Origin of the sequence: Vibrio sp. 1F263 (assembly GCF_041439035.1) — a bacterium.
Taxonomy (GTDB): Bacteria; Pseudomonadota; Gammaproteobacteria; order Enterobacterales; family Vibrionaceae; genus Vibrio; species Vibrio tasmaniensis_A.
This window is the reverse complement of sequence record NZ_JBGONI010000013.1, coordinates 57,672-108,552: the sequence shown is the minus strand read 5'-3', so window position 1 is coordinate 108,552 and position 50,881 is coordinate 57,672. Positions and strand designations below refer to the sequence as shown.

The following is a 50,881-nucleotide window of genomic DNA, read 5'->3' as shown; positions in this document are numbered from 1 at the left end:
TATTCATCAACGAGTGCCCACACAGATTGATAGGTTTAAATTGTTAAAGAGCTTCACTTGTTGAGCGTTCCTTTTAGTAAGGAGCCTCTCTAAGTGGACGGCCATTCTAGCGAATTGGGTTCCAGTGTCAAACACTTTTCCCAGCTAATTTTTCAAAGCATCTTAAATGCTTAATGTCGTCTCGTTACTTAGTTCAAACCGCTTGGTTATCCCTAGCAACGGAGGCGTATTATAGAGAGAATCCCCCTTTGCACAAGACCAAAAACGGAAAAAAATCGCCACAGGCGATCGTTCGGACACTATTCGCACAAAACGTTCAAAATAGGTACGATTACGTCTTAATTTCGACTAATCGTACCTATCGTTCTTACCTTTATTATTGGTGAGCTATAATTCGGTCGTTATTCACTAATAGCTGCACTTTCTTATCCGGATTGATTTTCCCTGCAAGTATCGCTTTCGCTAATGGGTTCTCTACTGTTTGTTGAATTGCTCTTTTAAGAGGCCTTGCACCATATACAGGGTCAAAACCAACTTGAGAGATTAGCTTGAGCGCTTTTTCTGAAACTTCGAGTTCATAACCATTGTCTTCCATTCGCTTTTTCAAATGATCAAGCTGAATAGCGGCAATTGACTCGATGTGCTCTTGGCCTAATGGATGAAACACGACACTTTCATCAACTCGATTCAAAAACTCAGGTCGGAAATGTTTACCCACCACTTCCATAACCTCATTTTTAATCCCTTGGTAATCCAATGTATTAAAGTTCTCTTGAATACGAGTTGAACCTAAGTTCGATGTCATGATTACCACGGTATTTCTAAAATCAACCGTACGACCTTGTCCGTCAGTTAATCGCCCATCATCTAAAACTTGCAATAGAATATTGAAAACATCTGCGTGAGCTTTCTCTACCTCATCAAGCAGAATGACAGAATAAGGTTTTCGACGAACAGCTTCGGTTAAGTACCCACCTTCTTCATAACCCACATAACCAGGGGGAGCACCAACTAAACGAGCAACAGAGTGTTTTTCCATAAACTCAGACATATCGATACGAACCATCGCATCTTCACTATCGAACATAAAGTTAGCTAATGTTTTACACAGTTCCGTTTTACCTACACCTGTTGGCCCTAAGAACAAGAACGAACCAATCGGCTTATTCGGATCAGACAAACCAGCACGGCTACGACGAATCGCATTCGATACCACTTCGACCGCTTCCGCTTGACCGATAACCCGCTTATGCAGAACACCTTCCATTTTCAGAAGCTTCTCCTTTTCTGCTTCTAGCATTTTAGAAACAGGAATACCGGTTTGCTTTGAAAGGACATCGGCGATCTCAGCGTCGGTCACCTTATTACGTAATAAGGTCATTTCTTGCATTTCAGCTTGAGTCGCGAGATCTAACTGCTTCTCCAATTCTGGGATTCGACCATATTGCAATTCAGACATACGGTTAAGGTCACCAGCGCGTCGTGCAAAATCCATATCCATTCGAGCTTGTTCTAGCTCTGATTTAATATGTTGCGTACCAGACAGCGCCGCTTTTTCAGCGTTCCACACTTCTTCAAGCTCTGCGAAATCGCGTTCTTTCTCAGAAAGTTCGCTTTGTAACGTACGAAGCCTCTTTTCACTGGCCTCATCATTTTCATTCGTCAGAGCTTGCTGTTCGATCTTCAATTGAATGATTTTGCGCTCTAACTTATCCAATGACTCGGGCTTTGAATCTATCTGCATTCGAATACTCGAAGCCGCTTCATCAATGAGATCAATCGCCTTATCTGGTAACTGACGATCTGAAACATATCGGTGAGATAGCGTTGCCGCCGCTACGATAGCAGGATCGGTAATTTCTACATGATGGTGGAGTTCATAGCGCTCTTTCAAACCACGAAGAATCGCTACCGTGTCTTCAACGGTGGGTTCATCCACGATCACTTTTTGGAATCGACGCTCCAAAGCCGGGTCTTTCTCTATATATTGTCGGTATTCATCGAGCGTTGTTGCGCCGACACAATGCAGTTCACCACGAGCTAATGCTGGTTTCAGCATGTTACCCGCATCCATAGAGCCTTCGCCTTTACCTGCGCCGACCATAGTATGAATTTCATCGATAAAGAGAATGACATTGCCTTCTTCTTTCGATAATTCATTAAGCACCGATTTTAGACGCTCTTCGAATTCGCCACGATACTTAGCACCCGCTACCAATGAGCCCATATCCAATGAAAGAACTCGTCGGCCTCTTAAGCCTTCAGGAACTTCATTATTGATAATGCGCTGAGCCAAACCTTCGACAATCGCGGTTTTACCCACACCGGGTTGACCAATAATGACAGGGTTATTCTTAGTTCGGCGTTGAAGGACTTGAATCGTGCGACGAATTTCATCATCACGACCAATCACAGGATCTAGCTTGCCTTGCTCTGCTCGCTCGGTCAGATCAATGGTGAACTTCTCTAAAGCTTGGCGTCTATCTTCCGCATTCGGATCATCAACTTTTTGACCACCGCGAACTTGCTCTATAGCTTGAGATAATTTTTGCTCTGTAAGGCCTAGTTCTTTAAGTAAGTTACCTAGAGGTCCTTTGTCTTCTATTGCAGCGAGTAGGAATACTTCTGAAGATATGTAACTGTCTTGGCGCTTTTGTGCGACCTTGTCACATAGGTTGAATAGCGTTCCCATTGCATTTGAGAGCTGAACATCCCCACCGATACCGCTTACTTTTGGGACTCGGTCTAATATTTCGCTTAATTTAGAACGCAATTGAACAACATCAATATTCAACATGGTGAGCAATGGACGAATCGCACTGCCATCTTGATTAAGCAAAGACACCATTAGGTGTACAGGTTCTATATATTGGTGATCACGACCTAATGCGAGCGACTGAGCATCAGATATCGCAATTTGGAATTTACTAGTGAATCGATCGAGACGCATGCCAACCTTCCTACTCTTAGATATGTTTATCTTATGGTTAGAAGATGGATACGGTAACGCAGATTTTCAAGGGATAAGGATGAAGAATAGAGCTGATATGAAAATATAAATGAACTGGATGAGTGGTTATGCTAGTCAGAGATTACTCTAACCAAATAAATGTCGCCTGACGCCCAGTAATACCATCACGACGATAAGAATAGAAAGCATCTGAATCTGCGTATGTACATAGATTCGAGTCTGTCACCGAAGTCACGCCAACTTTCATTAATCGTTGAGTCGCAAGTTGAGACATGTTTGCTAACCACTTGCCAGGTTCAGATTTAGCTTTAAATGCTAATTTCGCTTGAGGGTCAAAACGAACAAAAGCGTCCAACACATCGTTGCCAACCTCAAATGCACCTTTACCAATTGCAGGACCAAGCCAAGCAATTATCTGGTTCTCGGAATCTAGGTTTGAAAACTTTGCGACGGCATTTTCAAGAATGCCACCAGCAAGACCACGCCAACCCGCATGAACGGCAGCAACTTGAGTGCCTTTGGTATCGGTAAGGATGACCGGTAAGCAATCGGCTGTCATCGCAGAACACACAACACCCTTTGCAGTGGTAAATGCACCATCCGCATCAAGCACATTCACCACAGGTTCTAAAACCGTAACGACATCCGTTGAGTGAGTTTGATTTAGCCATACCGGAACGGTGGGCATCTTAGATTGTTGCTTTAGCCACGCTCGATTGCTTTCAACAAGCGAAGCATCATCCCCAACGTGCATACCGAGGTTTAACCCTTGATAAGCGCCTGTAGAACAACCATCAAAACGAGTCGAAGCAAATGCTTTCACGTTTTTTGGTGCATTCCAGTCAGGGATGATCATTGACACGATTAAATGTCGTCTTCTATGTTTTCGCGAGCATCAACACGCAACGCTTCAGCCATCACAACCATGTCATTTGGCACAGGTGCGTGGAACTCTACTTCTTCACCAGTAATCGGGTGAACAAACTTCAGCATAACCGCGTGTAACGCTTGGCGATCAAAAGAACGAATCATTGTCGTTAGCTCTTCAGATGCACCTTTTGGAATACGAGCACGACCACCGTACGCAATATCACCTAACAGCGGGTGCTGAAGGTATGACATGTGAACACGGATTTGGTGAGTACGACCCGTTTCTAGGCGCAGACGAATACGAGTATGTTCGCGGAAGTGCTCAGCAACACGGTAGTGAGTTACCGCAGGCTTACCCAATTCATTAACGTCCATTAACGTACGCTTAGTTGCATGACGGCTAATGCCTTTCTCAACCACACCACCAGCGGTCATTTTACCAATAGCAATTGCTTCATATTCACGAGTAATACGACGTTTAGCAAGAGCTCGTACAAGGCGAGTTTGAGCTGGAACCGTTTTAGCCACAACCATAAGACCAGTTGTGTCTTTATCAAGACGGTGCACAATACCCGCACGAGGTACTTCAGCAATCTGAGGGTAATGGAAAAGCAATGCGTTTAGTATGGTTCCATCCGGCGTACCTGCACCTGGGTGTACAACCAGATCGCGAGGTTTATTGATAACCAATAAATCATCATCTTCATAGACAATGTCTAACGGAATATCTTGTGCTTCCCAGCGCTCTTCATCCGCAAGCTCTGCTTGTAAGATGATCGCTTCACCGCCCAAAACTATGGTGCGCGGTTTAGTGATAACTTCGCCATCCACTTGGATTTTGCCGTCAAGAAGCCACTCTTTAATACGAGAGCGAGAAAAATCGGTAAATAGTTCAGCGACAGCTTGGTCTAAACGTTGACCTAACTGGCTGCTTTTTACTGTGTCTGTTAATGTTATCTGCTGAGCCATATCGAACTTTTTTAAAAACCGTGAGACTAATACCCATTAGTATGGATAAAATAGAATAATTGCATCATTGTATCTGTTACTGGTTAGAAAGTAACGGAAGCTTACGAAATATTTAATTCAAGGAATCGACGCCTGACATGAAACACCTTACTTTAACGGGTCTATTAGCCGTATCACTCTTAGTTGGTTGTTCAAGTAGTGAAGAAATAGTACCGGATGTACCGCCATCGGTTCTTTACTCTGACGCCCAAGAATCACTGCAGAGTGGTAGCTGGCTTTCTGCAATCGAAAAGCTAGAAGCCTTAGACTCACGTTACCCATTCGGCGCCTATTCTGAACAAGTACAACTGGATCTGATTTACGCTTACTACAAAAATGATGACTTGGCGCTTGGCCTTGCGACTATTTCGCGATTCCTACGTTTAAACCCAACTCATGAGAAACAAGATTGGGTTCTTTACATGCGCGGTTTAACGCATATGGCACAAGACCGAAACTTCATGCATGATATTTTTAATATCGATCGTAGCGACCGAGATCCAGAGCCAGTGAAACTTGCATTTGCTGATTTCAAACGACTGTTAGAACGTTTCCCTGCAAGCCCATACGCTGAAGATGCACAAAAACGCATGTTCGCACTGAAAAACCGCCTAGCGGAGTATGACTTAGCAACCGCTGATTTCTACCTGCGTCGTGAAGCTTGGATTGCAGCTATAAACAGAACACAAGAGTTACAGAAGACTTACCCTGACACCATTGCTGCACGTAAGTCTTTAGACATTCAATTAGAAGCTTATGAACAACTAGGCTTAGAAGACGCAGTGTTACGAACAGAAAAGTTAATCGAGCTCAATCCACTGCCTTAGTCAGCGAATCACACTCGTCGTTAACTAAAACAATCACTTCAAAATCGCGCTAATTTGTTAGCGCGATTTTTTTTGAACTTCGTCTGGTAAACTTGATGAATGGCAACATAAGCAGTATCTTCAATAGATAACTTTTAACAAAACATCAACATGGAGTGTGGATGTGAGCAGGATGTTATTATTTATCTGGATCGGGTTATTTAGCCAACTTTCCAACGCATTAGAACTGTCCCCATTGAGCAATCAACCTTACATGGGAGACTTAGATGTACTCAAAACAAAAGGAACAGTGAGAGTATTGGTTTCGGCTGATCTGGGCTTTTACTACATAGAAGATGGCAAGCCAAAAGGTATTGTGGCAGAAATGCTCTACCACTTTGAGAAAAGTCTTCGTAAGAAGCACCCCTATCTCAACGTTCAAATCATCCCCGTGCAACGAGATGATCTACTCCCCTCGTTAGAATCTGGTTACGGTGATGTCGCTGTCGCCAACCTAACGATCACCGACAAGCGGTTAAGTGTCATCGATTTTTCCGATCCAATGATCAAAGATGGGAAAGAACTGATTATCACCGGAAAAAATTCTGCCCCTATCACCGAAATCAAGCAATTGAGTGGTCAAGAGGTCTGGATCCGAGCTAGCTCAAGTTACTTCGAGAGTGTTCAAAGAGTCAACAAAGAGCTTAACGCACTAGGTTTACCACCACTGCATGTCCACTTTATCGAAGAATCATTGCAAGACTACGAGCTGATAGAACTGGTTAATCAGGGTTATATACAAGGTACAGTTCTAGATAGCCACAAAGCTAAGCTCTGGCTCGATGTTATGGAAAACATTCAGGTACACACTGAGTTGCCGCTGCGTGAAAATGGTCAAATTGCTTGGGCACTGAGAAAAGACAGCCCTCAGCTAAAGAAAGAGATCAACAAATACGTAAAGACCGCACGAACAGGTACCCTACTTGGAAATGTTATCTATCAGAAATACATCGATAACACTCGCTGGTTAGGTAGAGCACTCAACCCAAATAAAATAGACCGAGTGGCTAAGCTGTCAGATGTTTTTGAAAAGTATTCGAGTCAATACGAATTCGACCCTTTGATGATGTCTGCACAAGGTTTCCAAGAGTCAGGACTGGATCAAAGCCGGGTTTCTCACCGTGGAGCTATTGGTGTGATGCAGGTGTTGCCAAGTACCGCCAAAGACAAAAACGTCAACATCAAAAACATACATAAAGTGGATAACAACATCCATGCGGGTGTGAAGTATATGCGCTTTATCAAAGACCGATATTTTGATGACCCAGCAATATCACCGGACAATCAAATCTACTTTACCTTGGCTTCTTACAACGCTGGCCCCGCTAAAATCAGAAAGATGAGGCACCTTGCCAAGCAAAAAGGCTACAACCCAAACATCTGGTTTAAAAACGTAGAAATCATCACTCGCAAATACGTGAGTAAAGAACCCGTAACCTATGTTGCCAACATCAATCGTTACTTCGTAATCTATAAACAATTACAAGCTATCAATGCTATCCGAGAGAACGGCACAGCGAGATTACTGAACACTAACGACTAGGATCGCATCAATCCCAAAACTGGAGAGCCAAAGGTATTAGGTAAAGCTAAAAACACAAAAGCCGCATAAGAAAACTTATGCGGCTTTTGCTTATCAAATTCAGAGAAAGCTTATATAGCGATATATATCACGAGATCTACATCACAAAACACTATTGAGTAAATTTCAATCAAACACTTTCAATAAGCTGTAAGACGCCCCTAAAAACTGGTTTAATTTTTAGCGAAGCCTTGCCTCCAAGTTATCGTTTTTCATAGGGATAACAAGTATTTTTCGACAAAAAGATATCAAGACTTGCGTGAGATCACATTTGATTTTAATGCTTATCCCACCCAACCAAAACAAGATCTAAATCACATTCTTTATTCCTAAAAGTCGTAATCTGAAGTTAACCCATGAGGGATACAACAGAGGAAAACTTCTATGAAAATGAACATCACTGGTAAAAATATCGACATTACCTCTGCAATCCGTGATCACATAGAAAGCAAATTTAAGAAGCTGGATAAATGGCAAGTAGACATCATTGGCTGCCAAGCGAGCTTTAGCGAAGAACCAAATAAAAAGAAAAAATTTGAAGCCGTTCTAACGGTACCAAAAGGCCAACTTGTTGCTTCATCAATTCATGACGACCTCTACGTAGCTATTAACGAAGTAGAACAAAAACTAGAGCGTCAACTCAACAAGCTGCGCCATAAACCAGAAGCGCGCCGCGCTGAAAAGCCTGAAATCGAAGAGCTAGAAGCTGAAGTAGAATAAGGAAATATGACAGATTAAAAAATAGCGCCTCAGGGCGCTATTTTTTTGCTTGACGCTCGTAGCTCGCTTGCTTATTGTGTTTAAACATTCATAAAACAATCACTTTTTATGCACTCTCACTCTTTGTTTATTTTTGACTTCTTTTTTCTTCCGTAAATCGGAGGCTAAGTCGTTTTAGAAAAACAAGTCAAAAACGAACAAGAAGCCTCCCACACTAGGGGGGCTTTTTTATAAGGACACATTTATGACTGACCGAACAATTTCACTAGATGATATCCGCCTTCGTCTCAATGATTTAGACGACGAACTCCTAAAATTACTTTCAGAGCGTCGTAAGCTGAGTATCGAAGTCGCTAAAAGCAAGGTAGAAACGTCAAAACCCGTTCGTGATGCAGTACGAGAGCAACAACTACTAGTCAAATTGATCAACAACGGTAAAGATAAATACGAGCTTGATGCGCAGTACATTACTAAGTTGTTTCATACCATCATTGAAGATTCGGTTCTGCTGCAACAGTCATACCTGCAAAACCTTGCGAATCCACAAAGCCGTAAACCACTAGCTCGCGTTGCATTCTTAGGTTCTAAGGGATCGTATTCTCACCTTGCGAGCCGTGAATACTTCAGCCGCAAGAATATGGAATTGATTGAGCTGAACTGTAATCACTTCAAAGAAGTCGCATCGACTGTAGAATCGGGCCATGCCGACTACGGTGTACTGCCGATTGAAAATACCAGTTCAGGGTCAATTAACGAAGTCTACGATCTGCTACAACACACAACGCTTTACATCGTTGGTGAACTTTCTCAACCGATTGAACACTGCCTTGTCGCGAAAAATGATATTCGTTTAGAAGACATTAAAACGCTCTATTCGCACCCACAACCTCATCAACAATGCAGTGAGTTTTTAAGCCGCCTTAAAGATGTCAGCCTTGAATCTTGTGCAAGCACAGCTGATGCCATGAAAAAGGTAAAAGATCTAGACGGTGATGATGTGGCAGCGATTGGTAATGCATCGAGCGGCAAGCTTTATGGACTGCAACCAATCCAAGGCAACATTGCAAATCAAACTGAGAACCACACTCGTTTCATCGTGGTCGCTCGTAAGCCTGTTGAAGTATCGACTCAGATCCCAGCTAAGACGACACTCATCATGTCGACTTCTCAAGAAGCCGGTTCTTTGGTTGAAACACTGCTGATTCTGCAACGCTTAGGTATTAACATGACCAAGCTGGAATCTCGTCCTATCATGGGTAACCCTTGGGAAGAGATGTTCTATGTGGATTTAGAAGCACACTTAGATTCAGATAATATGCAGCAAGCGATAACGGAACTAACAGCCATAACTCGTCACCTAAAAGTGTTAGGTTGTTACCCAAGTGAGAACATTAAGGCTACTCAGGTTAAGTTGTCTTAACTTTTTATTATCTGTTCCCCCATTTTAACTGCTATAAGCTTTTCACTAATACAAGCATTTGGCCTACTGCAGGCCAAATGCTAAAAGAAAGTAACTAATGGAATAAAACTCGAACTAAGGAATACGCAAAGTCTGTATACTTAAAAATGAATTGGTTGTGTTACTGATTCTCACTCCTATCCACTTCAATCACCCCCACCGTACTTACTTAAACACTCATTACTGATAATTTAATCAGTAAATACAAAAACTTAAAACCCAAACAAAACTCTTCAAACACAATATAATCGATGGCAAGAACTCTCGAAATAACATAAACTTGCGCGCTAAAATTTATAAACCATGTTGTGAATAACCATGAAGCTAAGTACTAAAATATTACTTGTGATTGCCCCCGTAATACTGATCAGTACAGCGGCTTCTAGCTATATCATCTATTCCACGCAAAAAAACAGCTTTATCAAACGTGAAGACAATGCACTGCAATTAAGCATGGAAAAATTAGCAGGCTATTTTCAACAGTCTCGTTCTTTCCTCAACAATTACTCCTACACCCTCACCAATAGTGACCTGGTTAAGCGTTATTTTATGGTTGATGAAAATGTCGACCACCAACGTGAACTGACTGATAACCTAAACGAAACGATTAAGTTACTGCAAGATGGTAACGACAGTTTTACAAGGGTCGCGTTGCTTGATAGCGATCGAGCTCTTAAATATTACGCTGACAATACCAATGATCCTTTCGCAAAAATGGATCCCAAGATATTAGAGTTCATTGAGCATCAATATCAAAAAACGTTAGCAACTTCGAGTACGGACTACATACAGAATTCCCAAGGTGAAGGAGTGTTAGTTCATTATGATGTTATTGATAAAAAAACAGTTTCGACACCAATAAACGATCCACCCAACAATGTGTTTTTTGTGGTTGTATCTGTCTCTCTTGATAAGTTTAATTCACTACGAAAACAGATAGAGTTCGACTATCAAACTAGTTTGTTTTTTACCCCTACGTTAGTGACACAGGGGCGTGAGTTAACACAATCTATAAAGCTAGCACCTGGCCTCTACGCCACGCTCGATCCTGCACCATTCTTATTAGACAACAAACTCAAATCTATCTGGAATGAACTGAGCCTATCCTTTGCCCTATCTGCATTTGTCAGTGTTACCTTACTGCTGATCCTGCTATCTCGCTGGGTGATAAACCCGATCACCCGTTTAGATAGGCAGCTTCAAGAGGTTGAGAAAAAACAGAGAAAAAACATTGAGCGCCTAGGAACAAATGATGAGCTGGGGCGCTTATCCCAACGCTTTTATGATATGTACCAAGAGTTGGATGACACGTACCAACAGACTAAGTTGTTGGCAGAAAATGATCAGTTGACCCAAATAGCCAATAGGCACCAGTTTCAAACCTTCGTGCAGCAGTCGTTGTCAAAACCTAGCTCGAACACCGAAACCTGGGTTCTCTACTTTGATTTAGATAACTTCAAATTTGTGAACGACAAATACGGACACCAAATCGGCGACTCGATTCTCGTCAGTTTTGCTCAGCGTATCTCCAATATTTGTAACCACTACAAAACAGAATTAAATGCCCACTGTCTGCCAGCCCGACTTTCTGGGGACGAGTTCGTTGTATACATTAATGCTCCAAATCACCAAGAAAATATCGCACATCGATTTTCGAATGATTTACTCACCCCACTACAAAAGGGGTTTGTCACCGAGTCAGGTAATTTCCCGATTACGGTCAGTATTGGTATTGCGACCCACCCTAATGATGGTGATACAATCGAGAAGCTTCTTTCGAATGCTGATACCGCGATGTATCAAGCCAAACGTGCAGGTAAAAACCAATTCGCAGATTACTCGTTAGACTTAGATAAAACCATTCAGCGTCAAGCCAGTATTGAGAGCGCCCTCAGAGAAAATAATTTTGATGAAGAGTTTAAGCTCGTTTACATGCCTTATATGGACTCAACAGGAAGTTATATTATTGGTGTAGAAGTGCTATTACGTTGGCACTCGAAACACCTTGGTTTAGTGCCACCCGATGAATTCATTCCTATCGCCGAACAAACCGGATTATTTGAAATAATTGATCGCTGGGTTATCCAGAATGCATTTGCTTCATTCCATCAACTTCAAGCTCAATTCGATCACTCTATTCAGCTATCGATTAACTTATCTTCAGCCGGGATTAAAACCACTCACCTTGCTGATTTCATCAAAGAGCATGCGAAAATCAATCAGATTCCGCCCAATTTGATCGATTTTGAAATCACAGAAACCTTTTACTCAAACTCTCAGGGGTTCCCATTACTTAACCAGTTATCATACATGGGCTATAGATTAGCAATCGACGACTTTGGTTCTGGTTACACCTCGATCACTCAACTGGTTCAGTATCCAACTCAGAAGATTAAATTGGATAAAACCTTTTTGGACACCTTGATTGAGACAGATAACCAGAACATAGTGAAACCCATTATCGGGCTATGCCATGCTCAAGGGAAAAAGGTCACAGCCGAAGGAATTGAAACTCAATGCATGCATCAGTGGTTACAAGATGCGCAGTGCGATATGCTGCAAGGCTATTATTTTGGTAAGCCTATGCCATTAGAAGAGCTGACGGAATGGTACCGACAGCATCAACTCAATTTTATCGATAATAAAAAGAATCAACCACATGAAATCTGTAATCATCGCATCGCTGAATCCAGCTAAAATTAGCGCCGTTAAAAGTGCATTCTTATCTGCTTTTCCTGATACTGAATTTGACTTCAAAGGCATCAGCGTCCCTAGTGGCGTTGCCGATCAACCCATGAGTAATGAAGAAACCTATCAAGGAGCAGTAAACCGCGTGCACAACGCAACTCAAGCTCAACCTGATTCGGATTTTCATGTTGGATTAGAGTCTGGAATCGAAGGAAAGGTTACATTTGCTTGGATGGTCGTTGAAGCAAACGGTCAGCGCGGAGAATCTCGGTCTGCAAGCTTGATGCTGCCACCTGTTGTGCTTGATAAGCTCCAGCATGCGAATGAGCTAGGGGATGTTATGGATGATGTGTTTGGCACAGATAATATCAAACAAAAAGGCGGGGCGATTGGCCTACTAACACATAACCAACTAACACGCAGCTCTGTCTATCATCAGGCTTTAATTTTAGCGCTGATCCCATTTGTGAATCCAGAGCACTTTCCTATCTAGATCTTCGCTAAACTTCGAAAGTCTCAGAGAACAATCACCAGAAATAAAAAACGCTAACATTCAGTTAGCGTTTTTATCGAATTCATAGCCACACTACTCAGTGGTTGCTTAACTCTGTTATTGTTTGAGCAAAAGGTCGGCGATCACGGCTTTCTCTTGTTCAGATTTGGCCTTTAGCTCATTCGAGCCTCTGGTTATCGTCGCGACACCTACTCCCAGCATTTGGCTAACCTGTCGTTGCGACATCTCACCTTTCATCAGCTCACAAAAGATATTAATTCGAGCAACCAAAGCATCTCGCTCGTCTGGTGTCATCATCATGGTCAACAATAGTTCATGCTGATCTTTTTCGACAGCCGTCTTTACCAAGTCCATCAGTTGTTGCCAATTCTCATATTCAGGTTGTGATGCCATATCTCTACACTTACTTTTAAATTCTGACTTTAAAGAGTCGCTTAACGATTGAAAGCGTCGAACACTTTATACCGAAACACTTGATGTGATCCAATGTAAAAAGGCAGTAAGTGGAAATGGTTCGCACTCACTGCATTTAATATTACTCAGCTTGGAGAAAAATGCAGAAAGCTTAGTATTTTGTTTTTGCCTCGTGAGGTGCTAAAAACGCCCCTTTCTCACCCAGGATATCTCGATAGTAAGTCTCAAACATCAAGATATTCTGAACGTAACCACGAGTCTCTTTGAATGGGATCATCTCGATAAAAGCAAATGCATCGAGCTTTTCATCGCTGCGTGATCGCCACTGTTTCACACGACTAGGGCCAGCATTATACGCGGCAAATGCGAAGATGCGGTTATCATCATATTGAGCGAGTAGGCCATCTAAATAATGACTGCCTATCTCAATATTCTTACCTACATCATAAAGATCATCGCTGCCCTGGTACTTAATCTTATGTTTGTTAGCCGTGTATTGCGCCGTCTTTGGCATAATTTGCATGATGCCACGCGCGCCAACTGGAGAGCGAGCCTCTGAATCCATCGCACTCTCTTGTCTTGCTAAAGACATCAAAGTAATTGGATCGAGATCGTGCATCTCGGCATAGAAATTAAACCACCACTTATGAGCGACAGGGAAACGTAACGCAATGTTATCCCACATCTTCGCAGAAATACTCGCCGTTATCGTAAAGTGATTCCATCGCTGTGTCGCAGCATGAGCAGCAAGCATCGCTTTTTGCTCTTTATCTGCATGACTTAATAACCAGCGCCACTCACTCTTTGCAGCCGCTATTTTATCTCGCTCAATCAGCTCGCCGATGCGAACCAAAGAAGTGTCGAATGGTTTCACCATTTCTGCACTGTATTTAAGGGTCGACGTTGGATAGCTAACTGGCTGATTTAATTGCTTAGCGGCAGCCACACTGTAGAAATTACGCTGACCCAAAATGTCTGACAATCGCTTATTACCTTCAGCAGTATCGCCTAGCGCAATCTCAGCTCTACCCTGCCAATACTGCCAGCGAAGCGAAGCTTGATGTTTACCATCTAAGCGCGCAATCCACTCTTTCAAACCCGTCCAATCGGCATGTTGAATAGCTAAGCGAGCTCGTCTTTCCAGCAAAACTTGCTTTGATGAACTCGCGAGCATTTTGTCTCGCCACGCCATCAACTCTTCAGAGTCGGTATTGATCAAGCGGAACGCTAGGTAATCCGCGAGCTCTTGGGATTTTTCTTTCGAAAATTTTTGAGCTTTCACAACATCATCAAAAACCTCTTGAGCGCTGCTTGCGGATTTCCGTACTAGCTTCTCGAAACCAAATTCGGTTTGAGCTTGGTAGAATTCATTCGCTGGGTGCTTCTTAGCAAACGCGAGTACATTTTCAGGCTTGTTGTACAACGCCTTAATCTGCTTCGCTTGAGTAATTGACTCATCATGATCTAATTGCTTAACCAAGTAGCTCATTAACTTACCGTTTCGACTCTCGAACGCTAAAAGCATTCTGTCCAGAATCAGCTGATCCGTTCTTAAGCCCGCTTCATCCCAACTTTCGAAAAGTGAATCACAGTTATCATCAACACCACTGCCACTTAACCAAAGTTGTTTCGCACCTTTAAAGGCGAGATCTTGATTACCTTGTTCATAATTAGCGCGGTAATAGATACATTGATATTTTTCACCAACAGGCTCTTGGGTTTGAAACTCAAGGATCGTCTTCCACTGTTTTTGAGCCGCCAATAAATCTAAATAAGGCGCTCGTATACGATTGGAAAACGGCAGTGCTTTGTTCTCTTCAATAAAAGCATCCACCTCGCTTGGCGTTCGATCACCTAAGCCCAGTAAAAAGGCGCGATAGTCAGTGTAAGGTGTTAACGGGTATGTTTGAATTTTGTTACGAAGTGCTGAATAAGCTTTTAGATCACGGTTGTCTAAAACCTCTTGCGCTCTGTCATAAACATCACGCTGCATTTCCAGCTCGGAAGCATTGCTGGCCATAGCCATTGGAGTCTGTGAAAATGAAAACAAAATTGCCGATGCAGCGACAGCAATTTTCGTATTACCAATGCGGAAAAACATTCGCTCTTTCCTTAGTGCGTGTATGAATACGTGAAGTCTATTTACGCCCGACATCACATCAAATGTAAAGAGTTTGAGTGTAAATATTGTTAATATTTAACACATCGCCTCGAAAGCTTATTAAATATAGTTTTAATGACCAATGTGACAATAATAGGTGAGGATTAGTTCAAGAATGGCTTTTCTGTCCTAGGAGTAACATCTTTGAGGATATTGGTATAAAATAGCAAACAATTTTGAACAATAATTAGGATCGATCGGCAATGGCTGAATACGTATATACCATGTCTCGGGTGAGCAAAACTGTTCCACCTAAGCGTCAAATTCTTAAAGACATTTCTCTTAGCTTTTTTCCTGGCGCTAAAATCGGTGTTTTGGGTCTAAATGGTTCAGGTAAATCTACCCTACTACGTATCATGGCTGGTATTGATACTGATATTGATGGTGAAGCACGTGCACAACAAGGTCTAAAAGTAGGTTACCTACCTCAAGAACCTGTACTAGACGAATCAAAAACCGTTCGTGAAATCGTAGAAGAAGCGGTTTCAGATGTTGCTGACGCACTTAAGCGCATCGACGCAGTATATGCTGCTTACGCAGAACCTGATGCAGATTTCGATGCATTAGCGAAAGAGCAAGGTGAGCTTGAAGCACTGATCCAAGCAAAAGATGGTCATAACCTAGAAACAGCTCTAGAGCGAGCTGCAGATGCACTTCGTCTTCCTGAGTGGGATGCGAAAATCGAATTCCTATCAGGTGGTGAACGTCGTCGTGTTGCTATCTGTCGTCTACTTCTTGAGAAGCCAGACATGCTGCTTCTTGATGAACCAACCAACCACTTGGATGCAGAATCAGTTGCTTGGCTTGAGCATTTCCTTGTTGATTACAGCGGTACTGTTGTGGCGATTACCCACGACCGTTACTTCCTAGACAACGCTGCAGGTTGGATTCTAGAACTTGACCGTGGTGAAGGTATCCCATGGGAAGGTAACTACACATCTTGGCTAGAACAGAAAGATGAGCGTTTGAAGCAAGAAAAAGCTGGCGAAAGCGCACGTCAAAAAACGATTGAGAAAGAACTTGAATGGGTTCGTCAAAACCCTAAAGGTCGTCAAGCTAAGTCTAAAGCTCGTATGGCTCGTTTTGAAGAAATGACGACTGGCCAATACCAGAAGCGTAACGAAACCAACGAATTGTTCATCCCACCAGGTGAGCGTTTAGGTGACAAGGTACTTGAAGTTAAGAACCTAACGAAGTCATTTGGTGATCGCGTTCTTATCGATGACCTATCATTCAGCATGCCTAAAGGCGCTATCGTTGGTATCGTTGGTGCCAATGGTGCGGGTAAATCAACACTATTCAAGATGCTAAGTGGCGCAGAACAGCCAGATTCAGGCACAGTTGAACTTGGCGAAACGGTTAAGCTTGCTTCTGTTGATCAGTTCCGTGACAGCATGGACGACACAAAAACAGTATTCCAAGAGATCTCTGAAGGCGCTGATATCATTAAGATCAACAACTTCGAAATCCCTGCTCGTGCATACTGCTCTCGTTTCAACTTCAAAGGCAACGACCAACAGAAGATCATCGGTCAGCTTTCAGGTGGTGAACGCAACCGTGTTCACCTAGCGAAACTGCTAAAAGCGGGCGGTAACGTACTGCTACTCGATGAACCAACCAATGACCTTGATGTTGAGACACTCCGAGCTCTTGAAGAAGCACTACTTGAGTTCCCTGGCTGTGCAATGGTTATCTCGCATGACCGTTGGTTCCTTGACCGTATTGCGACCCATATCTTAGACTACCGTGATGAAGGTCAAGTTAACTTCTACGAAGGTAACTATACTGAATATACAGAGTGGCTGAAAAAGACTCTAGGTGCACAAGCGGCAGAACCTCACCGCATCAAATACAAACGTATTGCAAAGTAAATAAGCTTGTATTTTGAACAAAGGCCGCGATAATAGCGGCCTTTGATATATCTGGTTATATGTTACGTATTGATATAGAGAGATTAGTTATGATTGAAAGACGTCAATTTTCACGAGTTGTTTATCAAACCCCGACTGATATATCACAAGGGAACGTAAATGTATCAGGCTCAGTACAAGACTTATCTCTTCATGGCCTACTCATTCAGTGCGATAAATTACAGCAACTCAGAGCTGACATTCCTGTTCAAGTCAGCTTTAAGCTCGAAAACAGTGATATCAATATTCAGTTAGAAGCAACGATAGTCTCGACCATCAATACCTCAATGCGTTTACGTATAGAGCATTTAGATATTGATAGTATCAGCCACCTTAAGCGCCTTGTGGAACTTAACGTTGGCGACGATGAACTGCTTTATAGAGAGATTGAACACCTTACCGATCTAGGTAGTGAGTGACGTCTCCATTCCCCTTTTTCTATTAGAAGCATTTAGTTAATACAGAACCATGTCTAAGAAAGTTTCCATTACAATCCCCTTAACCCAAGGGGATCAGACGTTTTATTTCGGTCGAAAAGCCGTACTACTATGTACTACCGCAATTTTTTCAGTACCTCTATTGATTGGCGGAGCTGCATACATGCACTTTGAGGGCAAGCAAGAACTCGCCCTACAAGCCGATGATGCACAACAATTGATTGAAACACTGATTGTTGAAAAAGAACAAACCGACTTTCTTTACGCTGAGCAGGTAGAAACCAATCACTCACTGTCTCAAGCATTAACCGAGAAAGAAGGCACTATTCAGTTACTTGGTAAGCGTGTATTTGATGTGGAATCAGTGCTTGGCCTGACCGATGAAGAGCCGCTGACTGATGACGTCTCTTTAGAAGACCGAATTGATGCAGCTGCAGTAGATTCAGCAGTCAGAGCCACAATGTTTCGTTTGATTCCAAATGACAGCCCTATGGCTTATCAACGCATATCATCCTCTTATGGTCGTCGCTCTAACCCTATAACAGGTAAACGCCACGTTCATACTGGTATCGACCTAACATGTAAGCGTGGTGAAGAAATTGTCGCGCCAGCAGATGGCGTAATTGAAACCGTGCGCCCAAGTAAGAAAGGCTTCGGTAACTTTATAACTATGCGTCACTCATTCGGCTTCATGAGCTCTTATGCGCACCTACAGAAGTTCAAAGTACGTAGCGGTCAATTTGTGAGTAAAGGCGATGTGATTGCGAGCTGTGGTAACTCAGGTAACTCAACCGGGCCACACTTGCACTATGAGGTACGCTTCCTTGGTCGTTCATTGAACCCTCAATACTTGATGGATTGGACACCTGAGAACTTCAACTACGTGTTCGAGAAAGAGAAAAAGGTTAAGTGGGGTCCATTGGTTCAACTGATTGATAATGTGGTTCGCTTGCAGATCAACCTGACTAACGTGCCTTACATTAGCTCGACCATAGACACCGTATCGAGTGAAGATAGTAAGAAACCTATCACGACTAACTAGTTATTGGTTATTGGTTATTGGTTATTGGTTATTGAGGGATATTGATTTGGCCTATGATGATCTCATTGCTTTTAGCCTACAGTAGACCAAATGCTTTCATAGCGTTCAGCACAAACAAAAAGAGCGACCAAATGGTCGCTCTTTTTTATGACTTCAAATCGTATTAACCACGATGAATCGAGTCATGTGCTTGTTTTAGAAGACTTTGGCTCTCTTGCAAGAACTGCTGCGAGTAGTCGCCAAACCAATCACTGACTTGATTAAAGCTATCAACGAATTTAGCTTTATCTTTCCCATCCAAGATTTCCAATGCTTCACCGAAACGACTATGGAAACGTCGAATCATCTCAATGTTCTCATCTGAAGAAAGAATGATATCACCGTACAAGTTCGGGTCTTGAGCAAACAGACGACCAACCATCGCAATCTCAAGTCGGTAGATTGGCGAGCTTAACTTCAAAAGTTGATCAATGTTCGGGTTCTCTTTACTTAGGTGCAAGCCGTAAGCAAAAGAAGTGAAGTGACGAAGAGCTTGAATCAGAGTCATGCCGTGATCGTGTTCCGCAGCATCCATCTGGCAAAGGCTCGCGCCCCAAATACCAAATTGATTCAGCAACCATTGGTAGCTTTCAGAGCCACGCCCATCACTGTAAACAATCACTTGTTTCGCAAGGCTTGGAACATCAGGACCAAACATTGGGTGTAATCCAACCACAGGGCCTTGGTGCATGTCTAACATAGCTTGTAGAGGCTTTGATTTTATCGACGTCAAATCACACAGAATACAATCGCTTGGTAGGTTACCCAACTTCGCAATCACACCTTCTGTCAGGTGAATTGGAACCGTTACAACCACAAGGCCAGCATTATCTAAGATCTCATCGGCTTTGTCCCAATCTTGGCTGCCAAGGATTTTCACTTCGTAACCAGAAAGCTTGAACATACGTCCAAACAGACCACCAAGCTGACCATTACCACCAACGATAACCACTGAACGTAACTCTGGGTTAAGGCACTTAAAACCAGAATCTTTTTCACTGGCATAAGACTCACGCATCGTACGACGTAAAATATCTTCGATTAACTGCGGTGGTACTCCTATTTTCTCGGCTTCTTGACGACGAGATGCCAACATCGCGGCTTCACGTTCCGGTACATAAATAGGTAAACCATGTTCACTTTTTACTTCACCGACTTTCTCCACTAGAGCCAGTCGTTGAGCCAGTAAATCCAACATTTGTTTATCGACAGCATCGATTTGGTCGCGTAATTCGTTCAGTTCAACGGCCATTTTATTCCTTACTCATCTATAAGCCCGTGCCAATCTAAAAGCCCGCACTGATGCAGGTTCGTTAGCAACAGATCTTAAAATGCCCCATTAGATGAGGCACTTAAATTTAAACTCTGACTAACCTTTCAAGCGGTTCTCTAAGAACGGGACTAATTCCGTATGTGCATGTTTCAATAGTGCCTCAGTTGAATCCCAATTGATACACGCGTCGGTAATAGATACACCGTATTTCATCTCATTGAGAGGTATATCTGAAGATTGGTTTCCTTCGTTAATATGGCTCTCAATCATCAGGCCGATAATCGACTTATTACCTTCACGAATCTGATGGATGACATCTTCAGCCACCAGCGGTTGACGACGGAAATCTTTACGAGAGTTCGCATGACTACAGTCGACCATTAGTGCCGCCTCTAAGCCAGATTTACCCAGCTCTTGCTCACATTCGTGTACCGATACTGAATCGTAGTTCGTCTGCTTACCGCCACGTAAAATTACGTGACCATTTGGGTTACCTTGCGTCGTTAGTAGTGCGACTTGACCTTCACGGCTGATACCCATGAAACGGTGGCTAGAAGAAGCCGCCTGCATTGCATTGATTGCAGTACCTAGATTGCCATCCGTACCATTCTTAAAGCCGATTGGCATTGAAAGACCACTCGCCATTTCACGGTGGGTTTGTGATTCAGTCGTACGAGCGCCGATTGCAGCCCAGCTGAATGTATCTGCTAGGTATTGCGGACTGATTGGATCTAGCGCTTCCGTCGCTAGTGGGATTTCCATCTCAGCAAGTTCAACAAGTAACTCACGACCAACATGTAAACCATGCTCAATATCGAAAGTACCATCTAGGTGAGGGTCATTGATCAAGCCTTTCCAACCAACAGTAGTACGAGGCTTCTCAAAGTAAACACGCATTACAATATACAGTTGGTCGCTAAGCTGCTCAGATAAAGCTTTTAAGCGTTTCGCGTATTCTTTCGCAGCTTCAATATCATGGATAGAACATGGGCCACATACTACAAGCATGCGATGATCTTTCTTATGAATAATGTTTGCTATAGTTTGACGAGACTCTTGAATGAAACGACGAGCATTATCACTCAAAGGCAGTTTTGCTTTTAACTCCTCAGGAGTAATCAGTACCTGTTCGTCGATGATATTGACATTGCTTAATTCACTTTTCTGCATAACTCAACCTGTATATTTATTTTTACACCCAACATTTCCATTTGGGCTGACAATCTTTAAAAACACAATAACAGCTACAAAAACGATTGCAAGTGTAAACAATAAAAAACATTTACTGTATATTAAAATTTACACACCCTCTTTAATTCACTCTGATACACAAACCAGCTTAAACTGCACCTCACACATACAAAAAAGGCGATATTTCTCATATCGCCTTCTTCAAACTTAAAGAGTGTTTATTTATCACCCAGCGTTTAACATTCGCTTAATTTGCTCTGAGGCCTCTTTCCATCGATTATCCGAGTGAAGCGTCGATAAATCAAAGCTGTGCTTTTTAAGCAATGAGTTGGCTAAAGGCACCTCTTGAATCGCTAAATGATCAAGAGCCTCAATTTGTGCATCTCGCTTATTACACATCAGCACCATGTCACAGCCAGCATTCAAAGCTGCTTTCGCTCTGTCTGCTGGTCCGCCCATAATGGCCGCGCCTTCCATCGTTAAGTCGTCAGAAAAAACTAAGCCTTTGAATCCAAGCTGCTGCTTCAATACTTTCTGCAACCAATACTCAGAGCCGCTCGCTGGTTGATCATCATAGTGAGAGAAAACCACGTGTGCTGGCATCATGGCATCCAATATTCCGGCTTCAATTTGCGCCTTGAAAATGGCCATGTCTGTTTCAAAGATATCATCTCTAGGATCGTAAGGCGTTTCTAAGTGCGAATCAGCAATTACACCGCCGTGTCCTGGGAAGTGCTTCCCTGTTGTCGCCATTCCAACCGATTTCATGCCTTTAATAAAAGCACTGCTGTGGCGAACGATGGTATCAATATCTTCACCAAACGCTCGGCTACCAATCGCTTTACAGTCGTGACCTTTATCTAATACAGGCGCAAAGCTCAGATCGATATCATGGGCAATCAATTCCGCCGCCATCAACCAACCGGCTTGTTCTGCTAACTGCTCACCATTATTCTTAGTCGCGAATTCTTGAGCGGCAGGGATAATTGAAAAGCCATCGCGAAAGCGCTGAACTCGGCCACCTTCTTGGTCAACGCCAATCAAAATAGGACGTTTCGCGACCTTGCGGATCTCTTTATTTAACGCCGAAAGCTGTTTGCTATCGTGGTAGTTTCGAGCGAATAAGATGAGACCACCAACGGTTGGGTGCTCTAAAATTTCTCTGTCTTCAGCTGTCAGTTCGTAGCCCGCGACATCTACCCACAACGGTCCCATATTTATCCCTTATTAAACCTAATTTCATAAACTTCCCGAGATTATTCTCTTTAAATTTGCTTTACAATGTTTTTAAACCAATCTTTGGAAGACTTTAAGAATGCAGTGCAAGAGCTTAGGAATGGATCGTAAAGAACTGTATATCGGTGTGATGTCGGGGACGAGTATGGACGGTGTTGATACCGCCTTAGTGTCGATTGAAGATTCGCGCATCACATTGCTCGCTCATGATGAGTTCCCAATGCCTGATGATCTCAAAGCGCGTCTGCTTGAAGTTTGTATTGGTCAGAAAACGGATTTGATTGCCATTGGCGAACTAGACCACCAGCTTGGTCATCTATTTGCTGATGCTGTTCTGCAACTTCTCGATAAGTCAGGTACGCCTGCATCTTCTGTGACTGCGATTGGGAACCATGGCCAAACAGTATTCCACCAGCCAACCGGTACTTCGCCATTTACCATGCAGTTGGGTGACGCTAATATCATTGCCGCTAAAACAGATATTCAAACTGTTGCCGACTTCAGACGCAAAGACATGGCGCTTGGCGGACAAGGTGCGCCATTAGTCCCCGCGTTTCACCATACGATTTTTCACCCGCGAGACAGCTCGGTTGTAGTCTTGAATATTGGTGGTATCTCGAATATTTCAGTACTGCGCCCGAATCAGCCTACTCTTGGTTATGATACAGGCCCGGGCAATATGTTGATGGACGCTTGGGTTGATACGCACACGGGTGAGAAGTTTGACCGTGATGCGCAATTCGCACTTAAAGGTCAACTCAATCAAGCCTTGCTCGAACAGTTATTAAATGAATCTTATCTATCTCAAATGCCGCCGAAAAGCACTGGCAGGGAGCTATTTAATCTACCGTGGTTAGAGCAACAATTAACAGAATTTAAAGACCTTGCGGCAGAAGATGTTCAGCACACACTTTGTGAATACACTGCATTGACGATAGCGAATGAAGTGGAGACTTATCGCTTGGGTAACCAACCTGCGCTCTATGTGTGTGGCGGGGGTACGAGAAATCCACTGTTGATGAAGAGACTGTCTGAACTGCTTCCTGGCTGGGAGGTTGAGTCAACCACCAGTAAAGGCGTTGATGCCGATTATATGGAAGCTATGGCCTTTGCGTGGCTTGCTCAACGTCATGTTCATCAACTGCCAAGCAATTTACCAGAAGTGACTGGCGCAAGCAGAGCGGCCTCTCTAGGCGTTCTCTATCGTGCTAACTAAACAACTTTAGAACCATCATTTTAGAATCACCATTTAAGGATCATTATGAGTAACGACGCTCTCATATCAGCGCTCTCGCACCTCGTTTCGGAGGGGAGAAACCCTGACACTATGGATATTGATCTACTCACCTCTCTCGAAGTGGTTGAAAAGATTAACCAACAAGACAAACAAGTCCCACTGGCGATCGAAGCCGAATTACCACAGATAGCGAAAGCGGTTGATAAGATCGCTCACGCCTTTCAAAACGGTGGCCGACTGATCTATATGGGCGCTGGCACAAGTGGCCGACTAGGTGTGTTAGATGCCTCAGAGTGCCCTCCGACTTTCGGTGTTTCAGACAAGATGGTTATCGGTCTCATCGCTGGCGGACCCGAAGCTATTTTAAAAGCCAAAGAAGGCGCTGAAGATTCGCTGACTCTCGGTATTGAAGATCTGAATGCAATTCAGTTTTCAGAAAATGATGTCGTGGTAGGTATTGCAGCCAGTGGCCGCACACCTTACGTAATTGGAGCACTCAACTACGCTAATCAAATAGGAGCAGTAACGGTTGCGCTGTCTTGTAATCCTGGCTCTCCGATCGCTGAGATTGCTCAAATCGCGATAAGCCCAGTAGTTGGCCCAGAAGCCTTAACCGGTTCCACACGCCTCAAATCAGGTACCGCGCAAAAATTGGTGCTCAACATGCTAACGACTGCCAGCATGATTCGTATTGGTAAGAGCTACCAGAACTTGATGGTCGACGTAAAAGCGACCAATGAAAAATTGGTTGCCCGCGCTGCTCGTATCGTTATCCAAGCGACGGAGTGTGACAAAGCACTGGCAGTATCAACACTAAAAACGACTGATTACGATGTGAAATTGTCTATTTTGATGATTCTAACAGGGCTAGATTTAGAACTGGCCAAGGCTCAACTTGATCAACAAAATGGCTTCTTGAGAAAAGCAGTCGAGAATAATCAGTAATCTAGATTCTGTTGTGAGCGTTACTCTCGCTACAAAAAAAAGACCAGTACACATACGGCACTGGTCTTTTTAATTTCTAATCGCTAGCTTGAGCTTAGTAGTCGTTAGAAAACTCATCCCAGCCGCGCTGCCATTCCATACGGAAACGTTGAGCGTCTTCCGTACCTGAACAAACGCCTTCATAAACCTGGCCAGATAAACCAATTTGATAAGCATGGTTTGGGTTGCAGTATTCAGTCACACCTAGGTGGTAACCTTCTGTGTAACTCGCTTGATCGACTGCGCCAAGCTCAGTCATCTCTGAATACGAACGCTGAGTGTGCCCTTTAATACCATCACGATAGCCAATCTCTTGCCAATTGCCTTCGGCCGCTAAATCTTGAACATTGGCGCTGCATCCTGCAAGGCTAAATGCCACGGCGAATAGTGCTATTATTTTTTTCATTTCAATCCTTTATATTGTAACTTCACCACTTCCTGACGAAGCGCTGCCTTTGTGGCGATTCTCCGCTGAACACGTACTGATGTCCACTCATTGTCTGTTATTGTCCTCTTAAGCAAGAGAACAAACCGCTCAATCAGTTATAACACCACTTAATTAGCTATTCGACCACTCACTCTCATAGCGGAAGTTTCTTCTCATACACTCCTTTAATATACACCCTGACTTAATTAATACATTCAGGGATAACAAATTATGATGTGGTTTCTTACCTGTGTAGCAGCACTCATTGGTGGCTACTTTATTTACGGTGCCTTTATCGAGAAGATTTTCGGTATCAATGAAAAGCGTCAAACACCCGCTCACACCAAGCAAGACGGCGTGGACTTCGTTCCAATGTCGACGCCAAAGGTTTACCTAGTTCAACTGCTTAACATTGCAGGTGTAGGTCCAATCTTCGGCCCTATCATGGGTGCCCTTTACGGCCCAGCAGCAATGCTTTGGATCGTGCTAGGTTGTATCTTCGCAGGTGCCGTACACGACTACTTCTCAGGTATGTTATCTATCCGCAATGGTGGTGCTTCGGTTCCAACTATCACTGGACGTTACCTAGGCAATGGCGCAAAACACTTTATGAACATCTTTGCCATTGTTCTACTGCTTCTTGTTGGTGTGGTATTCGTTTCTGCTCCAGCAGGTATGATCACTAACCTAGTGAACGACCAAACTGATTTCGTAATGTCTACGAGCACCATGGTTGTCATCATCTTTGCTTACTACATCATCGCAACGATTGTCCCTGTCGATAAAATCATTGGTCGCTTCTACCCACTGTTCGGTGCACTGCTTATCTTTATGTCTGTTGGCCTAATCACTGCGATTGGTCTATCTGACGAGCACCAAATCATGGGTGGCTTCGAGATGAAAGACATGTTCACCAACATGAACCCTAACGATCTACCGCTTTGGCCTGCTCTATTTATTACCATCGCTTGTGGTGCTATCTCTGGCTTCCACGCAACTCAGTCTCCACTAATGGCGCGTTGCATGGAAAACGAGAAAAATGGTCGCTTCGTATTCTACGGTGCAATGATTGGTGAAGGTATCATCGCTCTAATCTGGTGTGCGCTTGCTCTGTCATTCTTCGGTTCAGTTGAGTCTTTGTCTGACGCGATTGCAAACGGCGGTCCTGGTAACGTGGTATACAGCGCTTCATTTGGCCTACTGGGTGTATTTGGCGGTATCCTTGCTTTCCTTGGCGTAGTTATCCTACCTATCACTTCTGGTGATACAGCGTTCCGTTCAAGCCGTCTTATCCTTGCTGAATACTTCAATATGGAACAGAAGACACTGCGTAACCGCCTACTGATGGCTTTACCACTGTTCGTTATCGGTGGCATCCTGACTCAAGTAGATTTCGGTATCATCTGGCGCTACTTCGGTTTTGCTAACCAATCAACAGCAGTCATGATGCTATGGACAGCTTCGGCTTACCTACTTCGTCACAATAAACTGCACTGGGTAACAACGGTTCCAGCTGTGTTCATGACATCTGTGTGTATCACATTCATCCTGAACAACAGCCAACTGGGCTTCGGTCTACCAATGCAGCTTTCAACCATCATCGGCGTGGTGAGTGCATTCGGAATTGCGGCTTACGTTATCAAAATTTCAAAAGGCAAAGGCGATATCGACCTTGCTGATGAAGAAGAAAAAGAAGCAAAAGGCGTCACCAAAACCGCCTAGTTCTTTCAGACTCTTGATAACAAGAGACACGTCTTCATAGAGAGACAAAAGAACAAGCCAAACACACTTCGCTTGCTCCCGTATCACCCAGTAATTCGTGGAAATTAAGACTAAAGCCCGTCCTCTGTGATGGGCTTTACTGTATCTCAGCATTGGTACATCAACATTAGTACATCAATATTGGTATCTCCGCCTGAAAAGCAATCGCAACTCGATATAACTAATGAAAACACAAGCAAAGCTACCGTTACTACGCAATGAGCTTTACACTTAACCAGCGTCTCAATAGGTGAAAATATGGAACTCATTCTCTCTCTGCTGCAACAAACCTGTGTCTACTTAGTGATTGCTTACATGCTCAGCAAGACTCCACTGATTCTTCCTTTGTTGAGCATCTCTTCACGCTTAAGTCATAAAATCAGCTGCTACGTTCTGTTTTCCCTATTCTGTATTATGGGCACCTATTTTGGACTGCAGATTAATGACGCGATAGCCAATACGCGCGCGATGGGTGCGGTCATGGGTGGTCTATTTGGCGGCCCTGTCGTTGGCTTTGCCGTCGGCTTTACTGGCGGTATTCACCGTTACTCATTAGGCGGCTTCACAGACTTGGCTTGTGCTATTTCCACCACAGCAGAAGGCTTGATTGGCGGCCTATTGCACGTTTACTTGGTTAGAAAGAACAAAGCCAGCCAACTGTTTAATCCATTGGTGGTTTTCTCGGTAACCTTGTTTGCAGAGATTATTCAGATGCTAATTCTGTTAGCGGTCGCGAAACCATTCGAGCAGTCCTATGCTCTGGTTTCTGATATTGCCGCGCCAATGATCATTGCTAACTCGGTCGGTGCGGCGCTGTTCATGAGCATCATCCAAGATCGGAAAACCATCTTCGAGAAGTATTCGGCAACTTTCTCACGCCGCGCATTAACCATCGCCGAGCGTTCAGTGGGTATTTTGCATGGAGGATTCAATTCGGATAACGCGCAAAAAATCGTGCGGATCATTTACGAAGAGACCAACGTTGGTGCGGTGGCGATCACCGACCGAGAAAAAATCCTCGCGTTCATCGGCATTGGTGATGAACACCATATTCCGAACACGCCGATTTCATCGCAGAGCACGCTCACTTCGATGGAACAGAACGACATCATCTACCTTGATGGCAAAGAGAATCCGTACCAATGCTCCCTTTCGCAAGATTGTAAGTTAGGCTCCGCGCTAATTATCCCGTTAAGAGCAGGAAACGAAGTCATCGGAACCATCAAACTGTATGAGCCAAAGCTGAAACTATTCTCGACCATCAATATGTCGATGGGTGAAGGTATCGCTCAGCTATTGTCGAGCCAGATCCTGTTTAGTAATTATCAACAACAGCAAACGCTGCTCACCCAAGCGGAAATCAAACTGCTGCATGCACAGGTGAACCCACACTTCTTGTTTAATGCACTTAACACCATCAGTGCCGTTACACGTCGTGATCCTGATAAAGCACGTGAGCTCATTCAACATCTGTCTCACTTCTTTAGAAGTAACCTGAAGCAGAACATCAACACTGTAAAACTCAAAGACGAACTAGCACACGTTAATGCGTATCTAACCATAGAGAAGGCACGCTTTACCGATCGATTAGAAGTGGAATGGGATATTGACCCACAACTGTACGAGTCGCAACTGCCAAGCTTTACCCTGCAACCGCTAGTAGAAAATGCCATCAAACATGGGATTTCTAACATGCTGGAAGGTGGCAAAGTGAAGATCTATAGCGAGGCTTTCAAGGGTGGGGTCAAGTTGACCGTTGAAGACAACGCGGGCAATTATCAGAAGCCATCTCAAGATCACGTTGGATTAGGTATGGAAATTGTTGATAAACGACTCACTAATTTCTTTGGACAAGATTCAGCACTAAAAATAGAATCTCAACCACAGCAATTTACTCGAATGAGCTTTATCATACCTATACTAAAATAAAGGTATTTTCGGAGACGAATCGCTCCGAGTTGAAACATTTAGAAGCTGATATTTAAAAGATAAGCGTGAATCAAGCAGGGATAGAATCAAGATGAAGATTGTAGGATGTTAAAGGCATTAGTTGTCGATGATGAGCTTTTTGCTCGAGAAGAGCTGATTGAACTACTCACTGAAACCGGACAAGTAGAAATCATTGGCCAAGCGAGTAACGCGATCGAAGGACTGAAACAGATCAATCTGCTCAAGCCTGATGTGGTGTATTTGGATATCCAAATGCCGCAGGTTACCGGAATTGAACTGTTAAGCATGCTTGATCCAGACACCATGCCTTACGTGGTATTCGTCACTGCCTACGACCAATATGCAATTCAAGCATTTGAAGATAACGCTTTTGATTACCTACTCAAGCCGGTTGAACCTTGTCGATTAAACAAGAGTGTTTGTCGTCTGAATAAGGTCATCAAGCAGAACCAGAAAGCGCCAGAACAAGATATATCTGCGATCGCTCCCTGCCACTTAGAGCAGATCCCGTGTATCGGCCACAACCGCATTGTGATCATGGCGAGCCAAACGGTCGAGTGCGCCTATTCAGATATCAGTGGTGTACATGTTCGTAGCTCCTCACAAACGGCGACCTCACAGTTGACGTTAAAGATCCTAGAAGAAAAGACCGATTTGATCCGCTGTCATCGACAGTATTTGATCAACATAAAATCGATCCAAGAGATCAAACTGTTAGAGAATGGATTAGCCGAGATCATCACACTTACCGGCTTTGAAGTGCCTGTCAGTCGTCGTTACTTAAAGGCTTTAAAAGAGCAACTCGGTCTCCAGTAACCCCATAAATTTCGACTTTTTTCCAAAGCACGATCAAAAAAGCCAACGCATCAACGTTGGCTTCCTGCTGTTTACAAATCAATACTGTTTGCAAATCGATAGAGTTACGAATCGATCTTGTCACCAATCCATAGAGACTAGTCGACTTGCTTAATCTGCAGCTCTTTTGGTACTTCGAAGAACATATTCTCTTCACGACCTTGAATCTCTTCAACCTCGGTAGCACCCAACTCACGAATACGATCTAAGATTTGGTTTACTAGCTCTTCAGGCGCTGAAGCACCCGCTGTCACACCAATTTTCTTTTTCCCTTCAACCCATTCAGTTTGAATGTCTTCAGGACAGTCGGTTAGATAACCTGGCGTGCCTAGCTTCTCAGCCAGCTCTTTTAAACGAGTTGAGTTCGATGAGTTCTTAGAACCAACAACTATCACGACATCAACATCACCGGCCATCTCGCGAATTGCGTCTTGACGGTTTTGTGTTGCGTAGCAGATATCGTCTTTACGTGGCCCTTGGATCTCAGGGAACACGCGACGTAACTCTTCAATCACATCCGCCGTCTCATCAACTGACAGCGTTGTTTGGCTGACGTAATGTAAGTTACTCGGGTCGTTCACGACTAAGTTCTGTACATCTTCTGGTCTTTCAACCAAGTACATACCGCCAGTTTGGCTAGCGTACTGACCCATAGTGCCTTCAACCTCAGGATGACCAGCGTGACCAATCAATACCACTTCCATATGTTTGCGGCTCGCTCGAGCAACCTCCATATGAACTTTAGTCACCAACGGGCAAGTCGCATCAAAAACGGTAAGTTCGCGCTCTTTCGCTTCTTTACGAACCGCTTGAGAGACACCGTGAGCCGAGAAGATCACGATGTTATCGTCAGGTACTTCACTTAACTCTTCGACAAAAATAGCACCACGCTGCTTGAGCCCCTCAACAACAAAGCGGTTGTGCACCACTTCATGGCGAACATAGATCGGTGGCTGATACATTTCTAGTGCGCGCTCTACGATGCTGATCGCACGATCGACACCGGCACAAAAGCCACGAGGGTTAGCTAACATTATTTTCATTTCATTGCTCATCATTTACCGCGGTACTAAGGTTGTTTCTATAGAGTTCGCTGTCAGCGAGGTTCGCATTCTACAGTGAAGCGCCTAGACAGTGAAGCTCTGGGTTGCATCACACCTGTAAGGCGATATTATTCTACTGTTAAGATAGTGATTAACCGCTAAGATAGCTACTCCACCGTTAAGACAGTTAGTCCACAGCTAAGATGTTAACGTCAAACGTAACGTCTTGGCCTGCTAATGGATGATTAAAATCAACCGTCACTGAATCACCCGCGATCTCAGTGATAATACCTGGAATTTCCATACCATCAGGACCAGAGAAAGCCATAATAGTGCCAACCTCGACTTCAGAATCGCCAACAAACTTAGCACGATCCATATGATGAATATGATCTGGATTTGGCATACCAAACGCGTCTTCCGCCTTCAATTCGATAGACTTTTCAGTCCCCGTTTCAAGGCCAATCAGGCACTGTTCAAAGTTCTCACTTAGGCTGCCATCACCCATCACGAACTTTGCAGGCTTACCCATATTTTCGGTGCTATCGGCAACTGAACCATCCTTCATTTTAATCGTAAAATGTAGAGTTACTGCTGAATCATTTTTAATTGCTGCCACGTTACTTTCCTTAGATTTCTTTATTATTTGAGAATGCATTTTGCTTTGCTCTCATATTAGTTGCAGCATAAAAAAAAGCGCCGTCGGAATCAACCGACAGCGCTTAGGGCTATTCTATTCTGTGAGTCATAGGCTGACTTTAGGACAATCTATTACAAAGCGATTTGCTTGATACTCATTAATGTCTGAGTAGTCTATTGGCTTTCATCTTTCTTACGGAAACCATCTAAGATGATCATCGCGGCGCCGATACAGATTCCCATATCCGCTAGGTTAAATGCAGGCCAGTGGTAAATACCCCAATAGAAGTCTAAGTAATCGACGACAAAGCCATGTACAACACGGTCGAACACGTTACCAACAGCGCCACCAATGATGATCGCATAAGCAATGTTGTTCCACTTATCTGTTGCTGGTAGCTTACTCATCCAGTACGTCAGCATCCCCGTTACCGCAAATGCGATACCCGTAAATAACCAGCGCTGCCAACCACTTTGATCACTCAAGAAGCTAAATGCTGCACCGTAATTATGCACGTACAAAAAGTTAAAGAATGGCAACACCTCAATGCGGTTTGCCCAGCCATAACCCATGTTGTCCATAACAAAGAGTTTGATACCGATATCAGCAAGGAAGACCAGTAGGGCCAACCATAACCAACGCACACCAGATTGTTTTAACGAAACTTCACTCATTTCTATTCCTAGTATTTACGAAGTTGGTATTCACTGTTACTCAATTTAAGTGACCTTGATTACCAAACTTGGCTAAACACATTTCCTATAATTAAAAATAACCCCAGTTGGTACTGGGGCTATGATTTTTACAAAAAGTTCAGTCTTTCTCTGAGTCGTTATGCGTACTTACGCACTTCGCCTTCACCGTCGATGTTCGACACACAACGACCACAAACTTTCTCGTGACCTTCAATTGTGCCTACATCTGGAGTGTGGTGCCAGCAACGGTCACACTTCTCAGCTTCAGTTGCTGCAACTTCAACGTATAGACCTGCAACGTCTGTCGCTTGAGCTGTATCAGACTTATCGCTAAGTGGCTTAACAACCGCAGCAGAAGTGATAAGTACGAAACGTAGCTCATCTTCTAGCTTGTTGATTTTAGCCGCTAGTTCATCGTCAGCGTATAGAGTAACTTCAGCCTGCAGAGCACCACCGATTGTTTTCTCTTTACGAGCATCTTCAAGAAGCTTGTTCACTGCACCACGAACTGACTGGATTTCAGTCCAGAATTCGTTGCTTAGCTCTTCGTCGTCAGCAAGACCAAATAGGCCTTCGAACCACTCGCCTGTGAATACAAACGTGTCGCGTTCGCCTGGCATCTCGTTCCAGATTTCATCTGCAGTGAACGACATGATAGGAGCCATCCAACGAACTAGAGCTTCCACGATGTAGTAAAGCGCCGTTTGACAGCTACGTTGAGCATGGCTGCCCTGCTTCGCTGTGTACTGACGGTCTTTAATTACGTCTAGATAGAAAGAACCCATTTCGATAGAACAGAACTGCATTAGACGCTGAGTTACACCGTGAGTGTTGTACTCACCGTATGCTTTAACGATCTCTTCTTGTGCAGCTTGAGCACGGCCAACAGCCCAGCGATCAAGTGCTACCATTTCTTCAGCAGGCACTAGGTCAGTTTCAGGGTTGAAACCGTTCAAGTTCGCTAGGAAGAAACGAGCCGTGTTACGAATACGACGGTAAGCATCAGCAGAACGCTTAAGGATCTCGTCAGAAACCGCAACTTCGTTAGTGTAATCCGTAGAAGCAACCCATAGACGTAGAATATCTGCGCCTAGCTTGTTCGTTACATCTTTAGGAGCAACAACGTTACCGATAGATTTAGACATCTTACGGCCGTTACCATCAACCACGAAACCGTGCGTTAGCACTTGCTTGTATGGTGCTTCGTCTTTCATCGCGATAGATGAAATCAAAGAAGACTGGAACCAGCCACGGTGTTGGTCAGAACCTTCAAGGTAAAGATCAGCACTGTGCGTTCTTTCTTCATTCGGGAAGTTGTACTCTTCACGAGAGTCAACAACAGAGAAGTGCGTTACACCTGAGTCGAACCATACGTCTAGCGTATCAAGTACTTTCTCGTACTTGTCAGCGTCTTCAGCACCCATCAGTTCAGCAGCATCTACATCCCACCAAGCTTGAATGCCTTTTTCTTCCACAAGCTTCGCTACTTTTTCAATAAGAGCTGGGCTATCTGGGTGAAGTTCTGATGTTTCTTTATGAACGAACAGAGCAATTGGCACACCCCAAGTACGTTGACGAGAGATACACCACTCAGGGCGACCTTCGATCATACCTTCGATACGGCTTTGACCCCATTCTGGCATCCATTCAACACTCTTCGTTGACTCTAGTGCTTTTGCACGTAGGCCAGCTTGATCCATAGAGATGAACCATTGTGGTGTTGCACGGAAGATGATTGGAGTTTTGTGTCTCCAACAGTGTGGGTAGCTGTGCTCGTAAGCGTGGTGATGCAGTAGTGCACCCTTCTCTTTTAGAACTTCTAAAACAGAGTCGTTCGCTTTGAATACGTGCTGACCAGCAAATAGCTCAGTATCTGGCAGGTAAACGCCGTTAGAACCTACTGGGTTAGCAATTTCTAGGTTGTACTTCTTACCAACCACGAAATCCTCTTGACCGTGACCAGGAGCGGTATGAACCACACCAGTACCAGAGTCAGTTGTAACGTGGTCGCCAAGAACAGCAGGAACCGTAAAGTTGTAGAACGGGTGGTTGAATTGAGAAAGCTCAAGATCAGCACCAGTAGCAAAACCAAGGTTATGGAAGTGCTCGATACCCGCACGATCCATTACGTCTTTTGCTAGTTCAGAAGCAACAACGATACGTTGAGCTGGCTGTTCGCCATTCGCTTCAACTTGGATCAATACGTATTCAAGATCATCACGTAGACATACTGCGCGGTTAGCCGGCAGAGTCCATGGTGTTGTCGTCCAGATAACGATAGAGATTTCGCCCTGACCCGCGTGACCTTCCGCTAGAGTAAATTTCTCTAGTAGAGCCGCTTCGTCAGCTGCTGTAAATTTCACATCGATAGATGGAGACACTTTATCTTTGTATTCAACTTCAGCTTCAGCCAAAGCAGAGCCACAGTCAGTACACCAGTGAACGGGTTTGAAACCTTTAAGAAGGTGACCTTTGTCTGCGATTTTGCCTAGAGAACGAATGATGTTCGCTTCAGTGCCAAAATCCATAGTGCGGTAAGGTTTATCCCACTCGCCCATGATACCAAGACGTTTGAAGCTCTCTTTCTGACCTTCAACTTGGCCCGCAGCGTACTTACGACACTCTTCGCGGAATTCTGCCGCTGAAATCTTCTGACCAGGCTTACCTTTCTTCTTCTCAACCATCAACTCGATTGGAAGACCGTGACAGTCCCAACCTGGGATGTACGGTGCATCAAAACCAGAAAGGGTCTTAGATTTGATAATAATGTCTTTAAGAATCTTATTCAGCGCGTGGCCAATGTGAATGTCGCCGTTCGCGTATGGAGGGCCATCATGCAGCACGAAAGATTTTTTACCTTTCTTTGCCTTACGGATTTCGCCGTAAAGATCTTCTTTGTACCAACGCTTCAGCATTTCTGGTTCACGATTTGCCAGATTGCCGCGCATTGGGAACCCTGTTTCTGGTAAGTTCAGGGTATCTTTATAATCACTCATCGATTCTTAATTCCGTTATATTGGGCGAAGTTAGACATTATGTTAATCGGTGGAATCATCCGACTAATTCTTTAGCTGAAGCAGCCACACCCTTGCGGCTTCAGCATCCAATTCTATTTGATTCTTTAATGCGTCGAACGACTCAAACTTTATCTCGTCGCGCAGTTTGTGCAAAAGTCGCACTTCTAACTGTTTACCATATAAATTGGCTTTAAAGTCAAAAAAATGTACTTCTAATTGCTGCCTTACACCATTAACTGTTGGTCGTTGTCCAATATTAGCAACACCACCGACAGGAACACCGTCGATATCTAATGCTTCAACAACATACACTCCCGACACAGGAGAAACACAACGTTTTAATGGAATATTAGCGGTAGGGAAACCGATAGTTCTCCCTAGTTTACGACCATGAGAAACACGACCACTGATACTGTAGTCACGCCCAAGCATGGTAGCACTAGAAGCCAAGTCATTGGCCGCTAACGCATTTCGTATCTCAGTGCTGCTTACTCGTAATTGGTTTAAGCAATAGCTTTGGGTGCTCACCACCTCAAAACCATATTTTTCGCCCGCTTCTTTAAGCATAGCGAAATTACCTGTTCGGCCTTTGCCAAAGCAAAAGTCGTCACCAACCACCAAGAATTTCACACCAAGCTTATCAACCAAAAGATCCTTAATGAACGCTTCCGCAGACAAGCTTGCAAAATACTGATTGAAATTCACACACAACAAACGACTAATCTCTAGCTTGCTCAATTGCACGTACTTATCTCGTAAGCGAGTTAAACGCGCTGGCGCTCGACCTTTAGCAAACAACTCCATAGGTTGCGGTTCAAACGTCATGACAACAGAAGGGAGTCCCAGTGCTGTAGCTTGTTTAGAAACCTGACTCAGAACCTCTTGATGCCCTAAATGAACACCATCGAAGTTACCTATGGTTAATACACAGCCATGATGCTGTGCTTTAATATTGTGTATACCTCGGATCAGTTCCATTGTGATCAGCTAAAACCTGTTATTTGCATCATTTATTGTGTGAAACCGACGGATTATATACTAATCAGTATTAATCTGTCGCTGCTTTTAAATGTTTTACTCGGATACCTAAAACCAGTACCGACACAATATAAGCAAAGCCACCAAGTGCGATCAACCCTGTTAGCGTCAACGCTCTTTGGTTGAAGCTCCAATCAAGCCACAGCTGCATATTGTCTAGTTGCCATAAAATCACGCCAACCATCACAGTTCCAGATACTAATAATTTAAGGCTAAACAACAATGTAGTCTTGGTTAAACGATAAACACCCGCTATATGCAGACCACGATAAAGTAGAGTCATGTTCACGAACGCAGATAACGCCGTTGCGATTGCCAAACCAACATAACCATAGAAATAAGCGAAGATCGCATTGAACACCATGTTAGTGACCATCGCAATGATGCCGTACTTCACAGGGGTTTTAGTATCTTGACGTGAGTAATAGCCCGGAGCCAACACTTTAATCAACATGAAGTTAAGCAAGCCTGAAGCGTATGCCACCAAAGACATGGAAGCCTGCTGTACATCGTGTGGTGAAAACTCGCCACGCATGAAGAGCACCATCAGCATCGGCTTTGCTAAAACAATAAGGCCTAACATTGCAGGAATGCCTAGCAATAAAACCATGCGCACGCCCCAGTCCATGGTATGAGCAAACCCTTCCCCTTGAGCGTCTACGTGTTTACGCGACAAAGCAGGAAGAATAACCGTCGCAATAGCAATACCAAACAAACCGAGTGGGAATTCCAATAATCGATCCGAATAATATAGCCAACTGATAGAGCCGGTTGCTAGAAAGCTGGCAATGAAGGTATCGAACAACAAGTTGATTTGGCTCACTGACACACCAAACAAGGCAGGGATCATTAGCGTGCGGATCTTAACTACACCAGGATCTCTCCAACCCCACTTCGGCTTAACCAACACACCCGCTTTAATCAAGAAAGGCATTTGGAAAAGGAACTGGACTAAACCACCAAGAAACACACCGATGGCCAAGCCAATTTCGGGTTGTTCTAGATTAGGAGAGATAAACCATGCTGAACCTATGATCATTACGTTCAGGAACACAGGGGTAAATGACGAAACCGCAAATTTGCCCATGGTATTGAGGATTGCACCAGATAAAGCAACAAAGGTGATAAACCATAAATAAGGAAAGGTAATCTTGAGCATAAAGCTCGCCAGCTCAAATTTTGGTGCTGCTGGGCCATCATTTAACCAGTCGATAAACCAACCTGCGCCAAACATCGCAGTGATGACACCCGAGCCCAACACCCCGATAACGGTGACGATAGAAACTAGAACCCCGAGCGTGCCCGACACTTTGGCAATTAAATCTCGAGTCTTATCTTTATCACCTGCAGCGTGATATTCCGTTAATACAGGAACAAACGCTTGAGAAAAGGCACCTTCTGCGAAAAGTCGACGTAAGAAATTAGGGATTTTATTAGCGAAGAAAAATACGTCGGCACTCGCTCCTGCTCCCATTAAATTTGCTACTACTACATCACGTACTAGCCCCAATACACGGGAAACAAAAGTCATTGCACTGACAATCAGGCCTGACTTTAATAGTCGTTTACTCACACAAACCTCTGACACTGGTTGATTACTTTCAAGCGAGGATAAATACTATCCTGTCCTAAGAAGCATATTTATTAGCATTGGTCTAAAAATGCTGTTAGAATCCCCGCCATCTTAACCGCGATGACCTTTCCATACCAAAGTTTGTTTGGCTACGATTGGTTTTTGCACAAATCATTTGACAATTAAGCGCCTATGAGGGATAGTCCTCGCCCTTAAATTGTCACCGAACTAAGTTTTTGGGAGTTAGACCTTGGCAAACAGTAAATCTGCTAAGAAGCGCGCTATCCAAGCTGAGAAACGTCGCCAGCACAATGCTAGCCGTCGTTCTATGATGCGCACTTACATGAAAAAAACTATTGCAGCTATTGAAGCTGGCAATAAAGAAGCTGCAACTGCTGCTCTTGTAGAAGTTACACCTCTTCTAGACCGCATGGCGACTAAAGGCCTTATTCATAAGAATAAAGCTGCACGTCATAAGTCTCGTTTCGCTGCTGCAATCAAAGCTCTTTAATAGAAATTTGATTACAACGCAAAACGAAAAAAACCGGCCTCGGCCGGTTTTTTTATATCTAAATTTTGAGTAACACAGAGATTTTTCTTGCTGAGCGCTACTTGGTTTACTTAAAGATATGCGGTTTGCTGATAGGCACTAACGTTCGACATGAAATACTGACACTTCCTTGTGTCGACCCTACCCTGGTAAGAAATCACTGCCCCCCCACCAGCAATAAACTACTTGCAGTACATACCATGCAGTAGGTTAATCATCGCTTTTACTTCTTCACTGCTCAATGTGTAATACACTGTTTGAGCTTCTTTGCGAGTTTCGACCAAACCATCTCTTCTCAACCAAGCAAGATGTTGAGATAAAGCAGATTGACTCAATTCCAACTTGCCACACAACTCCCCAACCGACAGCTCAGTACCATGCAATAGGCACAGAATCTGTAAGCGACGCTCATTGGCCATGGCTTTGAGTAGAATCACAGCTTGTGCTGAATTCTTCTCCATCTCTTTTAAGTTCATAGTTTGGCTCCATACAACCTTTACGCCAAGTCCGGGTTATCAGTATTTCCGGCAGATTATGAAGTCATGATAATCGATATCAATTCATTAACAAACAAGCTCACTCGAACAATTTGCTAAAATCTGCGTCACATACATTTTTTACTGCGGGATGTTGGATCATCCTCTCAGCAAATATGACGTAGTACTCCTCTTTTAACTCCTCGATTCCCCCCAACAATTGCAATGACGTATCTTCCTCAACCTCTGACATATATAGCGTAGGCGCTAAGAAAATAGCGTCGTGGTGGTAACGAGCAAAAGCCTTCATCAATGCCGCGTCATCAAACTCACCCAAAATATCAGGCTTAAGTCCTTGTCTATCAAACCATTGCAGTACTTTACGCCCCATCGAAGTTCGACTTCCTGGGATTAACAGTTTCTTTTGTTCTAATACAGCCGGAAAGTTAACACCTTCCACATTACCTGAACTGAAAAAGCTCATACCACTCTCACCCAACTTCTTACTAAACAGGCCTGGGCTTTGGCTAGAATCCACCGGGCAGTCTGACAAAATCATATCGAGCTTATGCTGAGAAAGTTGTTCAAGTAGCATTTCATGGGTCGATTCAAAGCAGCGTAAATGAATGCTGTTATCGGGTGGGATTGTCGACATCAATATCTTGCTGACTAATCTTTTGGACAGTGCATCCGCGACGCCAACATCAAACAGAATATTGGAGTGCTGGCTATAATTCACGATATCCAGCATCTCGTAACTCAGGCCAAACATACGATCGGCATATTTAAAGACCAGCTGCCCAAGCTCTGTCGGCTCAACACTGCGACCATTACGCTTAGTTAGCTTGCCATCCATACGCTCTTCTAAGGCTTTTATCTGACCAGTTACCGTTTGTGGTGTTAGGAATAGGGCTTCTGCAGCTTTAGTAACAGAGCCTTGCTTGCAAACCATCCAGAAGTAATAAAGGTGGTTATAGTTGAGATGCGACATAAATGTGCCGTAAAAAAGAGAAGATAACCTGTTATATCAAATATGACACCTCCACTCAACAAACTCGGAAAAACCATACCCAACTATCAATTACTACTTATTTTTACGAAGTGTCTGATTTCATAATGTAATATTTCAACGATTATTTTCAATTTTTCTCTAACTTTTAAGATCTATATCACCTATCAAAAATACGAACAAAAAACTTTAAAAACAACAAGTTAAACCACCACTATTTCAAGGCCAAATATTTAAAGAGCAAATCATCACAAAAAAGTCTCACCTAAACCAAAATGTAATATTACTGAAATATTTGTTCTCTAACATCACGCTCAGATTAAACAAACAGACCAAACACAGACTAAAACGGTCCAATGGAGAAAACATTATGAACCAAGCTACTACTGCAGCAGCGCCTATCTCGAGCACAACTCGTTGGCTACGCTGGGCTAACTTGGCATTCATGCTTTACCTACTATTACTTTCAGTTTCAATGGTTGGTACAGGCTTCAAATGGGCAACAGGCGAGCAAGCAAAAGTTCTTTTCGAATTTGCTTCACATCCAGTTGCAGGCTTAATGATTGGTTTAGTGGCAACAGCCCTTATTCAATCATCAAGTACAGTTACTTCAATTATCGTTGGCCTTGTGGCAGGTGGTTTACCTGTTGAGCTAGCAATCCCTATGATCATGGGTGCAAACATTGGTACTACAGTAACCAATACGCTAGTTAGCCTTGGTCATGTTCGTTGTAAAGATGAGTTCAAACGTGCATTCGCAAGTGCGACGATTCACGATTTCTTTAACCTATTAGCCGTTGCTATCTTCCTACCACTAGAGATGGCGTTTGGTATTCTAGAGAAAATTTCTCACTGGTTAGTATCACCGATGCTAGCAACAGGTGATATGAGCATGGGTGGTCTTAACTTCATCAAGCCAATCACTAAGCCTGTTGTAAGTGCGATTAAAGAGCCACTATCAACGTTTGGCGACACTGTTGGTGGGGTTATGCTTATCGTTCTAGGTATAGCGACTATCTTCGTAGCTATCACGGTAATGGGTAAGCTAATGAAGAGCCTAATGGTTGGCCGTGCTCGTGAGATTCTAAAGAACGCAATCGGTCGTGGTCCTATCCACGGTATCGCTTCTGGCTCTATCGTGACTATCCTTGTTCAGTCTTCTTCTACAACAACAAGCTTGATGGTTCCACTAGTAGGTTCAGGTGTTCTTAAAGTACGTGACGTTTACCCATTCACTTTGGGTGCAAACATCGGTACATGTATTACGGCTCTACTTGCAGCTACAGCAGTATCTGGTGAGTTCGCAGTATTCGCACTACAGATTGCTCTAGTACACTTGGTGTTCAACATCATGGCAACGGTATTCATCTTTGGTATTCCGTTCCTACGTGAACTGCCAGTGAAAGCAGCTGACATCATTTCAGACATGGCAGTGAAAAATAAAGCTGTAGTAGCTGGTTATCTTGTTGCGGTATTCCTTGTACTGCCAGGTAGCGTGTTAGCACTGACTGCTTAATAGCAAAACAAACATCGCTTATAGCAAAGCCCGCAACCTCCTAGGTTGCGGGCTTTTTCTTTTCTGAAAGGCAGATGTGGGATGCGAGTGAACGAGTAACGAAAAGCGACTGCCTCTCATTATCTGCGTTTGATATTCAGTATCTCACTGACTCAAATTTAAAGACGCTCTTCGTATCCCGCATCTCGTTTACTCGTATCTAGCTACCCTTCGTATCCCGCATCTAAACAACGCTTACTTACCTTGCTCATTACGCAGATACATAATGGCAACCATGCCAAAGCCGATAAGTTGCCATAGATACTGCCCGTCGCTTGCGCCTGTGATGGTTTGAGTGAAAGCCATACAAGCAGTCACAAATAAAGAAGCAAAGGCAGCATAAAGTAACCACGGACGCTCCTTGCCAGACATGAACTCACCTGCAAATACCGAACGAATAACCAGTAAAAACGGTACACATTGCAAACCAATCAGAATAGGGAACATAAAATCGAATGTTGGACTCAGTAGAGCATGACCGATTTGGCTCTTATCCCAAGTTCCTACAATATAGCCTTTCCAGCCAGCCCAAGTATCACCTGAATAAGCGGTATCTGGCGTAATAAAGCCAAGCACAACGCCCATCACTTTATCAACAAAGCCATTTTTGAACCAAAAGACGAATAAGAAGATCTGAATTGGAATGATCTGAAAAGCAAACTTCTTCAACATGTGTGTACCCCAAATAATTAATGATTTGGTTACCAGTATGTGGAAGTCGATGTTTTTACGCTTGATGCAAGGCAATCGAGCCTGAGTCCAAACAATAATCAAACATGTTGAGAAGCCTGTCGGCACAAGAAAACCTTGCGGAAGAGCCGTTACTATTAGCGGTAACTCAACGTCTTCACTTCAAAGAGAATTATGTGGTTTAGGAAAGGTTTGTTTTTTATAAAGATTCAATAATATCAAACAGTTGGCCATTATACTCTTTTTTCACTTCGGTATAGCGCTGATAGTTGTATTGCGAACCTTCTGGGTTATCCGACAGCTTGTCAGCCACACTAAGTAGATAAAAACTGATAGGGCTCGGTGTACTTTCGGCCGCATAAAAAAGGTAAGGGAAAGCTTGATTGGCATGTTGGTTGATTAACAGTGCAAGACCCAAGGTAAGGTTGGCAATATCACAACGTGGGTTCATCTCAAAGGCTTGCTTTGCCAGTTGCAGTGCATGTTCGCGATCTTCTTGCTCATGACTTTGCAAATAAGCCAAAGATTCCGAATACGACAATAAGGCATTGACCAAATAATTGTCTCTTCCTTGCTGTTGAATCGTATCCAACTGAAGTGCGATCTCTGCAAATGGCTGTCCACCTTTGCCTTGGTAGAAAAGCGATATTCCCTCTGAAATAGCCTTCCAATCGTCGTAGTTATCAATAGAAGTCACTCGATGACTGACGACACCGTATTCTGAACTCATTGGGGCAATAATGGCTTTAATCTCAAGAATCACATCCCCAATGGCATCAAAGAAGTTATCTTGGCTAAAGCTCTTTTCCACTTTCTGGCTTTGATTGGGCTGGCGGTTGTTTTGTATCAGCACGCTCAGTATATAATTACTGCCCTTTTGCTTGAGCCAACCTTTGAGTTCGACACCATTATTGGCAAGTGATTGCTTGCCCTGTTTTGAGAGCTGAGAGAAGTGGTAACCCGATAAATTTCTCGCTGAGTTCAGCCCGTAGAATAGGTAGTTGTACACGCTTTCCGACATCTCATAATCGTCCGCAGAATCGAGTGTTATGTCATGGATATAAACGGGAATCACATCACTTTGAGGCGCAGAAATAACAGCTGTGTCATTGGTTGAGACATCAATTTGCCACGCCCAAGTTGCTATTAAGCCAATAGAGAATACTGCGGTTGTAATCAGGGCAATGGTTTTATTTTTAGGCTTAGAAACAACTTTGATTTCAGGTGGGGGAATTTCTACTACGGGAGTAGTCTCAACGCTAGGCTGAATTATCTCAATATCGAACAGATAACCTTGCTTAGGAATGGTCTGAATGATGCGATACGGACGTACTTTATCCTGAAGCTGACTGCGCAGTAAACTGATGACCTGTCTGACCAAGTTGTCAGACACTTGAGTTCGTTGCCAGACATCAGCAGCTATCTGCTGCGTACTAACCACTTGCCCGCGCTTGTCGATGAAATAGCTGAGCAGCCTTGCTTGTAGTGGCTCTAAATGAATCTCTTCACTATCAATCACCAACTGGTTTTTATCAGGGTAGAAAGAAATAGGAAAGTCGTGTTGCAATACAAAGCAATGCGAGCGAGTCATAGTAGTTCTGTGGTTAGAAAAGACCACTCAAGATTATTGGTTTTACGAATAGTAAGCAAGCCAAGCATCAGAAATAAAAAAGGCTGCGCAGAGGCAGCCTTTCGATCAATCAGTCAGTCAGTCAGTCAGTCAGTCAGTCAAACAAACAAAGCAGATTAGATTAAACCGAGAATGGGTACTTAATCGCTTCGTGGCATTCGTAGCCTTCAACCCAGAAGTCATCCATCGTCACCCACGTTTCCAAATCTTCTAGAGACTTAATCTCAGGATTGATATGGAATGTTGGCCCCGCTAAAGGCTCACGCTTCAACTGGATATCACGCATAGGTGCGAGTTGATCTTCGTAGATATGAGCATTAACCAGCTTGTGGTAAGCCACACCCGCTTTCTTACCCGTGATTTGCGCCATGATTGCTAGGAACACATACACTTGAACCATGTTGAAGTTCAGACCTAATGGAACATCACAAGAGCGCTGAGTACTGTTTAGGTACAAAGTGTCACCAAGTAGAGAGAAGTGATGGCTGTACATACACGGACGCAAACAACCCATGTGGAACTCACCTGGGTTATAGAAGTTTAAGATCTCGCCGCGGTCATCAATACCGTTTGTTAGATCATCAACAATCTTCTTCAGTTGGTCGATATGACCGCCGTCAGGTTTTGCCCATGCACGTCCTTGAACGCCATAAACACGGCCCATGTCGTCTTCACCCTTGCGGTAAGGGTTATTTAGCCATGCTTCATTCAGGTTAGAATTCGCATCCCAAGTTTTAGTCCCTAGCTTACGAAAATCTTCAGCATTGTCGTAACCACGTATATAGCCAAGCAGCTCGGCAACTGCGGCTTTCCAAAAACTTTTACGTGTTGTTACCAGTGGGAATTGGTTATTACCAACATCATATTCAAGGTCAGCATTGATTACGGTTAGGCAGCGCTTGCCTGTGCGTTCATTTTCAATCCAAGTACCGTCATTAACGATACGCTGACAGAGATCTAAATACTGTTTCACACCAATTCCTTACTTCGTTTGTTGTGGTAATTCATCTTTGTAGTGACCACGCTTGTATGCCCAAACCATCATCAACACACCGATGATAACCATTGGCAGTGACAAAATTTGTCCCATAGAGATAAATCCACCGAACAAACCTAGCTGAGCATCAGGTTCACGTACGTATTCAACTAGGAAGCGGAATGTACCATATCCTGCTAGGAATAACCCTGATACAGAACCAAGAGGACGCGGCTTTTTGATGAACCAGTTCAAGATGAAGAACAGTACAATACCTTCAAGCGCCATTTCATAAAGCTGAGATGGGTGACGAGGAAGCGGACCACCGTTAGGGAATACAATCGCCCATGGCACATCAGTCACACGACCCCATAGCTCACTATTCATGAAGTTGCCCATACGCCCCATACCTAAACCAAATGGAACCAATGGTGCAATCATGTCTGCGACACCAAAAAAGGTTCGACCGTTCTTTTTGGCATACCAAAGCATCGCGGTGATCACACCAAGCAAACCACCGTGGAAAGACATACCGCCAGTCCATACCTTAAATAGGTAGAGTGGATCATCAATGAAAAGGCCAAAGTTGTAGAAAAGTACGTAGCCAATACGACCACCCAGTACCACACCTAAAAAGCCAGCAAACAGTAAGTCTGATACTTGCTCTCGAGTCCAACCACTATCTGGTTGATCCGCTCGGCGATTTGCTAACCAAAGAGCAAACATAAAACCAACAAGGTACATTAGGCCGTACCAACGAACTGAGATTGGTCCTAGTTCAATAAGAACAGGATCGATATTTGGGAATTCGATAAAACCCTGAGACATACTTGGCTCTCTATCTAAAATTGAATAACGGTTAACTCAACAGCTAACAGAAAAGACACTACAGCAGCATAGTGGCTGCTATAAACATTAAAAATACCGCAAAGAATTTCTTCAGCACGGGGGTTGGCAATTGAGTGGCCAGTTTAGCGCCAACTCGTGTGGTCAGTACTGAGGTACAAGATATCGCTATCAAAGCCGGTAGATAAACATAACCCAAGCTATACGCCGGAAGATCATCGACAGAAGAGCCATGCCAAATAAAGCCTAGCATTCCCGAAATCGCGATAACACAACCACATACAGAGGATGAGCCTACAGCTTTGCGCATTTCCACACCGTGATGGTTAAGGAAAGGCACCGATAAAGAACCACCACCAATACCAGCCAAGCTTGAAACCAAACCAATACCGCCACCACATAACATGGTTTTAGCTGAACCCGGCATCGACTTTTGACTCTTAGAGCGAATAGACAACAGCATTTGCAACGCCAATACCAAGACAATCACACCAAAGACTTTTGGTAAGTATTGAGCTGGAATCACATCGGCCACGAAAGAACCTAGGAAGCCACCTATCACGACACCTGGTATCAACCATTTAACGACAAACATCTCTACATTACCCAATTTTAAATGGTTAATCGCAGACGATCCCGACGTAACGATGATGGTTGATAACGAGGTAGCCAATGCCATTTGCATCGCAAACTCTTGAGGGATACCCGCTTTAGGAAGCAAAAAGAGTAAGGCAGGAACCACCAGCAAACCACCACCAATGCCCAGCAAGCCAGCTAAAACACCAACAATAGCACCAAGGCCTGCTAGCAAGCCTATCAGTTCATATGACACGTTAAATCCTATTTTTTACCCGCTCGAATGAAGCCTGTAAATTCACGCTCTTCGAAATAGTTGAGCATCATACTATAGATGTCACTTCCATACGGTTTTGATAGCGCCTCATTTGCCAAATCTTGCAGTTCACTAAGCTTAGATTGACGAATCAAATACTTAGTCCTTGCGACATTTGAGGTGTTCATACTTAACGTCTCATACCCTAACCCAATCAAGAGCAATGCACCCATTGGATCACCCGCGAGCTCTCCACATATACACACAGGCAATTGATATTGCTTACAAGTATCATGGATGTGTTTCAATGCCATGATCACTGCAGGGTGCATGGATTCATAGACATCAGAGACGCGGGAATTGTTCCGGTCAACCGCCAATAAATATTGAGTTAAGTCATTGGTGCCCACCGAAACGAAATCAACTTTATCCGCAATAAGCGGAAGAAGGTAAAGCATTGATGGCACTTCAATCATGATACCGATACGCGGCATACGAACTCGACTGTCGAGTTCATGCACTTCATCGTAGGCTTGCTCGATAAGTTGAACAGTATCATCCAGTTCTTGAGTGCTAGAGATCATCGGCAACAAGATACTCAAGTTCTGGCTATCACAACTCGCACGTAACATGGCACGTAACTGAATAATAAAGATGTCAGGATGATCGAGCGTAAAACGAATACCACGCCAACCAAGGAATGGATTGTCTTCTTCTATTGGGAAGTAAGGTAACGCCTTATCTCCACCAATATCCAAGGTTCGCATCACCACTTGCTTCTCAGGGTAACTCGCAAGCACAGAACGATACTGCTTGAATTGTTCGTCCTCTGACGGAAACCTTTGCTGCAACAAGAAAGAAATTTCGGTTCGATACAGACCAACCCCATCAACCCCTTGGTTGATAGCGATGTTAGTGTCTGCACTCAAACCCGCATTAAGCAGAATCTCGACTTGCTTGTCGTCTTTCGTTTTTGCCGGTAAGTACAGTTCTCGATTGACCATAGAGGAGAGCTCACTCTCTTCTAGAATCAGCCCCCGATACTCTTTGAGCAGGTTTTTAGTCGGCTCAATAAAGATCTCGCCGCTATACCCGTCAACAATCGCTTGCTTACCATTAGCTTGCGAAAGATTAAGGTTAACTCCCATAACAGAAGGAATACCCAAAGCTCGAGATAAAATTGCTGCGTGCGAGTTCGCCGCCCCTTCCAAGGAAATAACCGCTAATAGTTTTTCTTTAGGAATAGACGCTAATACAGAGGCCGTTAACTCACGAACCACCAAAATAATCGGTTTATCTAACGTGCGAAGTTCATGTTCAGAATTGTGGAGGAAATAGAGCAGTCTTTGACCAAGCTCTCGGACGTCTTGCGCTCTCTCCCGAAGGTACACATCTGACATACGAGCAAAACGGTTAGAGTAACTCTCAACAACCTGTCTCAATGCCCAATCGGCTTTGTCGCCTTTCTGAATTTGACTCTTGAGATCCTTACGTAACATGGGATCGTTGAGTAAGTGAGTAAACAGATCAAAGATCGCCAACGCGTCTTTATTGATTTCACTATCTAAACGCTTTCGCATTCGCTTAAAATCATTGAGAGCATTTTCGACAGCGACTGCCAACAGCTCATGCTCCCTTTCAACATTGAGCGTCGAAGCAGGGTAAACATCGGTGAGTTCAGGCTGAGTGTTGTCCCACCATAAGTCACCAATCGCCACACCCGATGAAGCTGCAATACCTTTGGTCGCAGGTAGCTTCTGTTGCTCTAACAGCCAATGGCCTTGAGTTTGGGCATGCGCCACAATAACCGCAAGTTGTGCTGAGAGTGTAACAAGGAAGGATTCTTCCATCTCACTGAATAAACGGGGGGACTTCTGTTGAATGACCAATACGCCAAGCACTTGCTTGCGATAGATAATCGGAGTGCCGAGAAAAGAGTGATAAACCTTTTCTCCAAGCTCGGGAAAAAACTTATAAGCAGGGTGAGCAGACGCTTGTGCAAGGTTGATCGGTTCAGCACTTCTTTTAACAAGGCCAACCAAACCTTCGTCAAAACCAATGTGAATACTATTGCCTTTGAAGATCAGGCCTTGAGTTGCCATCAACTCAAGACGCTGCATATCATTATTTGCCAAATACACGGTGCAACATTCCGTCTGCATCGCGCTGCATGTCTCTTTAACCAAAATATCAAGAGCCGTCGACACATCTTCAACTCTTGATACGTGTTCAACTATTTCCCTTAGTTGGCTGAGCATGCTTAACCTCTACGCAATTTGCGCTTTCCTTTTGTTTTTCGCTCTTTAAACGGCATTGCTAAAGATGCGAATTCTTTCATCGCTCGACGGTAAACATCTCGCTTGAAAGATACAACTTGTCGAACTGGGTACCAGTAACTCACCCAACGCCAACCATCAAACTCAGGTGTGCTTCCACGCTGCATATTGATATGCGATTCATCGCAATCTAAGCGTAAAAGAAACCACTTCTGTTTTTGTCCAATACAGACAGGTTTAGAATCCCACCGAACCAGTCGTTTGGGCAGCTTATAGCGTAACCAATGACGACTTGTCGCGACGATCTTTACATCCTTTTTAGTAAGGCCAACCTCTTCATATAACTCGCGGTACATTGCCTGTTCCGGAGTTTCACCTTCATCTATTCCCCCTTGAGGGAATTGCCATGAATGTTGCCCGTATCGTTTAGCCCAGAAGACCTGACCATGGTTGTTACAGATTACAATACCAACATTTAATCGGTAACCATCGCCATCTATCACTGGCCAACCTCTATCTAAATTTTTAATTACACTGATTTTTCCACATATCCCCAATCGGAGCAAACTTAGTGACGTGACAAGCGCTATATTTATGAATAATAACTACGAATATGGATAAGTTTTGCTCAAATCTTAGTTACCCACACAAGAGTGAGACATAGACCACATTTATTCACCTTTTCTGTGAATAACTATGTGAAGAATTACCCTCAATCGTTTTTTTTAATCCATAGATTCATCAGAACCAAAAACAAAAAATCACCCACACCAAAATAAAATAATTAAAAATCAATAAATTAAAATAAATCCATCAATTTTAAAAACATGAAAAAAGCAAAAGATCTTTTAAAAATCACCCATGGTTAAAGATCAACCACTCCGATGTTTATCCACACTAGTAAGTGAAAGATTCATTTCAAACCCTATTTAGCAAGCATTTTATCCCCTGCAAACCCCTGTTTATTTATCCACTAAATTAATATTTCAATTAATTACCTTCATGTCCTGTGGATAACCATGAGTTTGATCCCTTCTCTAGCTAGGCGATCATTTCTTAACCAGTCGTCATATGGTGATAACTTCTGGTAAAATCATTTTTTTGATCATGCCTTTTATTATGAAACCAGAACCACAAACACAACAAGAGCTGTTAGACAGAGCATATGCTATTGCAGGAATGACCTTCAAAGAGCTCGCCGATGAAGCCAATATGGTTGTACCAAACGACCTAAAGCGAGATAAAGGCTGGGTTGGACAACTATTGGAATGGCACTTGGGTGCGCCAGCTGGCAGTAAACCAGAACAAGATTTTGCCAAGCTCGGGATCGAGCTAAAAAGTATCCCGATTGGCTATTCAGGGAAGCCACTCGAAACCACCTTTGTTTGTGTCGCGCCATTGATGGGCGTGCAAGGCATAACTTGGGAAACCAGTCACGTTCGAAACAAGCTGTCTAAAGTGTTGTGGATCCCAGTAGAGGGAGAAAGAGAGATCCCGCTGACAGAAAGGCATGTAGGATCCCCTTTATTGTGGACACCAACCCAAGCGGAAGACGAGATCTTAAAAAGGGATTGGGAAGAGCTCATGGAGCTGATCGTGTTAGGTAATGTTGAACAGATAACAGCAAGACACGGCGAAGCACTGCATTTGCGACCAAAAGCCGCCAACAGTCGAGTGTTAACAGAAGCTTACGGTGCAAGTGGAAAACCAATAAAGACCAAACCTCGTGGTTTCTATCTACGAACTCAATTCACCCACAGATTGCTAACAACCCATTACGCATAGAAAGCCATTACGCATAGAGGTTTTATCTAGCATAGATAGGCTAAAAGATCAGTACGTTATAAACCGTCTCAATTTAGAAGTAATTTCTCACTACAACGCTCGTTAAAAATACTCTCTAATGAGGTTTGAGCGCCAGTTCAATATCGCAGTAGCTTTGGTTGGGTTCATTACCAAACTCATCATACGCGTTGTGCAAGCGAAGGTAGGCCTTTTCAAAGCCGAGCCGGAGTAATTCCTCTTTCACTTGATCCAAGGATCCAAAGTGAAGCGGCTCGCCGTCTTGCTTTACCGGTTCTAGCTTGTGTTTGTACTCCACCGCCAGCAAATATTCAGAGATATCAGAGCAACCAATAACGTACACTTTCGGTGTCTGATAAGAGTCTTTGTGCTCTCCATGTAACCACATGTCTAATTGATGCTTCTGCATAGTCAGCCTCCCTTGCTCTGTAAAGCTTAGTAGAACTCTTTTCCTTTACTAGATAACGACTTAAAAAAGCAAAAAAAGAGAAGCAAGAGCTTCTCTTTTTTGGCCAGTTCTAGTTCAAAAATTTGCATTTTCGACGCCATAACTATCGCTGATGTTTATCTTGTGGGGTGAAAGGCGCTATCACCCCACAAGATTACGTCGGTATTCGCGCGCTTAAGACTCGACGAA

The 50,881-nt window shown here is 43.6% G+C and carries 43 protein-coding genes and 1 other annotated feature (1 of these 44 running past the window's edge); of the genes, 17 read left to right on the top strand and 26 right to left on the bottom strand.

Going from position 1 to position 50,881, the window contains the following annotated elements; all coding sequences use genetic code 11:
- Positions 1 to 376 precede the first annotated feature (376 nt).
- From clpB to rluD, 3 genes are all read right to left on the bottom strand, one after another.
- Positions 377 to 2,950: an ATP-dependent chaperone ClpB gene (clpB, locus tag ACED25_RS11145; RefSeq protein WP_371695268.1), complete on the bottom strand. Its 2,574-nt coding sequence runs from the start codon at positions 2,948 to 2,950 to the stop codon at positions 377 to 379.
- Positions 2,951 to 3,092: 142 nt separating this feature from the next.
- Positions 3,093 to 3,827 (bottom strand): peptidoglycan editing factor PgeF, encoded by a 735-nt coding sequence (gene pgeF, locus ACED25_RS11140; RefSeq protein ID WP_371695270.1) that lies wholly within the window; start codon positions 3,825 to 3,827, stop codon positions 3,093 to 3,095.
- Between the two features lie 8 nt (positions 3,828 to 3,835).
- Positions 3,836 to 4,810 (bottom strand): 23S rRNA pseudouridine(1911/1915/1917) synthase RluD, encoded by a 975-nt coding sequence (gene rluD, locus ACED25_RS11135; RefSeq protein ID WP_009848467.1) that lies wholly within the window; start codon positions 4,808 to 4,810, stop codon positions 3,836 to 3,838.
- Positions 4,811 to 4,947: 137 nt separating this feature from the next.
- On the opposite strand from rluD, the gene ACED25_RS11130 reads away from it, so the two are divergent.
- The 6 genes from ACED25_RS11130 to yjjX all read left to right on the top strand — a co-directional run bounded on the left by ACED25_RS11130 (position 4,948) and on the right by yjjX (position 12,657).
- Positions 4,948 to 5,676, top strand: coding sequence for an outer membrane protein assembly factor BamD (locus ACED25_RS11130; protein ID WP_009848466.1), 729 nt, complete (start codon positions 4,948 to 4,950; stop codon positions 5,674 to 5,676).
- A gap of 157 nt (positions 5,677 to 5,833) precedes the next feature.
- Positions 5,834 to 7,258 (top strand): transporter substrate-binding domain-containing protein, encoded by a 1,425-nt coding sequence (locus ACED25_RS11125; protein ID WP_371695267.1) that lies wholly within the window; start codon positions 5,834 to 5,836, stop codon positions 7,256 to 7,258.
- A 423-nt stretch (positions 7,259 to 7,681) separates the two neighbouring features.
- On the top strand, positions 7,682 to 8,017 hold the full coding sequence (hpf, locus tag ACED25_RS11120) for a ribosome hibernation-promoting factor, HPF/YfiA family (protein WP_004735034.1): 336 nt from the start codon (positions 7,682 to 7,684) through the stop codon (positions 8,015 to 8,017).
- Positions 8,018 to 8,127: 110 nt separating this feature from the next.
- Positions 8,128 to 8,249: a sequence feature (Phe leader region), on the top strand.
- Positions 8,250 to 8,261: 12 nt separating this feature from the next.
- Positions 8,262 to 9,437, top strand: coding sequence for a prephenate dehydratase (pheA, locus tag ACED25_RS11115; RefSeq protein WP_009848464.1), 1,176 nt, complete (start codon positions 8,262 to 8,264; stop codon positions 9,435 to 9,437).
- A gap of 357 nt (positions 9,438 to 9,794) precedes the next feature.
- The gene (locus ACED25_RS11110; protein WP_017103011.1) at positions 9,795 to 12,173 is read left to right on the top strand and encodes a bifunctional diguanylate cyclase/phosphodiesterase; all 2,379 of its coding nucleotides are present in this window, start codon (positions 9,795 to 9,797) and stop codon (positions 12,171 to 12,173) included.
- A complete protein-coding gene (yjjX, locus tag ACED25_RS11105; RefSeq protein WP_017098361.1) occupies positions 12,136 to 12,657 on the top strand; it encodes an inosine/xanthosine triphosphatase in 522 nt (173 codons plus the stop codon). Before ACED25_RS11110 ends, yjjX begins: the two co-directional genes overlap by 38 nt.
- A 117-nt stretch (positions 12,658 to 12,774) precedes the next feature.
- On the opposite strand, the gene trpR is transcribed toward yjjX, so the two are convergent.
- Positions 12,775 to 13,071: a trp operon repressor gene (trpR, locus tag ACED25_RS11100; RefSeq protein WP_009848461.1), complete on the bottom strand. Its 297-nt coding sequence runs from the start codon at positions 13,069 to 13,071 to the stop codon at positions 12,775 to 12,777.
- A 172-nt stretch (positions 13,072 to 13,243) separates the two neighbouring features.
- Complete coding sequence (locus tag ACED25_RS11095) at positions 13,244 to 15,193, bottom strand: transglycosylase SLT domain-containing protein (RefSeq protein ID WP_371695266.1); 1,950 nt, start codon at positions 15,191 to 15,193, stop codon at positions 13,244 to 13,246.
- A 263-nt stretch (positions 15,194 to 15,456) separates the two neighbouring features.
- Between ACED25_RS11095 and ettA the strand changes: the two genes are divergently transcribed.
- From ettA to ACED25_RS11080, 3 genes are all read left to right on the top strand, one after another.
- The gene (gene ettA / locus ACED25_RS11090; protein WP_009848459.1) at positions 15,457 to 17,124 is read left to right on the top strand and encodes an energy-dependent translational throttle protein EttA; all 1,668 of its coding nucleotides are present in this window, start codon (positions 15,457 to 15,459) and stop codon (positions 17,122 to 17,124) included.
- A gap of 89 nt (positions 17,125 to 17,213) precedes the next feature.
- Complete coding sequence (locus ACED25_RS11085) at positions 17,214 to 17,582, top strand: PilZ domain-containing protein (protein WP_269335599.1); 369 nt, start codon at positions 17,214 to 17,216, stop codon at positions 17,580 to 17,582.
- 49 nt (positions 17,583 to 17,631) lie between these two features.
- Positions 17,632 to 18,642, top strand: a complete 1,011-nt coding sequence (locus ACED25_RS11080) for a M23 family metallopeptidase (RefSeq protein WP_371695265.1) — start codon at positions 17,632 to 17,634, stop codon at positions 18,640 to 18,642.
- A 163-nt stretch (positions 18,643 to 18,805) separates the two neighbouring features.
- Here the strand turns inward: ACED25_RS11080 and tyrA are convergent, their stop codons facing one another.
- The 3 genes from tyrA to nagZ all read right to left on the bottom strand — a co-directional run bounded on the left by tyrA (position 18,806) and on the right by nagZ (position 22,360).
- Positions 18,806 to 19,933 (bottom strand): bifunctional chorismate mutase/prephenate dehydrogenase, encoded by a 1,128-nt coding sequence (tyrA, locus tag ACED25_RS11075; RefSeq protein ID WP_017098357.1) that lies wholly within the window; start codon positions 19,931 to 19,933, stop codon positions 18,806 to 18,808.
- A 117-nt stretch (positions 19,934 to 20,050) separates the two neighbouring features.
- Positions 20,051 to 21,124 (bottom strand): 3-deoxy-7-phosphoheptulonate synthase, encoded by a 1,074-nt coding sequence (locus tag ACED25_RS11070; protein ID WP_017059354.1) that lies wholly within the window; start codon positions 21,122 to 21,124, stop codon positions 20,051 to 20,053.
- A 246-nt stretch (positions 21,125 to 21,370) separates the two neighbouring features.
- The gene (gene nagZ, locus ACED25_RS11065; protein WP_371695264.1) at positions 21,371 to 22,360 is read right to left on the bottom strand and encodes a beta-N-acetylhexosaminidase; all 990 of its coding nucleotides are present in this window, start codon (positions 22,358 to 22,360) and stop codon (positions 21,371 to 21,373) included.
- Positions 22,361 to 22,481: 121 nt separating this feature from the next.
- On the opposite strand from nagZ, the gene ACED25_RS11060 reads away from it, so the two are divergent.
- Together ACED25_RS11060 and murQ are read left to right on the top strand one after the other, a co-directional pair.
- Complete coding sequence (locus ACED25_RS11060) at positions 22,482 to 23,597, top strand: anhydro-N-acetylmuramic acid kinase (protein WP_371695263.1); 1,116 nt, start codon at positions 22,482 to 22,484, stop codon at positions 23,595 to 23,597.
- A 45-nt stretch (positions 23,598 to 23,642) separates the two neighbouring features.
- Entirely contained in the window at positions 23,643 to 24,563 is a 921-nt protein-coding gene (murQ, locus tag ACED25_RS11055; RefSeq protein WP_017077730.1) for an N-acetylmuramic acid 6-phosphate etherase, read from the top strand.
- Between the two features lie 94 nt (positions 24,564 to 24,657).
- Here the strand turns inward: murQ and ACED25_RS11050 are convergent, their stop codons facing one another.
- A complete protein-coding gene (locus ACED25_RS11050; protein WP_017098352.1) occupies positions 24,658 to 25,008 on the bottom strand; it encodes a DUF2799 domain-containing protein in 351 nt (116 codons plus the stop codon).
- Positions 25,009 to 25,260: 252 nt separating this feature from the next.
- Between ACED25_RS11050 and ACED25_RS11045 the strand changes: the two genes are divergently transcribed.
- The 3 genes from ACED25_RS11045 to btsR all read left to right on the top strand — a co-directional run bounded on the left by ACED25_RS11045 (position 25,261) and on the right by btsR (position 29,556).
- Positions 25,261 to 26,751, top strand: coding sequence for a carbon starvation protein A (locus tag ACED25_RS11045; RefSeq protein ID WP_017077728.1), 1,491 nt, complete (start codon positions 25,261 to 25,263; stop codon positions 26,749 to 26,751).
- Between the two features lie 297 nt (positions 26,752 to 27,048).
- Positions 27,049 to 28,719 carry a sensor histidine kinase gene (locus tag ACED25_RS11040; protein ID WP_108101733.1) on the top strand — a complete coding sequence of 557 codons (1,671 nt, stop codon included), beginning with the start codon at positions 27,049 to 27,051 and terminating at the stop codon, positions 28,717 to 28,719.
- Positions 28,720 to 28,824: 105 nt separating this feature from the next.
- Positions 28,825 to 29,556, top strand: a complete 732-nt coding sequence (gene btsR / locus ACED25_RS11035) for a two-component system response regulator BtsR (RefSeq protein WP_065680301.1) — start codon at positions 28,825 to 28,827, stop codon at positions 29,554 to 29,556.
- Between the two features lie 137 nt (positions 29,557 to 29,693).
- Here btsR and ispH read toward each other — a convergent pair whose 3' ends face one another.
- The 6 genes from ispH to murJ all read right to left on the bottom strand — a co-directional run bounded on the left by ispH (position 29,694) and on the right by murJ (position 37,601).
- Positions 29,694 to 30,650, bottom strand: coding sequence for a 4-hydroxy-3-methylbut-2-enyl diphosphate reductase (gene ispH, locus ACED25_RS11030; protein WP_012603278.1), 957 nt, complete (start codon positions 30,648 to 30,650; stop codon positions 29,694 to 29,696).
- Between the two features lie 175 nt (positions 30,651 to 30,825).
- A complete protein-coding gene (fkpB, locus tag ACED25_RS11025; protein ID WP_009848446.1) occupies positions 30,826 to 31,257 on the bottom strand; it encodes an FKBP-type peptidyl-prolyl cis-trans isomerase in 432 nt (143 codons plus the stop codon).
- A 194-nt stretch (positions 31,258 to 31,451) separates the two neighbouring features.
- Complete coding sequence (lspA, locus tag ACED25_RS11020; RefSeq protein WP_371695262.1) at positions 31,452 to 31,952, bottom strand: signal peptidase II; 501 nt, start codon at positions 31,950 to 31,952, stop codon at positions 31,452 to 31,454.
- A 158-nt stretch (positions 31,953 to 32,110) separates the two neighbouring features.
- On the bottom strand, positions 32,111 to 34,969 hold the full coding sequence (ileS, locus tag ACED25_RS11015) for an isoleucine--tRNA ligase (protein ID WP_371695261.1): 2,859 nt from the start codon (positions 34,967 to 34,969) through the stop codon (positions 32,111 to 32,113).
- Positions 34,970 to 35,032: 63 nt separating this feature from the next.
- Positions 35,033 to 35,968, bottom strand: coding sequence for a bifunctional riboflavin kinase/FAD synthetase (gene ribF, locus ACED25_RS11010; protein ID WP_012603275.1), 936 nt, complete (start codon positions 35,966 to 35,968; stop codon positions 35,033 to 35,035).
- Positions 35,969 to 36,038: 70 nt separating this feature from the next.
- Entirely contained in the window at positions 36,039 to 37,601 is a 1,563-nt protein-coding gene (gene murJ / locus ACED25_RS11005; RefSeq protein ID WP_009848488.1) for a murein biosynthesis integral membrane protein MurJ, read from the bottom strand.
- Between the two features lie 250 nt (positions 37,602 to 37,851).
- Here murJ and rpsT point away from each other — a divergent pair, with 250 nt between their 5' ends.
- Positions 37,852 to 38,112, top strand: a complete 261-nt coding sequence (gene rpsT, locus ACED25_RS11000; protein ID WP_012603273.1) for a 30S ribosomal protein S20 — start codon at positions 37,852 to 37,854, stop codon at positions 38,110 to 38,112.
- Positions 38,113 to 38,333: 221 nt separating this feature from the next.
- On the opposite strand, the gene ACED25_RS10995 is transcribed toward rpsT, so the two are convergent.
- Both ACED25_RS10995 and nhaR read right to left on the bottom strand, forming a co-directional pair.
- Positions 38,334 to 38,627 carry a metalloregulator ArsR/SmtB family transcription factor gene (locus ACED25_RS10995; protein ID WP_009848443.1) on the bottom strand — a complete coding sequence of 98 codons (294 nt, stop codon included), beginning with the start codon at positions 38,625 to 38,627 and terminating at the stop codon, positions 38,334 to 38,336.
- 100 nt (positions 38,628 to 38,727) lie between these two features.
- A complete protein-coding gene (nhaR, locus tag ACED25_RS10990) occupies positions 38,728 to 39,618 on the bottom strand; it encodes a transcriptional activator NhaR (RefSeq protein ID WP_009848442.1) in 891 nt (296 codons plus the stop codon).
- 388 nt (positions 39,619 to 40,006) lie between these two features.
- On the opposite strand from nhaR, the gene ACED25_RS10985 reads away from it, so the two are divergent.
- The gene (locus tag ACED25_RS10985; protein ID WP_017102996.1) at positions 40,007 to 41,152 is read left to right on the top strand and encodes a Na/Pi symporter; all 1,146 of its coding nucleotides are present in this window, start codon (positions 40,007 to 40,009) and stop codon (positions 41,150 to 41,152) included.
- Positions 41,153 to 41,386: 234 nt separating this feature from the next.
- Here ACED25_RS10985 and ACED25_RS10980 read toward each other — a convergent pair whose 3' ends face one another.
- From ACED25_RS10980 to rppH, 7 genes are all read right to left on the bottom strand, one after another.
- Positions 41,387 to 41,863 (bottom strand): hypothetical protein, encoded by a 477-nt coding sequence (locus ACED25_RS10980; RefSeq protein ID WP_371695260.1) that lies wholly within the window; start codon positions 41,861 to 41,863, stop codon positions 41,387 to 41,389.
- Positions 41,864 to 42,080: 217 nt separating this feature from the next.
- Positions 42,081 to 43,472, bottom strand: coding sequence for a transcriptional regulator (locus ACED25_RS10975; protein ID WP_371695259.1), 1,392 nt, complete (start codon positions 43,470 to 43,472; stop codon positions 42,081 to 42,083).
- Positions 43,473 to 43,632: 160 nt separating this feature from the next.
- The gene (locus ACED25_RS10970; RefSeq protein ID WP_009848438.1) at positions 43,633 to 44,484 is read right to left on the bottom strand and encodes a thymidylate synthase; all 852 of its coding nucleotides are present in this window, start codon (positions 44,482 to 44,484) and stop codon (positions 43,633 to 43,635) included.
- Between the two features lie 9 nt (positions 44,485 to 44,493).
- Entirely contained in the window at positions 44,494 to 45,315 is an 822-nt protein-coding gene (lgt, locus tag ACED25_RS10965) for a prolipoprotein diacylglyceryl transferase (RefSeq protein WP_012603269.1), read from the bottom strand.
- A 58-nt stretch (positions 45,316 to 45,373) separates the two neighbouring features.
- Positions 45,374 to 46,165: a sulfite exporter TauE/SafE family protein gene (locus tag ACED25_RS10960; protein WP_122047549.1), complete on the bottom strand. Its 792-nt coding sequence runs from the start codon at positions 46,163 to 46,165 to the stop codon at positions 45,374 to 45,376.
- Between the two features lie 8 nt (positions 46,166 to 46,173).
- Positions 46,174 to 48,423 carry a phosphoenolpyruvate--protein phosphotransferase gene (gene ptsP / locus ACED25_RS10955; protein WP_009848436.1) on the bottom strand — a complete coding sequence of 750 codons (2,250 nt, stop codon included), beginning with the start codon at positions 48,421 to 48,423 and terminating at the stop codon, positions 46,174 to 46,176.
- Between the two features lie 2 nt (positions 48,424 to 48,425).
- Complete coding sequence (rppH, locus tag ACED25_RS10950; protein ID WP_009848435.1) at positions 48,426 to 48,944, bottom strand: RNA pyrophosphohydrolase; 519 nt, start codon at positions 48,942 to 48,944, stop codon at positions 48,426 to 48,428.
- A 616-nt stretch (positions 48,945 to 49,560) separates the two neighbouring features.
- Between rppH and mutH the strand changes: the two genes are divergently transcribed.
- The gene (gene mutH / locus ACED25_RS10945) at positions 49,561 to 50,226 is read left to right on the top strand and encodes a DNA mismatch repair endonuclease MutH (RefSeq protein ID WP_102249744.1); all 666 of its coding nucleotides are present in this window, start codon (positions 49,561 to 49,563) and stop codon (positions 50,224 to 50,226) included.
- 115 nt (positions 50,227 to 50,341) lie between these two features.
- Here mutH and ACED25_RS10940 read toward each other — a convergent pair whose 3' ends face one another.
- Together ACED25_RS10940 and ACED25_RS10935 are read right to left on the bottom strand one after the other, a co-directional pair.
- Positions 50,342 to 50,653: a DUF6482 family protein gene (locus ACED25_RS10940; RefSeq protein WP_009848433.1), complete on the bottom strand. Its 312-nt coding sequence runs from the start codon at positions 50,651 to 50,653 to the stop codon at positions 50,342 to 50,344.
- Between the two features lie 193 nt (positions 50,654 to 50,846).
- Positions 50,847 to 50,881 carry the 3' end of a hypothetical protein gene (locus tag ACED25_RS10935; protein ID WP_004735015.1) on the bottom strand. It continues 217 nt past the right edge of the window, so the window shows 35 of its 252 coding nt (coding positions 218–252); its start codon lies off the right edge, out of view — the gene reads right to left on this strand; its stop codon occupies positions 50,847 to 50,849.

What these genes read in the sequence shown, in the direction of transcription:
- ACED25_RS11080 (WP_371695265.1), top strand. Translation starts at nt 17,632, where the DNA reads ATGTCTAAGAAAGTTTCCATTACAATCCCCTTAACCCAAGGGGATCAG.
- clpB (WP_371695268.1), bottom strand. Translation starts at nt 2,950, where the DNA reads ATGCGTCTCGATCGATTCACTAGTAAATTCCAAATTGCGATATCTGAT.
- ACED25_RS11085 (WP_269335599.1), top strand. Translation starts at nt 17,214, where the DNA reads ATGATTGAAAGACGTCAATTTTCACGAGTTGTTTATCAAACCCCGACT.
- ACED25_RS11110 (WP_017103011.1), top strand. Translation starts at nt 9,795, where the DNA reads ATGAAGCTAAGTACTAAAATATTACTTGTGATTGCCCCCGTAATACTG.
- ACED25_RS10940 (WP_009848433.1), bottom strand. Translation starts at nt 50,653, where the DNA reads ATGCAGAAGCATCAATTAGACATGTGGTTACATGGAGAGCACAAAGAC.
- ACED25_RS11045 (WP_017077728.1), top strand. Translation starts at nt 25,261, where the DNA reads ATGATGTGGTTTCTTACCTGTGTAGCAGCACTCATTGGTGGCTACTTT.
- pheA (WP_009848464.1), top strand. Translation starts at nt 8,262, where the DNA reads ATGACTGACCGAACAATTTCACTAGATGATATCCGCCTTCGTCTCAAT.
- hpf (WP_004735034.1), top strand. Translation starts at nt 7,682, where the DNA reads ATGAAAATGAACATCACTGGTAAAAATATCGACATTACCTCTGCAATC.
- ACED25_RS11060 (WP_371695263.1), top strand. Translation starts at nt 22,482, where the DNA reads ATGGATCGTAAAGAACTGTATATCGGTGTGATGTCGGGGACGAGTATG.
- lgt (WP_012603269.1), bottom strand. Translation starts at nt 45,315, where the DNA reads ATGTCTCAGGGTTTTATCGAATTCCCAAATATCGATCCTGTTCTTATT.
- rluD (WP_009848467.1), bottom strand. Translation starts at nt 4,810, where the DNA reads ATGGCTCAGCAGATAACATTAACAGACACAGTAAAAAGCAGCCAGTTA.
- ACED25_RS10985 (WP_017102996.1), top strand. Translation starts at nt 40,007, where the DNA reads ATGAACCAAGCTACTACTGCAGCAGCGCCTATCTCGAGCACAACTCGT.
- pgeF (WP_371695270.1), bottom strand. Translation starts at nt 3,827, where the DNA reads ATGATCATCCCTGACTGGAATGCACCAAAAAACGTGAAAGCATTTGCT.
- ACED25_RS10995 (WP_009848443.1), bottom strand. Translation starts at nt 38,627, where the DNA reads ATGAACTTAAAAGAGATGGAGAAGAATTCAGCACAAGCTGTGATTCTA.
- ileS (WP_371695261.1), bottom strand. Translation starts at nt 34,969, where the DNA reads ATGAGTGATTATAAAGATACCCTGAACTTACCAGAAACAGGGTTCCCA.
- ACED25_RS11130 (WP_009848466.1), top strand. Translation starts at nt 4,948, where the DNA reads ATGAAACACCTTACTTTAACGGGTCTATTAGCCGTATCACTCTTAGTT.
- ACED25_RS11040 (WP_108101733.1), top strand. Translation starts at nt 27,049, where the DNA reads ATGGAACTCATTCTCTCTCTGCTGCAACAAACCTGTGTCTACTTAGTG.
- ACED25_RS11050 (WP_017098352.1), bottom strand. Translation starts at nt 25,008, where the DNA reads ATGAAAAAAATAATAGCACTATTCGCCGTGGCATTTAGCCTTGCAGGA.
- btsR (WP_065680301.1), top strand. Translation starts at nt 28,825, where the DNA reads ATGTTAAAGGCATTAGTTGTCGATGATGAGCTTTTTGCTCGAGAAGAG.
- lspA (WP_371695262.1), bottom strand. Translation starts at nt 31,952, where the DNA reads ATGAGTGAAGTTTCGTTAAAACAATCTGGTGTGCGTTGGTTATGGTTG.
- ispH (WP_012603278.1), bottom strand. Translation starts at nt 30,650, where the DNA reads ATGAGCAATGAAATGAAAATAATGTTAGCTAACCCTCGTGGCTTTTGT.
- yjjX (WP_017098361.1), top strand. Translation starts at nt 12,136, where the DNA reads ATGAAATCTGTAATCATCGCATCGCTGAATCCAGCTAAAATTAGCGCC.
- trpR (WP_009848461.1), bottom strand. Translation starts at nt 13,071, where the DNA reads ATGGCATCACAACCTGAATATGAGAATTGGCAACAACTGATGGACTTG.
- tyrA (WP_017098357.1), bottom strand. Translation starts at nt 19,933, where the DNA reads ATGGCCGTTGAACTGAACGAATTACGCGACCAAATCGATGCTGTCGAT.
- nagZ (WP_371695264.1), bottom strand. Translation starts at nt 22,360, where the DNA reads ATGGGACCGTTGTGGGTAGATGTCGCGGGCTACGAACTGACAGCTGAA.
- ribF (WP_012603275.1), bottom strand. Translation starts at nt 35,968, where the DNA reads ATGGAACTGATCCGAGGTATACACAATATTAAAGCACAGCATCATGGC.
- ACED25_RS11095 (WP_371695266.1), bottom strand. Translation starts at nt 15,193, where the DNA reads ATGTTTTTCCGCATTGGTAATACGAAAATTGCTGTCGCTGCATCGGCA.
- ptsP (WP_009848436.1), bottom strand. Translation starts at nt 48,423, where the DNA reads ATGCTCAGCCAACTAAGGGAAATAGTTGAACACGTATCAAGAGTTGAA.
- mutH (WP_102249744.1), top strand. Translation starts at nt 49,561, where the DNA reads ATGAAACCAGAACCACAAACACAACAAGAGCTGTTAGACAGAGCATAT.
- ACED25_RS10980 (WP_371695260.1), bottom strand. Translation starts at nt 41,863, where the DNA reads ATGTTGAAGAAGTTTGCTTTTCAGATCATTCCAATTCAGATCTTCTTA.
- nhaR (WP_009848442.1), bottom strand. Translation starts at nt 39,618, where the DNA reads ATGTCGCATCTCAACTATAACCACCTTTATTACTTCTGGATGGTTTGC.
- ettA (WP_009848459.1), top strand. Translation starts at nt 15,457, where the DNA reads ATGGCTGAATACGTATATACCATGTCTCGGGTGAGCAAAACTGTTCCA.
- ACED25_RS11070 (WP_017059354.1), bottom strand. Translation starts at nt 21,124, where the DNA reads ATGCAGAAAAGTGAATTAAGCAATGTCAATATCATCGACGAACAGGTA.
- ACED25_RS10975 (WP_371695259.1), bottom strand. Translation starts at nt 43,472, where the DNA reads ATGACTCGCTCGCATTGCTTTGTATTGCAACACGACTTTCCTATTTCT.
- murQ (WP_017077730.1), top strand. Translation starts at nt 23,643, where the DNA reads ATGAGTAACGACGCTCTCATATCAGCGCTCTCGCACCTCGTTTCGGAG.